41 protein-coding genes and 1 pseudogene (1 of these 42 running past the window's edge) are annotated in these 54,766 nt (G+C 72.2%); 23 read left to right on the top strand and 19 right to left on the bottom strand.

The annotated features are described in order from the left end of the window. The 7 genes from FVE25_RS19340 to FVE25_RS19310 form a co-directional block, all read right to left on the bottom strand. On the bottom strand, positions 1 to 824 hold an 824-nt coding region (locus FVE25_RS19340), incomplete at its 3' end, for an AMP-binding protein (protein WP_246267165.1). Then, on the bottom strand, positions 811 to 2,148 hold the full coding sequence (locus FVE25_RS19335) for a carboxylesterase/lipase family protein (protein WP_157248342.1): 1,338 nt from the start codon (positions 2,146 to 2,148) through the stop codon (positions 811 to 813). The genes FVE25_RS19335 and FVE25_RS19340, both read right to left, overlap by 14 nt. Next, the gene (locus tag FVE25_RS19330) at positions 2,145 to 3,455 is read right to left on the bottom strand and encodes a M28 family metallopeptidase (RefSeq protein WP_157248341.1); all 1,311 of its coding nucleotides are present in this window, start codon (positions 3,453 to 3,455) and stop codon (positions 2,145 to 2,147) included. The genes FVE25_RS19335 and FVE25_RS19330 overlap by 4 nt, the downstream gene beginning before the upstream one ends. Next, positions 3,452 to 4,252, bottom strand: a complete 801-nt coding sequence (locus FVE25_RS19325; RefSeq protein ID WP_157248340.1) for a carbohydrate ABC transporter permease — start codon at positions 4,250 to 4,252, stop codon at positions 3,452 to 3,454. Before FVE25_RS19325 ends, FVE25_RS19330 begins: the two co-directional genes overlap by 4 nt. Beyond that, a complete protein-coding gene (locus tag FVE25_RS19320) occupies positions 4,249 to 5,112 on the bottom strand; it encodes a carbohydrate ABC transporter permease (protein WP_157248339.1) in 864 nt (287 codons plus the stop codon). Before FVE25_RS19320 ends, FVE25_RS19325 begins: the two co-directional genes overlap by 4 nt. Next, positions 5,109 to 6,341 carry an extracellular solute-binding protein gene (locus tag FVE25_RS19315; protein ID WP_157248338.1) on the bottom strand — a complete coding sequence of 411 codons (1,233 nt, stop codon included), beginning with the start codon at positions 6,339 to 6,341 and terminating at the stop codon, positions 5,109 to 5,111. Before FVE25_RS19315 ends, FVE25_RS19320 begins: the two co-directional genes overlap by 4 nt. Before the next feature lie 10 nt (positions 6,342 to 6,351). After that, a complete protein-coding gene (locus FVE25_RS19310) occupies positions 6,352 to 7,209 on the bottom strand; it encodes a poly(ethylene terephthalate) hydrolase family protein (protein WP_157248401.1) in 858 nt (285 codons plus the stop codon). Between the two features lie 66 nt (positions 7,210 to 7,275). Here FVE25_RS19310 and FVE25_RS19305 point away from each other — a divergent pair, with 66 nt between their 5' ends. Further along, a complete protein-coding gene (locus FVE25_RS19305; RefSeq protein WP_157248337.1) occupies positions 7,276 to 7,932 on the top strand; it encodes a TetR/AcrR family transcriptional regulator in 657 nt (218 codons plus the stop codon). A 31-nt stretch (positions 7,933 to 7,963) separates the two neighbouring features. Here the strand turns inward: FVE25_RS19305 and FVE25_RS19300 are convergent, their stop codons facing one another. The 3 genes from FVE25_RS19300 to FVE25_RS19290 form a co-directional block, all read right to left on the bottom strand. Then, positions 7,964 to 9,904 carry a hypothetical protein gene (locus FVE25_RS19300; RefSeq protein ID WP_219825561.1) on the bottom strand — a complete coding sequence of 647 codons (1,941 nt, stop codon included), beginning with the start codon at positions 9,902 to 9,904 and terminating at the stop codon, positions 7,964 to 7,966. A 71-nt stretch (positions 9,905 to 9,975) separates the two neighbouring features. Then, the gene (locus FVE25_RS19295; protein WP_157248336.1) at positions 9,976 to 11,547 is read right to left on the bottom strand and encodes a hypothetical protein; all 1,572 of its coding nucleotides are present in this window, start codon (positions 11,545 to 11,547) and stop codon (positions 9,976 to 9,978) included. Between the two features lie 427 nt (positions 11,548 to 11,974). Next, a complete protein-coding gene (locus FVE25_RS19290; RefSeq protein ID WP_157248335.1) occupies positions 11,975 to 12,985 on the bottom strand; it encodes a LacI family DNA-binding transcriptional regulator in 1,011 nt (336 codons plus the stop codon). 146 nt (positions 12,986 to 13,131) lie between these two features. Here FVE25_RS19290 and FVE25_RS19285 point away from each other — a divergent pair, with 146 nt between their 5' ends. The 13 genes from FVE25_RS19285 to FVE25_RS19225 all read left to right on the top strand — a co-directional run bounded on the left by FVE25_RS19285 (position 13,132) and on the right by FVE25_RS19225 (position 32,033). Beyond that, complete coding sequence (locus tag FVE25_RS19285) at positions 13,132 to 14,421, top strand: ABC transporter substrate-binding protein (protein ID WP_157248334.1); 1,290 nt, start codon at positions 13,132 to 13,134, stop codon at positions 14,419 to 14,421. After that, positions 14,421 to 15,269, top strand: coding sequence for a carbohydrate ABC transporter permease (locus tag FVE25_RS19280; RefSeq protein ID WP_246267163.1), 849 nt, complete (start codon positions 14,421 to 14,423; stop codon positions 15,267 to 15,269). Before FVE25_RS19285 ends, FVE25_RS19280 begins: the two co-directional genes overlap by 1 nt. Then, positions 15,266 to 16,084: a carbohydrate ABC transporter permease gene (locus FVE25_RS19275; RefSeq protein WP_157248332.1), complete on the top strand. Its 819-nt coding sequence runs from the start codon at positions 15,266 to 15,268 to the stop codon at positions 16,082 to 16,084. The genes FVE25_RS19280 and FVE25_RS19275 overlap by 4 nt, the downstream gene beginning before the upstream one ends. Further along, the gene (locus FVE25_RS19270) at positions 16,081 to 17,070 is read left to right on the top strand and encodes a serine hydrolase domain-containing protein (protein ID WP_157248331.1); all 990 of its coding nucleotides are present in this window, start codon (positions 16,081 to 16,083) and stop codon (positions 17,068 to 17,070) included. The genes FVE25_RS19275 and FVE25_RS19270 overlap by 4 nt, the downstream gene beginning before the upstream one ends. Further along, positions 17,067 to 19,658, top strand: coding sequence for an alpha-L-rhamnosidase (locus FVE25_RS19265; RefSeq protein ID WP_157248330.1), 2,592 nt, complete (start codon positions 17,067 to 17,069; stop codon positions 19,656 to 19,658). The genes FVE25_RS19270 and FVE25_RS19265 overlap by 4 nt, the downstream gene beginning before the upstream one ends. A 119-nt stretch (positions 19,659 to 19,777) precedes the next feature. After that, positions 19,778 to 21,559: a Xaa-Pro dipeptidyl-peptidase gene (locus tag FVE25_RS19260; protein WP_219825560.1), complete on the top strand. Its 1,782-nt coding sequence runs from the start codon at positions 19,778 to 19,780 to the stop codon at positions 21,557 to 21,559. Positions 21,560 to 21,677: 118 nt separating this feature from the next. After that, positions 21,678 to 23,036, top strand: coding sequence for a serine hydrolase domain-containing protein (locus tag FVE25_RS19255; RefSeq protein ID WP_157248328.1), 1,359 nt, complete (start codon positions 21,678 to 21,680; stop codon positions 23,034 to 23,036). Between the two features lie 125 nt (positions 23,037 to 23,161). After that, positions 23,162 to 25,192 carry a dipeptide ABC transporter ATP-binding protein gene (locus FVE25_RS19250; RefSeq protein WP_246267161.1) on the top strand — a complete coding sequence of 677 codons (2,031 nt, stop codon included), beginning with the start codon at positions 23,162 to 23,164 and terminating at the stop codon, positions 25,190 to 25,192. Further along, positions 25,189 to 26,139 (top strand): ABC transporter permease, encoded by a 951-nt coding sequence (locus FVE25_RS19245; RefSeq protein WP_157248326.1) that lies wholly within the window; start codon positions 25,189 to 25,191, stop codon positions 26,137 to 26,139. Before FVE25_RS19250 ends, FVE25_RS19245 begins: the two co-directional genes overlap by 4 nt. Beyond that, a complete protein-coding gene (locus FVE25_RS19240) occupies positions 26,136 to 27,005 on the top strand; it encodes an ABC transporter permease (protein ID WP_157248325.1) in 870 nt (289 codons plus the stop codon). Before FVE25_RS19245 ends, FVE25_RS19240 begins: the two co-directional genes overlap by 4 nt. Positions 27,006 to 27,034: 29 nt before the next feature. Then, positions 27,035 to 28,870: an ABC transporter substrate-binding protein gene (locus tag FVE25_RS19235; RefSeq protein WP_157248324.1), complete on the top strand. Its 1,836-nt coding sequence runs from the start codon at positions 27,035 to 27,037 to the stop codon at positions 28,868 to 28,870. After that, entirely contained in the window at positions 28,852 to 29,985 is a 1,134-nt protein-coding gene (locus FVE25_RS19230) for an erythromycin esterase family protein (protein WP_157248323.1), read from the top strand. The genes FVE25_RS19235 and FVE25_RS19230 overlap by 19 nt, the downstream gene beginning before the upstream one ends. Next, a complete protein-coding gene (locus FVE25_RS19225; protein ID WP_157248322.1) occupies positions 29,982 to 32,033 on the top strand; it encodes a prolyl oligopeptidase family serine peptidase in 2,052 nt (683 codons plus the stop codon). Before FVE25_RS19230 ends, FVE25_RS19225 begins: the two co-directional genes overlap by 4 nt. On the opposite strand, the gene FVE25_RS19220 is transcribed toward FVE25_RS19225, so the two are convergent. The 3 genes from FVE25_RS19220 to FVE25_RS19210 form a co-directional block, all read right to left on the bottom strand. After that, on the bottom strand, positions 32,011 to 33,648 hold the full coding sequence (locus tag FVE25_RS19220) for a PucR family transcriptional regulator (RefSeq protein WP_157248321.1): 1,638 nt from the start codon (positions 33,646 to 33,648) through the stop codon (positions 32,011 to 32,013). The genes FVE25_RS19225 and FVE25_RS19220 overlap by 23 nt on opposite strands. Positions 33,649 to 33,689: 41 nt before the next feature. After that, a complete protein-coding gene (locus FVE25_RS19215) occupies positions 33,690 to 34,841 on the bottom strand; it encodes a M20 family metallopeptidase (RefSeq protein WP_181019628.1) in 1,152 nt (383 codons plus the stop codon). 105 nt (positions 34,842 to 34,946) lie between these two features. Next, positions 34,947 to 35,816, bottom strand: coding sequence for an NmrA family NAD(P)-binding protein (locus FVE25_RS19210; protein ID WP_157248320.1), 870 nt, complete (start codon positions 35,814 to 35,816; stop codon positions 34,947 to 34,949). A gap of 113 nt (positions 35,817 to 35,929) precedes the next feature. On the opposite strand from FVE25_RS19210, the gene FVE25_RS19205 reads away from it, so the two are divergent. Continuing rightward, positions 35,930 to 36,862 carry an AraC family transcriptional regulator gene (locus FVE25_RS19205; protein ID WP_157248319.1) on the top strand — a complete coding sequence of 311 codons (933 nt, stop codon included), beginning with the start codon at positions 35,930 to 35,932 and terminating at the stop codon, positions 36,860 to 36,862. Between the two features lie 58 nt (positions 36,863 to 36,920). Here FVE25_RS19205 and FVE25_RS19200 read toward each other — a convergent pair whose 3' ends face one another. Beyond that, positions 36,921 to 38,336, bottom strand: coding sequence for an MFS transporter (locus FVE25_RS19200; protein ID WP_246267160.1), 1,416 nt, complete (start codon positions 38,334 to 38,336; stop codon positions 36,921 to 36,923). Positions 38,337 to 38,419: 83 nt separating this feature from the next. On the opposite strand from FVE25_RS19200, the gene FVE25_RS19195 reads away from it, so the two are divergent. Next, positions 38,420 to 38,884, top strand: coding sequence for a MarR family transcriptional regulator (locus FVE25_RS19195; protein WP_219825559.1), 465 nt, complete (start codon positions 38,420 to 38,422; stop codon positions 38,882 to 38,884). 27 nt (positions 38,885 to 38,911) lie between these two features. Beyond that, positions 38,912 to 39,061: pseudogene (locus tag FVE25_RS57025) on the top strand (RNaseH domain-containing protein); the annotation flags it as partial. Between the two features lie 152 nt (positions 39,062 to 39,213). Here the strand turns inward: FVE25_RS57025 and FVE25_RS19190 are convergent. Further along, a complete protein-coding gene (locus FVE25_RS19190) occupies positions 39,214 to 39,780 on the bottom strand; it encodes an RICIN domain-containing protein (protein ID WP_157248318.1) in 567 nt (188 codons plus the stop codon). A 180-nt stretch (positions 39,781 to 39,960) separates the two neighbouring features. Between FVE25_RS19190 and FVE25_RS19185 the strand changes: the two genes are divergently transcribed. Next, entirely contained in the window at positions 39,961 to 42,597 is a 2,637-nt protein-coding gene (locus FVE25_RS19185; protein ID WP_157248317.1) for an AAA family ATPase, read from the top strand. Here FVE25_RS19185 and FVE25_RS19180 read toward each other — a convergent pair. Continuing rightward, positions 42,569 to 43,324: an SDR family oxidoreductase gene (locus FVE25_RS19180; RefSeq protein ID WP_157248316.1), complete on the bottom strand. Its 756-nt coding sequence runs from the start codon at positions 43,322 to 43,324 to the stop codon at positions 42,569 to 42,571. The genes FVE25_RS19185 and FVE25_RS19180 overlap by 29 nt on opposite strands. A 102-nt stretch (positions 43,325 to 43,426) precedes the next feature. Between FVE25_RS19180 and FVE25_RS19175 the strand changes: the two genes are divergently transcribed. Continuing rightward, a complete protein-coding gene (locus tag FVE25_RS19175) occupies positions 43,427 to 44,251 on the top strand; it encodes a helix-turn-helix transcriptional regulator (protein ID WP_157248315.1) in 825 nt (274 codons plus the stop codon). Here FVE25_RS19175 and FVE25_RS19170 read toward each other — a convergent pair whose 3' ends face one another. Beyond that, positions 44,252 to 45,631, bottom strand: a complete 1,380-nt coding sequence (locus tag FVE25_RS19170; RefSeq protein WP_157248314.1) for a pyridoxal phosphate-dependent decarboxylase family protein — start codon at positions 45,629 to 45,631, stop codon at positions 44,252 to 44,254. Positions 45,632 to 45,692: 61 nt separating this feature from the next. Between FVE25_RS19170 and FVE25_RS19165 the strand changes: the two genes are divergently transcribed. Continuing rightward, on the top strand, positions 45,693 to 47,009 hold the full coding sequence (locus tag FVE25_RS19165) for an aminotransferase-like domain-containing protein (RefSeq protein ID WP_157248313.1): 1,317 nt from the start codon (positions 45,693 to 45,695) through the stop codon (positions 47,007 to 47,009). Between the two features lie 431 nt (positions 47,010 to 47,440). On the opposite strand, the gene FVE25_RS19160 is transcribed toward FVE25_RS19165, so the two are convergent. Then, a complete protein-coding gene (locus tag FVE25_RS19160; protein WP_157248312.1) occupies positions 47,441 to 48,592 on the bottom strand; it encodes a serine hydrolase domain-containing protein in 1,152 nt (383 codons plus the stop codon). Between the two features lie 114 nt (positions 48,593 to 48,706). On the opposite strand from FVE25_RS19160, the gene FVE25_RS19155 reads away from it, so the two are divergent. Next, positions 48,707 to 51,880, top strand: a complete 3,174-nt coding sequence (locus FVE25_RS19155) for an ATP-binding protein (protein WP_157248311.1) — start codon at positions 48,707 to 48,709, stop codon at positions 51,878 to 51,880. A gap of 266 nt (positions 51,881 to 52,146) precedes the next feature. On the opposite strand, the gene FVE25_RS19150 is transcribed toward FVE25_RS19155, so the two are convergent. After that, entirely contained in the window at positions 52,147 to 53,079 is a 933-nt protein-coding gene (locus FVE25_RS19150; RefSeq protein WP_246267158.1) for an alpha/beta hydrolase, read from the bottom strand. 130 nt (positions 53,080 to 53,209) lie between these two features. Between FVE25_RS19150 and FVE25_RS19145 the strand changes: the two genes are divergently transcribed. After that, positions 53,210 to 54,637, top strand: a complete 1,428-nt coding sequence (locus FVE25_RS19145; protein WP_157248310.1) for an amino acid permease — start codon at positions 53,210 to 53,212, stop codon at positions 54,635 to 54,637. A 45-nt stretch (positions 54,638 to 54,682) separates the two neighbouring features. Further along, positions 54,683 to 54,766, top strand: the beginning of a protein-coding gene (locus FVE25_RS19140; RefSeq protein ID WP_219825558.1) for a helix-turn-helix transcriptional regulator. It continues 2,508 nt past the right edge of the window; only the first 84 of its 2,592 coding nucleotides appear in the window; its start codon is at positions 54,683 to 54,685; the stop codon falls past the right edge of the window.

The following is a 54,766-nucleotide window of genomic DNA, read 5'->3' as shown; positions in this document are numbered from 1 at the left end:
ACGCCGTACAGCGCGGTGCACCTCTCCTGCTGCACGGCCTGCAGCGTCGCCTCCGGCGCGAACCCGGCGGCGGGGATCACCACGCACGCCCCGTGCGAGGCGGCGCCCAGATTGCCCATCACCATGCCGAAGCAGTGGTAGAAGGGCACCGGCAGGCAGACCCGGTCGGCCTCGGTGTAGCCCAGCAGCTCACCGACGAAGAAGCCGTTGTTGAGGATGTTGTGATGCGACAGCGTCGCCCCCTTGGGGAAACCGGTCGTGCCCGAGGTGTACTGGATGTTGATCGGATCGTCGGCGCTCAGCGACGCCATCCGGGCCCGGACCGCGGCCGGGTCCGCGGGCAGGGCCAGCAGGTCCTCCCAGCTCGGGTCGCCGAGGTAGACGGTCTCGCCGAACCCGATCTCGCCGATCATCGCCCGGTAGTCGCTGCCCTTGTGCGCCGGCGCGCTGATGAGCAGCCGCAGGCCCGACTGCCTGACCACATAGGCGAGCTCGTGAGCGCGGTAGGCGGGGTTGACGTTGACCAGGATCGCGCCGATCTTCGCGGTGGCGTACTGGACGATCACCCATTCCGCGCAGTTGGGCGCCCAGATGCCCACCCGGTCACCCTTGGCCACACCCCGGGCGATCAGAGCGGCGGCCAGCCGGTTCACCTCGGCGTCGAGCTCGGCGTAGGTCCACCTGCGGCCGGCGGGCACGTCCACCAGAGCCTCGCGACCGCCGAAACGGGCCACCGTACGCTCGAAGTTCGCACCGATCGTCTCGCCCAGCAGCGGGTGTGACGCCACCGCGCTCGAGTAGGACAGCATGTCAGAAACCTCCATCGAAGATCATGGTGTGCCCGAGCGGCCAGCCGGGATCGCCGGTGCGGGCGAAGCGCACCCAGGCTGCGTGCATCGCGTCGGCGAGCGCCTGCGGCGCGCCCGGCCCCGCGGTGCGTGCGACGCCGGGCGCGTCGAGCACGTCGAAGACGAAGGGCAGGTCGAGGTTGTGCACCGCGCCCACGCGTCCGCCGCCGACCGGGCTCTCGACCGGCGACTCCCACCGGAACTCGTAGGCGTAGGCGGGCCTGGCCTCGCGGATCCAGCGCGTCTCGCGCGTGAACAGGTGCTCGGTGAAGGCGCGTCCGACGCGCTCGGCGGGCGTGAGGCCGGGCTCGCCCTGGACGCCGAGGTGGTCGAGCACGGCCTGCGCGGAGGCTTCGTCCACGTCGGCGGCCATGCGGCGGACGAACACGTCGGCCTCCTGTGAGGTGCAGCCGGCCAGCAGCGGAAGGTGCGCGCTCGCGGGCAGGGCGGCCAGCGGGACGGCCGGGATCAGGTCGCCGTCGACGACCGGCTTGACCGGCACCGACGCGTTCAGCCCGCCGGAGTCGCCGGCCAGCGGCGGCGGCTGCTCGGCGACGAGTTCCGAAGGGGTCAGCCGGGCGAAGGCGGAGCGCGTCGGGGGGATCCCCAGCCGGGCGGCGAGCGTCTTGGCGTGGCCGCGCGCCTCCTGTTCGGTGGCGACCAGATTGGCCGAGCCGCTCATCACGATCGCCCGCCGGAACAGCCCCTCGGCGCGGGGCATCGTCAGCAGGGTCGCGACGGCGGCGCCGCCCGCCGACTGCCCGGCGATCGTCACGTTGCCGGGGTCGCCGCCGAAGGCCGCGATGTTGTCGCGTACCCATTCCAGCGCGGCCAGCCAGTCGAGGACACCCCGGTTGAGCGGGGCGTCCTCCAAGGCCAGGAAGCCCTCGAAGCCGAGCCGGTAGTTGACGGCCACGCAGACCACGCCGTCGCGGGCGAAGCGGTGGCCCTGGTGCCAGGCCGCCCCGTTGCCGCCGATGGAGAACGCGCCGCCGTGGATCCAGACCAGGACGGGCAGCCCGGCCCCGCTCAGCGAGGGGGTGCGCACGTCGAGGTTGAGGCAGTCCTCGCCGGTCTCGAAGACGTCGGGCGCGTACAGGCCGATGTCCTCGCCCGCCGCCTGCGGGGCGGCGGGGCCGCGCGTGACGGCCGGCCGTACGCCCTCCCACGGGAGCGGCGGGACGGGCGCGCCGAAGCGGTGCTCGCCGAAGGGCGGGGCGGCGTACGGCACGCCGAGGAAGGCGAGCACGCCCTCCTCGACCATGCCCTCGACCAGCCCGGCAGTGGTTCGCACGATCATGCCCGGCGCCATCCGGCCGTCCCTTCGACGATTCTGATCGCCGCCCTGGTGAGCGGCTCGAGGCTGGGCTCGTGCACCTTGTCGAGGGTGTCGGCCGAGTCGAACAGGTACATGGGAGCCGACAGGAAGTGCACGAGCGGCACGCCTTCCGGGTGGAAGAAGGCCCCGTCGGTGGGCGGCATCGGGGAGAACACGTCCGGCGGCAGCACGAACGAGCGTCTCAGGTCCTCCGCGACGAGGGCGCCGGCCACCAGGCTCTCCAGCTCCGGCTTCCTCGTGGTGAACCACCAGCGGGGTTCCGGGTCGGCGGTGGGCGCCAGTTCGCCGTCCACGACCACGCACCGCCGGGCGGCGTGCTCCAGGTGGAGCTGGAGAACGACGTCGCCCAGCAGGTCGCGGTGGGTCTCGATGAAGGCCCGGGTGCCCGCGGCGTGCGCCATGTGGCCCGCGGTCAGCAGGAAGATCAGGTTGTGCGGCCGGTCCCGCTCGGGCACGCCCGCCCAGTAGCGGGCGGCGGCCAGCACCAGCGCGATCCCCGAGGCGTCCTCGACGGCCGAGGCCCAGGGCGCGTCGTGGTGCGAGCCGATGATCACCCACTGGTCGGAGCGGCCGGGGAGCGTGCCGATCACGTTGTGCGAGACGGCCGGGCCCGTCTCCGCCTCGACGGTGAGCGTGCCCGTGCAGGGGCCCGCGTCGACCAGGTCGAGCACCCGCCGCGCGTCGCCGCCCGACAGCCAGACGGCCGGAAGGTCGCGGTGCACGGCGTCGTAGGGCACGTAGTAGTCGCGTGTCTCCCACGGCACCCCGGTCAGCGCCCCCGCGAAGGCGGCGGCGCCGCCGTCCATGACGCCCTGGATGACGTCGAGGTAGTCGAGCTGGAACGGCAGCGTCTGGACCAGCTCGCCGAAGACGCCCTCTGGGTCGTGCACGGCCGTCGCCAGGTCCCTGACGTAGGACTGCGGCAGCTCGGTGAAGGCGTACTCGGGCACGACGATCGCGCCCGGCACGACCTCGCGGCTGACCGGCGCGCTGACGACCGCCTTCGGCGTGGTGTACGGCAGGGCGGACGCGGCCACCCGCACGCCCCGAGACGGCCCGGTGTCCGGGCGCACCGCCAGGGAGGCCGTCACCGGCCGCCAGAAGGGCAACTCGACCGGCGCCAGCCGTACGTCGTGGAGCCCGAACTCGGTGAAGCGCTCGGCGGCCCACGCGGCGGTCCAGTCGTCGGCCGGATAGCCGGGACGCCTGATGCCGCGCGAGGTGACCGTCTCGATCCACGCCATCATCCGGGCGGTGTCCGGGATCATCGTTTCAGCCCTCCGAAGGTGAGCCCCGCCACGTAGTAGCGCTGCAGCGCCACCATCAGGATGAACGGCGGCACGGCGGTGACCAGTGCCGCGGTGGTGGTCAGGTGATAGGTGACGCCGGCCTCGCTCTGGAAGTTGGCCAGCCCCACCGGCAACGGCCACAGCTCCTGCTCGTTGGCCACGATCAGCGGCCACAGGAGGTTGTCCCACTGCGCGAGGAAGTGCACCAGGAACAGGGTGATGAGCGCGGGCTTGAGCAGCGGTACGGCGATGCGGGCGAAGATGCGGAACTCCCCCGCGCCGTCGACCCGCGCGGCCAGCAGCAGCTCCTTCGGAACGCCGAGGGCGAACTGCCGCACCAGGAAGACGCCGAACGCGCTGATCATGCCGGGCACCATCATGCCCTGGAAGGTGTTGACCCAGCCGAGTTCCTTCACGATGAGGAAGACCGGGATGACCAGGACCATCGGGGTGAGCGCGAGCGTGCCGACGACCAGCGCGAACAGGACGCGGCGGCCGGGGAAGGACAGGTGGGCCATCGCGTATCCGGCGGCGGCCGAGAAGATCACGTCCAGGGCGGCGGTGCCTACGCACAGGATGAGGCTGTTGCGCACATAGGTGGGCAGGTTGCCCGCGCCGAACAGCCGCCCGACGTTCTCGGGCAGGTGGAAGCCGTTGAAGACCAGCCCGCGCAGGTCGGTGTCGTCGGGCGCCGAGGCGACGACGAGCATGACGTAGACCGGCAGCAGCATGAACCCGACCGCGACGATCAGCCAGGCGGCGCGCAGCACTCTCATGCCTCGCCGCCCTTCAGGAACCCGAACTGCAGCGCCGAGACGATCACCATGGCGGCGAGCAGCACCATGCCCATCGCGGCGGCGTAGCCCATGTGCTCGTAGGGGAAGGCGTTGGCCCAGATGTAGTACGGCAGCACCTGGGTGGCGTCGGCGGGCCCGCCGCCGGTGAGCAGGAAGGCGGGCACGAACGCCTGCATCGATCCGGCCACCGAGATGACCAGGACGAACAGCAGGGTCCTGCGCAGCAGCGGAAGCGTGATCCGGGTGAACGTGGTCACCACCCCTGAGCCGTCGATGGCGGCGGCCTCGTACACCTCGCCGGGCAGCGCCTGCAGCCCGGCGGTCAGGATGATCACGAACAGGCCCATGCTCTTCCAGACGACCATCACGACCAGGGCCCAGATGGCCAGGTCGGAGCTGGCCAGCCAGGACTGCGGGGCGATCCCGGCGAGGCTGAGGAGCGTGTTGGCCAGGCCGCGGTCGGAGTAGATGATCACCCAGACCATGGACGTGGCGGCGAGCGGCATCACGGCCGGGATCATGACGAGCGCCCTGAGCCAGCGGTTGAGCCGTCCCGGCTTGCTCAGCGGCACGGCCACCAGCAGGGCCAGCACGATCGTCGGGACGACCGTGCAGACCGTGTAGACGACGGTGATCCACGCCGAGTTGAGGAAGCCGGGATCGGCGAACATGCGCTCGTAGTTGGCCAGGCCGATCCAGTTGGGCGTGCCCGCCATCTCGTAGTCGGTGAAGCTGAGATAGATGGCGGAGAGGAACGGGACCAGCCAGAACACGACGAAGAAGACGGCCACCGGGAGGGTCAGCGCCACACCCGCCGTGGCCTGGGGGCGGGTTCTCATCGGATCAGCCGCACGGTGGTGTCGAAGGCCGCCGCGGCCTGGGCGGGGGTCGCCTTGCCGTGGGCGACGGAGTCCACGGCACTGGCCGCGGCCTTGGCCAGTTCGAGGGTGCCGGGGATGATCGGGCCGAAGTCGACGTGCGGGAGGCTGTCGGCGACGATCTTCATGATCTCGGACTTGCCGCGCGGCCCGGCCTCGCGCCAGCCCTTGGCCGGGATGATGATGCCGTTGTCGAGGTTGGCGGTCACCGACGGGGCGCCCTGCAGGTAGTTGACGAGGTGCCAGGCGGTGAACTGGTTGGGCGAGTCCTTGGCCACGCCCCAGCCCCAGGTGTAGGCGGGCACGACGGAGGTGCCGCCGGCCCAGGCGGGCATGGGGGCGACGCCGTACTGCTTGCCGAAGGTGAGTTTGTCCTTGCCCAGCTTCTCCAGCGCCGGGCCGAGGAAGGCGCCGCTGACGACCATGGCCGCCTCGCCGGAGTAGAACAGGCCGAGCGCGCCCAGCGGGTTGGAGAGCTTGGGGTTGCCGATCTTCGACATGTACGTCAGGGCGTTGAGTCCCTGCTCGGTGGCGAGCGACGGGAATGAGCCGCCCTTGCCCTTGATGAGCGCGGTCAGCATCATGAGGGCCCACTGCGGGTCGCCGTAGAGCCACTGCAGGCCGACCCGTCTGCGGTCCTTCGTGGTGAGCTTGGCGCTGTACTCGGCGATCTCCTCCCAGGTCGATGGGGGCTTGGCGGGGTCGAGCCCGGCCTCCTCGAAGCGGTCCTTGCGGTAGTAGAGCAGGCAGGGGTTGAAGTCGATGGGCACGCCGTAGGGCACGTCCTGGTAGGTGAGCGGGGTGATGGTGCCCGGCTCGTAGTTCCGCAGCGGGAGCGCCTTGGTGTCGACGGGCGCGAGCCGGTTCTTCTTGGCGTGCGCGGGGAAGCTCCAGTGGCCGATCTTGAAGACGTCGGGCGGGGCGCCGCCGCTGAAGGCGGTCAGCAGCTTGGCGTCGAGCTGGCCCACGGGGAGATAGAGCAGCCGCACGTCGACCTGGGTCTCCGCCATGTAGCGGTGGACGAGTTCCTGAAACTGCCGGCCGGTGTCCTGCGAGCCGTGCAGCCAGACGTTGACCGTGCCCTGTGGCCTGCCGTCCGCGGCCTGCTGCCGGGGCTGGTCCTTGCCACATCCGGCGAGCAGGGTGAGCGCGCCGGCGGCGAGGAGCCCACGCCGCGTCAGATCCGCCATGGTGGTTCTCCTAGGTGAGGTTCTTGAGTGCCTGGTTCTGCCAGGCGGTGTTGGCGGGGAGTTCGGGGGCGCTGCCGGCGAACGCGCCGCGGGCCTGGGTGTCGGCCATGAGGCGGTACCTCAGCCAGGCGGTCACGTAGCCGAGGAAGCCTCCGCCGGTGTTCTGGACATCGTTGTGCCCGGCGCCCTTGAGCAGCGCCTTTCCCGCTCCGGCGGCGGCCTGGTCGTAGTAGCCCTGCACGGTCGCGGCCGAGGAGATCAGCCAGTCGTTCGCGCCGCTGAGGAAGAGCACCGGGCAGGTCAGATCGGCGACCGAGAACTCGTCTCCCGGACTGGCCATCCACTGCGCGGGCACCGCGATCGGCACGACGGTCTTGATCAGCCCGGCGGAGTCGTTGGCCGCGTTGATGGATCCGCCCGCGCCCTGGGAGTGGCCGACGGCGGCGACCTGGGCGGTGTTCAGCTTGCCGTGGAAGACGCTGGCGGGGTCGGTGTTGAGGCCGATGAGGTGCTGGGCGGCGGCGAGGATCTCGGCGCCGGTGCCCGTGGTCGTGTCGGTGGAGGCGACCACCGCGAAACCCCACGAGGCGAGGTGGCCGAGCAGTCCCGGATAGTGGTCGGGGGTGGCCCACGAGCCGTTGCCCCAGGTGACGATCGGGTGGGTGACGCCGCCGGCGCCCAAGGTCTGCGGGTAGTGGAGCCGGTGGCCGCCCGAGACGCCGGTGGCGACCGGCCACGGGCCCGCCGCCTGATACATCGTTTCGATGGTGGAGGCGGCGTTCGCCTCGCTGGCCCACGACAGGAATCCGGCCGGCATGAGGCCGAGCGCCCCTGCCCGCAGCGCCTGTCGGCGGGTGAAGTTCTCCATGGTCACCTCGTGGATTATTTGGAGACGTGAACGTCTCCCAAGAGAGGGAAGTACGATCGGGAAGCGATGTCAAGACATGAACAGAAGGAAGTTCGGGCGGCCCAGCCGCTTCCCAGGGGGCGGCACGGGCTCTCCCCCGACACGGTGCGCGCCTCCCAGCGGGAACGGCTCGTGGAGGCCATGCTGAGGCTCGTCGCGCGGCGCGGATACGCCGCCACGAGCGTGCCGGACGTGATCGCCGCCGCGCGGGTCTCGCGCAACGCCTTCTACGCCCAGTTCGCCGACAAGGAGGCGTGCTTCCTCGCCGGATGCGAGCGCGACCTGCCCGAGATGATCGACTCGATCCGCGCGGCCGCGTCGGTGGCGGGCGACCACTGGAGCGAGGCGCTCCGGCTGGGGCTGGACGCGTATCTGCGGTGGTGGCAGGAACGCCCGGAGTACGCGCAGGCGTACTTCGTGGAGTTGCCGAGGGCGGGCGAGCGGGCCGTCGAGCAGCGTGCAGCCGCCTACCGGCCCTTCCTCGACATGCTCGAGGCGCTGGCCGCGCGGGCCAGGCAGGAGGATCCCGCACTGCCGCCGCTGCGTGCCGCGGTGCCCCGCCTGATCGTCTACGGGAGCACCGAGTTCATCGCCGCGGAGGTGCGTGAGGGCCGCGTGGCCACGCTGACGGCGTCGGCCGGCGACCTCTTCCACTACACGGTCACCCTGCTCACGGCATCGTGACCGCCCCATCCGCCCGAAACAGTCACGCTGCTCACGGCATCGCGGCCACCCCTTCCGCCTGAACCCGCCAGCCCTCCGGGAAGCAGCCCGCCACCGCCATGTGCGCGACGGCGGCCAGCAGCCCGCCGTTGCCCGGCAGGTAGAGGGGCAGCAGCTCGGGCCACTGGTGGTTGTGTCCGCTGGCCAGGTAGGTGTTCTTCGGGACGTCCATCAGCAGCGCGTCCACAGCGGTGTCGGGCTCCCCGAGCCTGGCCGCGCACATGGCGAGCATCGGATAGTCCCAGCCCCAGGTGCTCTCCAGGTCCCAGTCGGCGAGCACGTCGTGCAGGGTCGCCCGCATGATCTCGGGGTCGATCAGCGGGGTGGGCGGCACGAACCCGAGCGCGCCGGTCATCGAGGGGTGGTCGGTCCTGATCGTGTACGGCTCCACGCCGATGGCCGCGTAAACGCCGTCGCGCACCAGCGGCCTCGGCAGACCGTCCATGACCCGCGCCCACTCCGGGTCGGGATCCAGGCCGAGCAGCCCCCGCCACCGCTGGGCCGTCTCCAGCCCCCACCACCAGTAGGCCAGCTCGAACGCGGGATCGCGCACCACCCGCCTGGACTCGTAGTAGGACTCCTGCGCCGGGACCAGCGGCGGCCCCAGATGCCCGCCGGCCGCGAACGAGGCCATGAACTCGGCCGTCTCGAACACCAGGTCCCGGTAGTCCTCCAGCGCCCCCGGACGGACCCGGCGGAGCAGCTCGGCGAAGTAGATCAGGTGCGGTTGCTGCCAGACGAGGAAGGCGCCGATCTCGCTCGGGCTCTCCCTGCCCTCCGGCCCCGCCTGCTTAGGCCAGCGGGCGCCGCGGAACCCCTGCCGCCGGGCCGTGGCCCTGGCCCGCGGCAGGATCGAGCGATACCACGGCAGGCTCCGCTCCAGCAGCTCCGGCCTGCCCCACAGGGCGAAGTGGGCGGCGTGCCACCAGTGCATCTCCAGATGGAACTTGCCGCTCCAGGAGTTGACGGCCAGCCCCGTCTCCTGCGGCGGGGTGGTGCCCGCGCAGTTGACCGCCGTGAGGTACTGCGAGAGCACCACCCTTCGTTCGAGCTCCGGTGCCCGAGGGTCCGTACTGCCGTCGAAGCTCACCGCTCCCCCGCCGCTCCAGAACCTCGCCCAGTGGGCGGCGGCAGCCGTACGGACCCGGGAGAAGGACGGGAGGGCGCCACCGACCGGATGACGGGCGAACTCCACGACGAGCTCCAGCTCGTCGCCCTCGATCACGTACACGTGGGCGCCGGGCGACGTCATCCGCGCCGATCCCGTCCATTCGGCGGCCACGTGGTAGCGGTCCTCGTCCAGGATGCGGGTGAAGTCCGCGCGCGAGCCGTCCTGCGTGTGCGTGGTGGTGTGCCTGCCGGGACTGTCCCAGTCGGCGGTGGTGTGCCAGCCGTCGCTGGCGTAGGGGAAGGCGATCCTGATCCCCCCGCCCGCGACGCGGATCGCCAGCAGGTCCCGCTCGGGGTGACAGACCGTCTCCACCTCGTACGGCCGGCCGCCCAGCTCGAAGGAGCTGGACAACAAGCCGGTCCACAGGTCGAGGGTCTGCGCCGAACGGCCGAGCAGAGCGGTCTCGTCGGCGTCGAGGCCGATCCGGCCGAGATGCAGGCGGTGCGGGTTCACGTGCAGCCAGCCGCCCGCCTCGGTGGCCGGGTACAGGTCCGGATAGCCGACCCCGTCGTAATCGGTGAACGCGTCCTCCAGCACGTGACCCTTGGAGTTGGGCATCGTGTGCCAGCCCCACTGCGCCTGCGTGCCCAGCGGTGCGAAGGTCTGCAGGCCGGTGGCGTCGGCGGTGAAGGCGAACTCCCCGTTGCCGACGGTGAGCGGGCAACCGGCGTCGATGATGGCGTGCCGGCGCACGAGCGCCCTCCGGTCGACGCGCACCCCGCCCGACCCCACCCCGTCCAGGCGCACGCAGTCCGGTCTCACTCTGTCCGACCGCAGGTTGTCGGACCCCAGGCCGTCAGACCCCAGACCGTCAGACCCCAGACTGTCCGGGCTCATGCGCACCCCGGTGTGCCGGAGGCGCGCTGCTGGCGCATGGCGGTGACGTCGCCAGCGACGGCCGACTGGGGCATCGGGCCGAGGTCGAGCACGACGTCGGTGAAGGCGAGCGACGCCTTGCGCATCACCGGCAGGTCGATCGCCTCGGTGCCGAACTGCGGCGAGAACAGCGTCTTGGGCGCGGCGATGGGCGCGATGACGGGCAGCAGGTGCTGGTTGTACGGCGTACCTTCGCCACCGAAGCCGCAGTGGTGCGGCACCGTGGCGAGGTCGGCCGCCGACAGGCCCTTGAGGATCGCGGTGCGCTGCACATCCCAGTACTGGATGTGCCCCTTGACCAGTTCGCGCAGTGGCGTGCTCTCGCTTACGGGAACCCAGAGCAGTTCGGTCAGGGAAGAGCTGGCGACGAGCTGCTTGCCGGGCAGGCCGTTCGGCCTGGCGACCGCGTCGTACCGCTTGGCGCCGAGGTGTTCGAGCACGACGACGGAGGAGACCCCACCCTGGTCGTACTCGGCGTCGAGCTGGGCGGCGAGCTGGCCCGCGCCGCCCTCGCGGACGTTCGGGCCGGTCAGGTGCTGGTAGAGGTGGCCGGTCACGAACGCGAACTGGACGGTGCGCGGACGGCACTCCAGCGGTAGCGACGCCAGGTAGCGGGCCATCTCGATCATGGTGAGCGGGCCGTTGTCCCACACCGGGCTCATGCCGTCGGTGTGGCTCTCCACGACGATCTTCTGCGCGCTCCCGCCGGGGAGAGTCGCGAGCAGGGTGCGGGTCGTCGTCGGCGTCCAGGCGGCGTTCACGGTCAGCGCGGCCTGGACCGGCTGCCCGGCGGCCAGCGCGTCCTTGATCTGCTTGCCCTGGTCGGCGCCGACGTACACCCCTGGCACGCCGTACGGCAGGCCCTCGTAGGGCGCGTACATGCCCTGGATCTGGGCATGCGGGAGCTGGCTGACCTCGATCACGCCTGCCGCGCCCGCGGCGGCGGCCGCCTTGAGGTCGGCGTCGGCCGCGGCCGGGGCCTCCATCGACTCCGAGCCGAGCAGGTTGATCGTCATGGCCGGGTCGTACATGGAGTAGCCGAGGGTGGGCGGATAGAACAGCAGGTTGGGCACGTTGGTCCACGGCAGGTCCCGGACGACGATCTTCCCGGCGGCGTTGGCCGCGGTGATGTTCGTGCCCGCGGGCAGGTGGACGAGGGGCGCGGAGACGCCGGCAGAGGCGGAGAACGGCACCGGGGCCGCGACCGGCACCGCCGTACCGCCGACGGTCAGTCCGGTGCCGAGGCTGTCCCAGCGGTCGATGGCGTAGGGCAGGGAGGAGAACTGGAGGCCGGGGATGGCCGCCATCTCGTCCTCCACCCAGTCGACGTACGCGGTGTGCGCGGCGGAGCCGGTCGGCCTGGGGCCGAACGCCTCCTGCTGCTCGGCCAGGGTGTTCAGGCGGGCCTCGGAGGCGAACGCGGCGGGGTCGACCCTGACGGGACAGGCCAGAGCGGCCGTCTGGGCGGAGGCCGGTTGCGCGGGCGCGACCAGCGGGAGGAGAAGGGCGAGGAGAGCGAGTCGTCTCACGTGGGGGGTCCTTCCATTAAATCGTTTTAACACATGGCCCGTAGTAGCCAGAGCGTTCAACCGCCTGACCCGATACGGCCGAAACGTTTCAACGCCCGGCCCGGCAACCGGATCGTTGCAACGCCCGGCCAAGCAGCCAGAGCGTTTCCACGCCTGGCCAAGTGGCCAGAGCGTTTCGACGCCTGGCCCGCCACGACCAGAACGTCCAAGGTCACGACCCGGCGGCCGAGGCGCGTGACACCTGGCCGGCTACAGCCAGAGCGTTCAAACGCCCGGCCACTTCGGTCAGAACGTTTCAACGCCCGGCCCAGCAGCCAGCTCGTTTCAACGCACGACCCAGCGGTCGAAACGTTTTAATGCATGGCCTGCTGCAGCCACACCGTTTCGATGCGTGGCCCGCGGCAGTCCCCCGACGTGCGGCTGGTTCTCAGGGTCGAGGCGGTCCCGTGGTTCCGCGGACGACCAGTGTGGGCGACACCGACGACGTCACCGACCGCGTGCGTCCCTCGATGCGCTCGACGAGCAGGCTCGCGGCCGTCGCCCCGATCACGTGCCCGTCCTGGTCGACGCTGGTGAGCGAGATGCGTTTGAGCGAGGCGATGCCGATGTTGTCGTATCCGGCGACGGAGAGGTCCTCCGGCACCGACAGTCCCGCCTCGTCGGCGGCGCGCAGCACGCCGAGCGCGGCGATGTCGGCGCCGGCGAAGATGGCGGTGGGCCGGTCGTCGCGCGCGAGCAGTTCCCGCGCGCCCTCGAAGCCACCCTCCTCGGTGAAGGAGGTGGCCAGCACGTCGCCGGCGAATCCGTGGGCGCGCATCGCCTGGCGGTAGCCTTCGGCGCGCACCGTGTGCGGCAGTCCCTGGACGCGGGCCCGCTCCAGGTGGGTGATGTGCGCGATCCGGGTGTGCCCGAGCCCGACCAGGTGGTCGACCACGAGCCTCGCCCCCATCACGTCGTCGTCGACGACCGCGTCGTAGGCCGCGGCGCCGCCGTGCCTGCCGACCACGACGACGGGGGTGGCCGTCGCGATGGCGGCGAGTTCGGCATCCGTCATGACCGGCGAGATCAGGATGAGCCCGTCCATGCTCCGGTCGATCATGGCGTTGGTCATTCTGGCCTGTGTCTTGGGTTCGATCCCGCCGGGTCCGAGCAGCACTTGGTACTCGGTGCCGCTCAGCCGGCCGGTGACGCCCTCGATGATGTCGGGGAAGAACGGGTTGCGGGTGTCGGAGAGCATGACGCCGAGGGTGTAGGTGCGTCCGCGCAGGGCGCGGGCCGCGGCGTGCGGGCGGTAGCCCAGCTCGTCGATGGCCTGCGTCACCTTGGCCTGCATCTCCGCGCTCACGCCGTAGGCCCCGCGCAGCACCTTGGACACGGCGGCCGTGGAAACCCCGGCTCGCCTGGCCACGTCGGCGATCGTCACCCGTCCGCTCGTCACACGCCATCCTTTGTAGAACGATTTCTAAAGGAGGAGGCTAGCTCGCCAGCGTCACTCCGGTCTACCTCTTGACGGTGGATTCCTTTGTGCCCTAACAATGGAGAACGTTCTACACAATACTACCTCAAACGAACAGGAGGACGGGCGTGAGAGCACCCTCTCGTCTGCTCGGCGCGGCGACCTGCGCCGTCCTCGCCCTGTCCCTCGCCGGCTGCGGGTCGTCCGCGCCGGAGGGGACCGGTCAGGTGAAGCTGACCCTCTGGCACAACAGCGCGGACCCGGCGCCGCTGCTGGAGATGTACAAGAAGTTCGAGAAGCAGTCCGGCCACAAGATCGAGCTCGTGTCGATCCCGTCCGACGGCTTCGAGGACACCACCCAGACCAAGTGGGCCACCGGCGACCGCCCGGACATCCTGGAGTACCACGCGACGACGAGCGGCCTGCTCGCCCTCAACCCCGCCGAGAACCTGCGCGACCTGACCGGCGAGGCGTACATCGCCAGGTCCGGCGACCTCTACCAGGCGGCCGGGTCCGTCAACGGCAGGGTCTACGCCGCCATCACCGGCTTCCCCCAGGTCTTCGGCCTCTACTACAACAAGAAGGTCTTCACCGCGGCCGGGCTGACCCCGCCCACGACCTTCGCCGACCTCGCCGCCGCCTGCCCCAAGCTCAAGGCCGCCGGGGTCACGCCGGTCTTCGAGTCGGGCGGGTCGATCTGGCCGGTGCAGATCCTGCCCATCCTCTACCTGGCCGGCGCCAACCAGTCCAACGCGTACGGCAAGGCCATCGCGAGCCACAGCAGCACGCTGGCCGACGCCGGCTCGCCCTTCGTCGCCGGTCTGACCGCCTACGCCAAGCTGAAGACCGACGGCTGTTTCAACAAGGACATCGTCACCGCCAAGTTCGAGGACTCCATGAAGGCCCTCGTGACCGGCAAGGCCGCCATGGTCGCCCAGCACTCCGACATGCTCCCGGCCCTCCTCGCGGCCGCGGGCGGCGACCAGAAGACCGTGGACGAGTCCGTCGGCTTCGCCGGCCTGTCGAGCGACAAGCCGCTGGTGACCTACGCGCCGGGCCCGATCGGCACGTTCTACCTGCCCAAGACCGGTGACGCGGCCCGCGAGAAGGCGTCGCTCGACTTCGTGCGCTTCATGACCGGCCCGGCCTACGCCGAGTACATCGCCGCGTCCAAGACCTTCCCCGTGCTCAAGGACGTGCCCGGCCCGCAGGGCGTCTCCTCCGTGCTGCAGGACGTCAAGAAGGCGTACGACACCGGCGCGGTCATCGCCTTCAACTCCGACATCCCGGGCATGGGCGGCCTGGCCCAGCTCATGTCCGAGCTGATCGCCGGGCAGAAGGATCCGCAGAAGGCGGCGACCCAGCTCCAGGGCCAGGTCGAGCAGGCGGCCAAGGCGGCAGGGCTGCCCGGATGGTGATGCGGAGCAGGGCGGCCTGGCTGCCGTGGGCCCTGCCCGCGATCGTGCTGGTCACGGTCTTCTTCGTCGCCCCGTTCCTGCTCAACGTCCGGTTCGCGTTCTCCTCCTGGACGAGTTTCCGTGCCGAGATCGCCTGGAACGGGCTGGACAACTTCCGCACGCTGATCGATCAGGACCTGCTGGCCAACGCGGTCACCGTGACCGTGGTGTACGCGATCCTGTGCATGGCGATCCAGAACACGGTCAGCCTCTCGCTGGCGCTGGCCCTCCAGCGGACCAGCCGGATCAACACCGTCTTCCGTTCGGCGTTCTTCCTGCCGACGCTCATCTCGCCGCTGGCCGCCGGGTACATCTGGCGCGGCCTGCTGGCCCCCGACGGAGCGGTCAACTCCTTCCTCGGCCTGGAGTGGGCGTGGCTGGGCGAGCCGGCCACCGCGCTGGTGGTGGTCGCGTTCATCGACGCGTGGAAGTGGAGCGGGCTGATCACCCTCGTCTACATCGCGGGCCTCAACTCGATCCCGAAGTCGCTGCTGGAGTCGGCGACCGTCGACGGGGCCGGGCCGTGGACCCGGTTCCGCCGGGTGGTGTTCCCGATGCTCGCCCCGGCGCTGACCTTCAACGTGGCGGTCACGCTGGTGGGCGCGCTCAGCGCGTACGACGTGATCGCCGCCACCACCGGCGGCGGGCCGGGCGATCACACGCGGGCCCTGAACGTGGTGATGCGCCAGCAGTGGGGCCAGGGCTTCTTCGGCTCGGCCAGCGCGCTGGGGTTCACCGTGACGCTGCTGGTGATCGCCACCGCCGTGCCCCTCGTGTGGTGGCTGCGGCGCAGGGAGGTGACGGGATGAGGGCCCTGGTGAAATACGCGGCGCTGACGCTGTTCGCGATCCCGTGGGTGCTCGTGCCCGTCTGGCTCGTGGTCGTCAACTCGTTCAAGCCCGCGGGCGAGGCCGCCGAGCTGGGCCTCGGCCTGCCCAGGACCTGGGCGATCGCCGAGAACTACGGCATCGTGCTCGAGCGGGGCGGCTACCTGACGGGCCTGGTCAACAGCCTCAAGGTGACCGTGCCGATCGTGGTGGCCGTGGTGTTCCTCGGCGCGGCGGCGGCGTGGGCGTTCGGGCGCAGCCGGTCGCGGTGGCTGCAGGCGGCCTACTTCGTGATGGGGCTGTCGATCCTGCTGCCGCCGTCGATCATTCCGACCGTCTACCTGCTGCGCAGCCTGTCGCTGGACGGCGGCTCGCTCGGCTACGTGCTGACCATGACCGGCTGCCGCCTGGGCGTCGTGATCTTCCTGGCGACCGGGTTCGTCCGGGCGTTCCCCCGCGACCTGGAGGACGCCGCGGCCATCGACGGCGCCTCCCGCCCGCAGGTCTTCGTCCGCGTCCTGCTGCCTTTGCTGCGCCCGGTGCTGTTCGTCGGCGGCGTGATCCTGATCATCAACGTCTGGAACGACTTCTTCCTCGCCCTCTTCCTGCTCCAGGGCAGCGCGAACGCCACGCTGCCGCTGAGCCTGTTCCAGTTCGCCTCCGGCACTTTGCAGAGCCTGAACTGGAATCTCGTCTTCGCCCACGTCCTGCTCACCACGCTGCCCCTGGTGGCGGTGTACGTCGTCGCGCAGAAGCGCGTCCTGGCCGGTCTTACGGAAGGTGCACTCAAGGGATGACCACTCATGACATCGCGCTCGACTGGGTCAGGCGCGAGATCAAGGAGGGGCGGCTGCCGTGCGCGGTGTTCGGCGCCGCCACCTCCGATGGGATCCAGGTGCTGGAGGCGTTCGGCGCGCACGACGGCCGCGAGACCCGGGCAGACGACCACTTCGCGCTGTTCTCGGTGACCAAGCCGCTGGTGGGGCTGGCCGCCCTGCGCCAGGTCGAGCGCGGGCTGCTGTCGCTGCGCCGCCCGCTGCGGGAGGTGCTGCCGGGCTTCGCGCGGCCCGACGTGACGCTCTGGCACCTGCTCACCCACACCAGCGGCATCGCCGAGCAGACGCTCACGCCCGACAGTCTGCTGGAGCACCTCCTCACGGCGCCGTCGATGTTCGAGGCGGGCACGCTCAGCCAGTACTCCAACCTGGCCTTCGCCGGGATCGCGGAGATGGTCCGCGACGTCACGGGCCGCGATCTCGCGGACGTGATCGACGCCGACCTGAACGCGCTGGTGCCGGGCGGCGGGCGGATCACCTTCGATCCGGCGTGCGACGCGGCCGAGGTCCACGGCCTCGACCTGCTCGGTCCCGGTTTCGACTTCGAGAAGTTCGTACGGCTCCGCCACCCGGCGGGGGCGTTGTTCTCCCGCGCCGAGGACCTCCTGGCGCTGGGCGGGGCGCTGCTGCGCGGCGACCGGCGGCTGATCCACCCGACCACCCTGGCCGCCATGACGACCCCGCAGACGACGGGCCTGGTCAAGCTGCAGCCCGACCCGGTCAACGCCGGGCAGGACTGGGGCCTCACCTGGAACCTGCGCCACTCGGCTCCCGGGCTGCTCGAGCGCCGGCTGTACGGGCACGGCGGCGCCTCGGGCTGCCAGTGGTGGATGTACCCGGAGCAGGACGCGTGCTTCGTGCTGCTGATCAACGTGATGGCGCCGAGCCTGTCCGGTGTCGACGTCGACGGCCTGCACAACGCCTTCACCACCGGGCTCGATGCGTGAACCAGAACTCGGGGATTCAGGTCTCGGGCGCGCAGACGCCCTACATCCGTACGGCTCCGCCGCGTGCGCGGGCGGGTCTGACGTGCGGTCTGGTGGATCCGGTCGGCGTGAAGGAGCCCCGGCTCTCGTGGGACACCCGGCTGCCCGAGGCGGCCACCGTCACCGTGTCGGCCGGCGAGCGTGAGGTGTGGCGCTCGGTCCTGCCCGCCGGGTCGTATCTCGTGGACGTGCCCGATGGACTGCTGGATCCGCTCATGCCGTACACGTGGAGGGTCGAAGGGCACGCGGCCGGCGCGTTCACCACGGGCCTGCGGGGCGCGTGGGAGGCCCCGTGGCTGGCCGGGGATCCGCGGGCGGCGGTGAGCCTGCGCGGATCGTTCGCCTGGCAGCCCGGGCGCGCCTGGCTGGCCGTCACGGCGCTGGGCGTCTACCGGGCGCTGCTCAACGGGGTACGGCTGGGCGAGGAGGAGCTGGCCCCCGGCTGGACCGACTACGGCCACCGTACGCGCTATCGGCTGCTGGAGCTCACGGAGCTGCTCGCACCCGGCGAGAACGAGCTGGAGCTGTGGCTCGCCCCCGGCTGGTACGCGGGTCACGTCGCCGGCGGCGGCCCGCGCCGCTACGGCGACCGGCCCGCCGCCAGCGCCCAGGTGCTCGTGCGGGACGGCGACGGGGTCCGCCGCGTGCTGGCCACGGACGCGGCCTGGACCCGGCGGGACCTCGGCCGCCCGCGCGCCGACCTGGTGATGGGCGAGACCGTCCAGGCTCCTTCTGGGCAAGTCGAAGCCGCGTCGGAGATCCCGGTTCCGGAGATCCTGGTGGAGGCCGATCCCGCTCCGCCGGTGCGGGTGATCGGCACGGTGCCCGCCGTGTCCGTGACCGAGCCCGCGCCGGGCGTCCAGGTGGCCGACTTCGGGCGGAACGTCGTCGGGCGCGTACGGCTGCGCGTCGAGGCATCGGGCCCGGTCCGGATCGTGGTGCGGCACGGCGAGGAGCTGACCGCGACCGGCCGGCTCTACACCGGCAATCTGCGCACCGCGGACCAGCGTGACGAGTTCGTCCTCGGTCCCGGCTCGCACGTCGTGGAGCCGGCGTTCACCCTGCACGGGTTCCGCTACGCGGAGGTCACCGGCTGGCCGGGCGCGCTGACGCCGGACGACCTGGAGGCGGTGCTGCTGTCCTCCGCGCTCACGGTCACGGGTTCGCTGACCGTGAGCGATCCCGCCGTGCGGCAGCTCGTCGCCAACATCGGCGCGTCTGCGGACGGCAACCTGGTGAGCGTGCCGACCGACTGCCCGCAGCGCGACGAACGGGCCGGCTGGACGGCCGACATCTCGGTGTTCGGCTCGACGCTCAGCTTCCTGCGGCACACGCAGGCGTTCCTGTCCGGCTGGGTGACGACGCTGATCGACGGCCAGCGGGCCGACGGCGCGGTCCCGCACGTCGCGCCGGTCCTGCCCGAGTACGGATACGACTCCCCCGTGTGGTCCGACGCGCTGGTCGAGGTGCCGTGGCTGCTGTGGCGGCGCTACGGCGACGACCGCACGCTGCGCCGCGCGTACGGCCCGATGCGGCGATGGGCCGACTACTGCCTGGCCCAGGCCGAGGGCGGCGTCAGACCGGGCAGGGCCCTGGGCGACTGGCTGGCCCCCGGCACTGTCGAGACGCCCAAGAGCCTCATCGCCACCGCCGCCCTCGCGCGCAGCCTCCGCCTGGTCGCGCACGTGGCCGACGTGCTCGGCGAACCGCACGCTCCGGAGTACGGCGAAGCCTTCACCCACGTGTCGGGCGCCTTCCAGCGGGCCTTCCTGAGTGGCCCGAGGCTGCACACCGAGACGCAGACCGGCTACGCCGTCGCCCTCGCCTGGGACCTGGTCCCGCCGGAGGACCGGGCCGCGGCCGCGCAGGCGCTGGCCGACCTGGTCCGCGCCGCCGGGCACCGCCTCATGACGGGCTTCGTCGGCACCCCGCTGCTGCTGCCCGTCCTGTCGGAGACCGGCCACCACGACCTGGCCTGCCGGATCTTCAACCAGGAGGGTTACCCGTCCTGGCGCTACCAGCTCCGCGCCGGGGCGACGACCATGTGGGAGCGCTGGGATTCCTGGCACCATCGGCACGGCCTGCAGACTCCGGCCATGAACTCCTTCAACCACTACGCCTACGGCTGCGTGGGCGATTGGCTGTTCCGGCACGTGGCGGGCCTGGGCGACGACCCGCGCGGGACGGGCGGCGGCTTCGGTGAACTGCTGCTGCGCCCCGGCCCCGTCCCGTTGCTGCGCGAGGCGCACGCCCGCTACGACAGCGCGTCGGGAACGGTCGAGTCGGGCTGGCGGGCGGGCCCCGGCGGCATCCAGTTCACGTTCGCCGTGCCGGAAGGGGTGAGCGCCCGCGCGGTGCTGCCCGTGCGCGGCGCGTGGGACGGGATGACCGTCAACGGCACCTTCCTCATGGGCCTCAGCGAGCAGTTGCCGGCCACCAGGCTGGCCGACGGCGGCTGCGCCCTGAGCCTGCCTCCGGGCCGCTGGTCCTTCACGGCCCCGGCGGCGGCCACGGCCCACCTCCTCCAGGAGTGGGACGACCTGGGCTGATCCTCGGTGCCACCATGGAGCCTTGATACGACACCTTAATGGTGTCACGATGGCTCCAACCTAGGAGGCAGCCTGTGAAACGACCAGCGTTAGTGGCGGTATGCCTGACGATCGGCCTGGTGGCGACCGCGTCACCGGCCCACCCGGCGGCGGGCCCGGCCGTCGGCATCCGGAACGGGGTCACCCAGCCGGTCTTCTCCTACGCCGAGGCGATCCGTGAGTTCGCCATGGTGCAGTCCCCCGTGGACAGCGACGGCGACGGCAGGAAGGACCTGATCAGAGCGGACATCGTCCGGCCGAAGGAAACGGGCGACGGGTTACGGGTGCCGGTGATCCTGCATGCGAGCCCCTACTTCGACACCGGGCTGGGCTGGCAACGGGAGACGAAGTCGTACGACCAGAGCGGGAACGCCACCAAGATCCCGCTTTTTCTGGACAACTACTTCGTCCCACGCGGCTATGCGGTCGTGTCGGTCGACATGACCGGCACGGCGAAGTCCGGCGGCTGCCCGACCGGAGGCGGCGCCAGCGACGTGCTGGGCGCGAAGGCGGTCGTCGACTGGCTCAACGGCCGCGCCCCCGCCTACGACGAGAGCGGCGAGCCGGTCCGGGCGGCGTCCTGGACGACCGGCCGCACCGGGATGATCGGCATGTCCTACGACGGGCTCCTGGCCACGGGAGTCGCCGGCACCGGGGTACCCGGCCTGGCCACGGTGGTGCCGATCGCGCAGGGCAGTTCCGTGTACGAGATGTCGCGGGCCGGCGGCACGATTTCCTGGATCAGGGACGGGCTGGCGCAGATCTCCGCCATGATCGACAAGGACCCGCCGGAGAAATGCGCGCAGGTGCGCAAACAGCTGACCGAGGGGGTGGACGACGAAACCGGCAACTACAACGCCTTCTGGCACGAGCGCAACTACCGCTCCGGTCCGGTGGCCGACGTCCGCAACGTGCGGGCCAGCGTCCTCGCGGTAATGGGGGTGAACGACCTGAACGTGAAGCCCAGCCAGCTCTCGCTGTGGTGGGACGGCCTCGCCAAGCGCGGCGTGCCGCGCAAGTTGTGGCTGACGCAGTACGGCCACACCGACCCGTTCGACTTCCGGCGCGAGCAGTGGGTCAGCACCCTGCACCGGTGGTTCGACCATGAGCTGCAGGGCATCGACAACGGCATCCTGCGGCAGCCGCGGGTGGACGTGCAACTCGGGCCGGATCGCTGGATCACCCAGCCGGACTGGCCGGCCCCGGCGGCCAGGACTCTGACGCTGCGGCCGGGCGGCGACGGCTCGCTCGGGACCCGCCCGTCGCAGGGACGCGGCTCGTACACCGACGCCCTCTTGCCCGAGGCAGATCTGATCGCCGACCCGGGCGCGGCCAGGCCGTACCGGCTCGCCTACCTCGCTCCCGCGCTGAAGCAGGACCTCCGGCTGTCCGGAACACCGCAGGTGAGCCTGAAACTCAGCGCGGACCGGCCGGCCGCCAACGTGTCCGCGCTGCTGGTGGACTACGGCCGGGACACCCGCGTCAATCCCGCCTACGGCATCAGGCGGGCGCCCGGCGAGGACTGCGTCGGTGAAGGCACGCCTGAGGACTCCGGCTGCTTCTGGCGGTGGGCGGACGACACCGTGACCACGGACGCGCATGTGGTCGGCCGCGGCACGCTCGACGCCCAGAACCGCACGTCGCTCAGCGCTTCCCTGCCGCTGACGCCCGGAAAGTCCTACCGGGTCACGTGGTCGCTCCAGCCGACGGACCATCTGCTCAAGGCCGGGCACCGCCTGGGGCTGATCCTCGCAGGCACGGATGCGGAGTTGGCCGCGGCGGAGACCCCCACCGGCGCGAAGGTGACGGTGGACCTCGGCGGCAGCACGATCTCGGTGCCCGTGGTCGCGACGGCACCGTAGAGCCGCATCAGCTCGTCCGGCCGGACGAACCGGCGGCCCGCCTGTGGTCGAGAAGGACGAACGCGGCCCGTTCGCCCCGGCCTAAGCTCCACCGGAAATGGAGCCAGGAGGGACGCCGGTGTCGAAGCTCAATGAGGTCGGTTCGTGGCTGCGCGGCCGGCTGCCGGATCTGCTCGCCGAGAACCGGGTGCCCGGGGCGGCGGTGGCGTTCTGCGCCGGCGACGAGGTGACCGACGTCGCGGCCGGGGTGCTGAGCACGGCCACCGGGGTCGAGGCGACGACGGGCTCGCTCTTCCAGATCGGCTCGATCACCAAGGTGCTGACCTCGACGCTGGCCATGCAGCTGGTGGACGAGGGCCGGCTCGACCTCGACGCCCCCGTGCGCGCGTACCTGCCCGGCTTCGCAGTCGCCGACGAGCGCGCGGCCGCGCGGATCACCGTGCGTCAGCTGCTGTGCCACGTCTCGGGCTTCGAGGGCGACGTCTTCACCGACACCGGCAAGGGCGACGACTGCCTCGACAAGTACGTCGGCCTCCTGGCCGAGGTGCCGCAGGTGTTCGAGCCCGGGGAGATGTTCTCCTACAACAACGCCGGCTTCGGCGTTCTGGGGCGGATCGTCGAGGTCGTCCGGGGCCGGCCGTTCGACGCCTGCATGCGGGCGCACCTGTTCGAGCCCCTGGGCCTGACACAGGTCGCGAACGACCCGTACGAGGCGATCCTTCACCGCACCGCGGTCGGGCACCTCGAGCGTGAACCCACCCCCGTCTGGGCGCTGGCCCGGTCGAACGCGCCGGCCGGGTCGATGCTGGCGATGAGCGCCCGGGACCTGCTGGCCTTCGCCCGCATGCACCTGGCCGGCGGCCTGGGGCCGGACGGCCGCGCCGTACTCCGCCCGGAGAGCGTGCGGGCCATGCGGCAGCAGCAGATCGCCCAGCCCGACCTCGACCAGGGCACCGGCTGGGGTCTCGGCTGGGAGCTCTTCCATCGCCCGGGCCGGGCGGTGTTCGGCCACGACGGCAACACCATCGGCCAGTCGGCGTTCCTGCGCGTGGTCCCGGAGTGCGACGTGGCGCTGGTGATCCTCACCAACGGAGGCTCGCCGAAGCCGGTCTTCCGCGAGCTCGCCGAGCACGTGCTCGGCGGCCTCGCGGGAGCCGGGCCGGGTGCGGCGCCGCGGCCGGACCCGGCCGCTCGCCCGCTGGACGCCGCCCGCTGCGCCGGCACCTACCTGTCGAGCACCGCGCGGACCACGGTGAGCCGGGACTCCCTGGGGCGGCTGTGGCTGGACCGCGTTCCGCTCGGCGTCACCGCCGGCCTGGGCGAGGCTCCGTACCGCACCGAGCTGGTCGCCTGGCGCGGCGACTCGGCGCTCCCGGCCGAGTCCGGCGGCGGGCCGCTCGCCTTCCTCGGCGACGACGGGCAGGGACGCGCCCTCTACCTGCACACCGGCCGGGCCGACCGGCGCGTCCCCTCCTGAAGGCCCGCCCGCCGCGATCAGTTCGTCCGGCCGGATGAACGCGGGCTTCCAGGTTCGACCGACGCGACGAACACCGCTATGGCCGCGCGTCTCACTATCGTCCAATGGATTCGGAGAGTGCTGCCTTGAGCACGGCCTATGGTGGCGAGAACGCGGATGGCGACCGGCTGCTGACCATCCGTGATCTGGCGGTTGAGATCCGGCGGAATGACCGGATCGTCCGTCCCGTCTCCGGTGTCAGCCTGACTCTCGATCGAGGCGAGACGCTGGGCATCGTCGGCGAGACCGGTTCCGGCAAGTCGATGACCGGCCTGGCGATCATGGGCATGCTGCCGCCGGGCGGCCGGGTCACCGCCGGCTCGATCGACCTGGACGGCAGGGAGCTCGTCGGACTGCCCGCCGCGCAGTACCGCGCGATCCGGGGCGACGACGTGGCGATGGTCTTCCAGGACTCGATGACCGCGCTGAACCCCACCAAGCGCATCGGCGAGCAGATCGCCGAGCCCGTGCGGCTGCACCGCGGCGCCTCGAAGCGGGCGGCCCGCGCCCGCGCCGCGGAGATGCTCGCCCTCGTGGGGCTGCCGCGGCCGGCCGAGCGGCTGGACGACTTCCCGCACCAGCTCTCCGGCGGCATGCGGCAGCGCGTGATGATCGCGATGGCGCTGGCCTGCGAGCCCCGGCTGGTCATCGCCGACGAGCCGACCACCGCGCTCGACGTCACCATCCAGGCGGAGATCCTCGAGCTCCTCGACGACCTCAGGTCCAGGCTGGGCATGGCGATGATCCTGATCACCCACGACATGGGGGTGATCGCCCGGCACGCCGACCGCGTCGGCGTGATGTACGCCGGCCGCCTGGCCGAGACCGGGCCCACGCCCGTGCTGTTCGCCCGCACACGGCACCGCTACACCCAGGCGCTGCTCTCCTCGATCCCGTCACTCACGCAGGACCGCGGCGCGGAGCTGTTCAGCATTCCCGGGGCGCCGCCGGACCTGACGGTGGCCCAGGCGGGGTGCGCCTTCGCCGCGCGCTGCGCCGCCGCGACCGAGCGGTGCCGCGAGGAGTCCCCGCCGCCCACGGCCGAGGCCGACGGCCACGTCCACGCCTGCTGGCACCCCGCCGACGGCCCGGCCGCCAGAGCGGGCATACGGCTGAGCGTGCCCGCGCCCGCCGCCAAGGAGCCGCGCCTGCGCGTGGTCGGCCTCCGGCGCGAGTATCCGGCGGGCGGCGGGCGGCCGTTCGGGCGCCGTCGCACCGTCAAGGCCGTCTCCGGCGTGAGCTTCGAGGTGGCGGCCGGGGAGACGTTCGGGCTCGTCGGCGAATCCGGCTGCGGCAAGTCCTCCCTCGGCCGCATGCTCGTCGCCCTCGACCGCCCGGACTCCGGCGAGGTGATCTTCGACGGCACGCCGCTCACCCGCACGCCGGGGCCCCGCCGTACCCAGCTCCAGATGATGTTCCAGGACTCCAACGCCTCCCTCGACCCGCGCATGCGCGTCGGCACGATCCTGCGCGAGCCCCTGGCCATCCAGGGGATCGGCACCCGCGCCCAGCGCACCGCCCGCGCCCGCGAGCTCCTGGGGGACGTCGGCCTGCCGGCGAACGTGCTGGAGCGCTACCCCTACGAGCTGTCCGGCGGGCAGCGGCAACGCGTGGGCCTGGCCCGCGCGCTCGCCCTGGACCCGAAGGTGCTGGTCGCCGACGAGCCGGTCAGCGCCCTGGACGTCTCGATCCGCTCGCAGGTGCTCAACCTGATGCGCCGCATCCAGCTCGAACGCGGGCTCAGCAGCGTGGTGATCTCGCACGACCTCGCGGTGGTGCGGTACCTCGCCGACCGCGTCGGCGTCATGTACCTGGGCAAACTCGTCGAGGCCGGCACCACGGAGGAGGTGTACGGCGCCGCCGCGCACCCCTACACCGCAGGGTTGCTGGCCGCGATCCCGGCGGCCGGCCCCGAGGCGCCGCGCGTGCCCGCGTCCGCGAGGGTGCGCGGCGAGCTGCCGAGTCCCATCGACCCGCCCAGCGGCTGCCGGTTCCGCACCCGGTGCGCCCTGGCGAGCGAGGTGTGCGCCCAGAAGGAGCCCCCTTTGACGCTCGTCACCGGCACCCACCACGTCGCCTGCCACCACCCCCTGCGCCGAGAGGAGTCGCGCTCATGACCTGGTACGTGCTCCGCCGGCTGGCGGTCTCCCTCCTCGTCCTGCTCGGTATCTCCGCGGTCGTCTTCCTCATGCTGCACCTGGTGTCGGACAGCCCGGGACGCGTCGTCCTCGGGCAGCGCGCCGCGCCGGAGGCCGTGGCCGCCTTCAACCGGGCGCACGGCTTCGACCGCCCGGTCGTCGTGCAGTACGTCAGCTATCTCGGTCAGTTGCTCCAGGGCGACCTCGGCCGGTCGTACAAGCTGAACGAGGACGTGGGCACGCTGCTGGCCAGGAACGCCGGCCGCAGCGCGATGCTGTCGCTGGCCGGGCTGGTGCTGGCGCTGGTGGTCGCGGTGCCGCTCGGCATTCTGCAGGCGGTCCGGCGCAACAGCGTCGTCGACCGGGCCGCCACCGCGGCGTCGTACGTGCTCTACGCGACGCCGTCGTTCCTGCTCGGGCTGCTGCTGATCGCCGTGTTCAGCCAGGCGATCCCGATCTTCCCGGCGGAGGCGTCGCAGTCGCACTCGCCGTGGGTCGTCTTCACCGATCCGCGGGCGATGGCGCTGCCGGTCATCACACTCGCCGTCACCAGCGTCGCGATCTTCGCGCAGTACCAGCGCTCCGCCGCCCTCGACCAGCTCGGCCAGGACTACATCCGGGTCGCGCGGGCCAAGGGCCTGCCGGAACGGCTGATCCTCACCCGCCACCTGCTGCGCAACGCCTGCCTGCCGCTCATCATGCTGGTCGGCACCCTCGTCCCCACCCTGCTGGCCGGCAACCTGATCGTCGAGTCGCTCTTCAACTATCCGGGCCTGGGCCTGCTGTTCCTCAACAGCCTGCAGCGCGAGGACTACCCGGTGCTCCTGGCCTACACCCTCATCGGCGGCGTGCTGACCGTGGCCGGCAACTTCATCGCCGACGTCACGGTGGCCGCCGCCGACCGCAGAATCGAGCTGAGCGCATGACCGTCGAACCAGGCGTGACCTCACCCGAGACCTCGATCCGCTCGGTGCTGCGCGGGCTGCGCCGGCACCCGCTCGGCCTGGCCGGCGGGCTGCTCCTGCTGCTCATCGCCGGATTCTGCTTCCTCGGGCCGCTGTTCTACCCGACCAACCAGACCGACGTGGACCTGGTCAACGCCGCTCTGCCGCCCGGCCCCGGATACCCGCTCGGAACCGACACCAACGGCTTCGACGTCCTCGGCCGGCTCATGGCGGGCGGCCGGGTGTCGCTGCAGATCGGGCTGCTGGCGGCGGTGTTCGCCACCACGATCGGCACCGTCTACGGTGCCGTGGCGGGGCTGGCCGGAGGCGCGGTCGACGGGTTCATGATGCGGCTGGTCGACGTCATGCTGTCGATCCCGTTCCTGCTCTTCGTGCTGATCCTGTCGGCCCGCTTCCACGCCGACGCGCTGGCGCTGAGCCTCGTCATCGGCGGGTTCTCCTGGCTCGTGTCCGCCCGGCTGGTGCGCGGCGAGGTGCTGACCCTGCGGGTGAGGGAGTTCGTGCTGGCCGCCAAGCTGATGGGCGCCTCCCGCCGGCGGGTCATCCTCACCCACCTGATCCCGAACGCGCTCGGCGTCATCATCGTCAACATCACCTTCCAGGTCGCCGACGCCGTCCTGGTCGTCGCCGCCCTGGGCTTCCTGGGCTTCGGCCTGGCCCACCCCACCGCCGACTGGGGCAGCCAGCTCGCCAGCGGTGTCACCTTCATCTCCGCCGACTACTGGTGGCTGATCTATCCGGTCGGCGGCTGCATCGTCCTCACCGTGCTGGCGCTCAACCTGCTCGCCGACGCGCTCCGCGACGCCGTCGGCCGGCGGGCCGGCTGAACACCCCCACACCTCACCAGGAGCCATCCATGAGACACCTCCTCACGGCACTCGTCGCCGGCCTCGCCGTACTCGCAACGGCGTGCAGCGGCGGCGGGGGCACGCGGACCATCGCCGGCAGCTACACCGCCAAGCCCACGCAGACCGGCACACCCAAGGACGGCGGGACCGCCACGGTCGCGCTGACCCCCGGGCTCAGCCCCAACTACATCTACCCCTACCCGCCGGCGGCCGCCAACGGCACCGTCATCGCCCGCGGCCAGCTCTGGCGCTCCCTCTACCGGCCCAGCGGCGAGGGCGACCAGATAGCCGACGCCGAGCTGAGCCTCGCCGAGCCACCCGTCTACAGCCCCGACCGCAAGACCGTGACCATCAAGATGAAGGACTACAAGTGGTCCAACGGCAAGCCGGTCACCGCCGATGACGTCGTCTTCTCCCTGGCCCTGCTCAAGGCCGCGCTCAAGGAGAGCCCGGCCAACTGGAGCTTCTACACCCCCGGGCAGTTCCCCGACGGGGTGAGCGCCGAGGCCGCCGCGCCCGGCACGCTCACGCTCGAGCTGGAGACCGCGTACAACCCGTCCTACCTGCTGTCCATGCTGACGCTGCTGTACGTCCTGCCCTCCACCGACTGGAGCATCGCCGCCACCGGCGGCCCGCACCTCGACTACAAGCAGCCGAAGAACGCCAAGGCGATCTACAAGTACCTCACCAAGCAGTCGGAGTCACAGGCCACCTTCGCGGAAAACCCGCTCTGGCGCGTCGTCAACGGCCCCTACCTGCTCAAGAGCTTCGACCCGACGACCGGCTCGTTCTCCCTGGAGCGCAACAAGTCCTACAGCGGACCGGGCGAATCGCGGCTGGACCAGATCGACTTCAAGGCATTCACCTCCGCCGCCGCCGTGCTCAACCAGTTCAAGGCCGGCAACCTGACCGTCGGCACGCTGGACTCCAGCTTCGCCAACCAGATCGACGCGTTGAAGGCCCAGGGCTACAACGTGTACGGCGCGCCCGCCCCCGCCCGGCTGGACGCGCTCGTCATCAACTTCGCGAACACCGTCGGCAACTTCGACAAGGTCATCGCGCAGCCGTACGTCCGCCAGGCCCTGCAGCGCCTGATCGACCAGCAGGGCTACATCGCCAGCCGCGGCATCCACAACGGCGCCGCCTCCCCCAACTACAGCACCGCGGGCGCCGGATCCCCCTACCCGCCCGCCTTCGGCGACCAGCCGCCCTACCCCTACGACGCGGCCGCCGCCGAGAAGCTGCTCACCGGCAACGGCTGGAAGGTGACGCCGCACGGCGCCACCACCTGCGAGCGTCCCGGCACCGGCCCCGGCCAGTGCGGCGCGGACATTCCGAAGGGCCAGACGATCAGCTTCACCCTGGCCTCCGCCAGCTCCCCCGCCTTCGTCGGCGCGCGTGACGTCGCCTTCGCCTCGGCGGCCAAGAAGCTCGGCATCGAGGTCAAGATCGTGACCAAGTCGCTCAATTACATGTACGCCAACTACGGCAACAGCTTCGCCCCCGCCACCAAGAACGAGTGGGCGATGCAGGACTACGGCCCCCTCTACCTGGCCGCCGGCTACCCGAGCAGCAACACGGTGTTCAACACCGAGGGCAGCTTCAACCTGGGCAGCTACAAGAGCGCCGAGGCGGACAAGCTGATCAGCGCCTCGACCTTCGGGACGGACGAGACATCGCTGTCGGCCGAGGTGACCAGCCTCGCCCGGGACCTGCCGGTGCTCTTCATGCCGACCCCGCACACGCTGGTGGTGTGGAAGAACACCCTGTCGGGCCCGCAGTCGTCGTTCAACGCCCTGATCAGCTTCCTCTACACGCCGGAACAATGGTACTTCCACAGCTAGCGCGCGACCTGGCCGGTGACGCCAGGGTGGTGGCCCTCGGCGAGGGCGCGCACAACATCACGGAGTTCTACGAGCTCAAGGACGAGCTGTTCCGCCTGCTCGTCGAGGAGCACGGGTTCACCGCCTTCGTGATGGAGTCGGGCTTCGCCGAGGGGCTGTCCGTCAACGCGTGGATCCACGGCGGGCCGGGCGAGGTCGGGGACGTCGCCCGCGACGGCATCACCTACCGCTTCGGCGAGTGCGAGCCGATGCGGCGGCAGCTGACCTGGATGCGCCGGTGGAACGCCGCGAACCCGGCGAAGGTCAGCTTCTACGGCATGGACCTGCCCGGCTCCTCCACCTCGCCGGGACCGGCCGTGCGCGCCTGCCTCGACCGGCTGCCCGAGCTCCCCGGCGACGAGGAGCTCCGCCGCATCAGCGACCTGGGCGGCCGGACCGAGGCGGCGATCCGCTACCAGCGCATGCCCGCCGCGGCGCAGGCCCGGCTGCGCACGCTCCTGCGCGATCTGGTCGAGCGTACGGCGGCGCACGACGACGGCATCGTGCGCCGGTGCGGGGCCTCGATCGACGCCTTTCTCGCCGAGCTGGACGTGCCGGCGGCCGGGCCGTGCCCGCGCGAGGTGTTCATGGCCGACACCGTGCGCTGGGTCCTCGAGCGTGAGGAGCGGATCGTCGTGAGCGCGCACAACGCGCACGTCCGGCGCACGCCGCTGCACGGCCGGCCGATGCTCGGCGGCCTGCTCGGCGAGCGTCCCGTCGTCATCGGGATGACGTACGGCTCCGGCCCCGAGGTGCGCTTCACGCAACGCTCGCCACGCCCGTTCGACTGCGAGGTCACCCTGCACGAGCGCGCCCTGCCGGCGAACGCCGTCGAGTCGCGGCTGGAGCGTCTCGGCGGGCCCGTCGCCGTCGCCGACCTGCGCCACGCGCCGGCCGGCCTGTACGACGGAGTCGACGGCACCCTGGCCGCGGGCGGGCTCGACCCCGTCGACGACTTCCCCGCCGCCTACGACGCGCTCGTCCACGTCCGCCGGGTGACCCGGGTCCCCGGCGCGTTCGAGCGGCTGCGCGCGGAGTTCGACACCCAGTCCCGACAAGAGCCGGAGTCACCGTGACCGCTGCCTATCCGCCCGCCCGCACCGTGGCGGCCTTCGAGGAGGTCGCCGGCGTGCTCGTGCCCGACCCCTACCGCTGGCTGGAGGAGGAGACCCCGGAGGTGCGCGAGTGGCAGCGGCGCCAGGCCGGGCTGGCCACCGCCGCCGCCTACGCGGGCCAGGATCCGGAGGCCGTCCGCGACCTGATCCGCGCCTGCGACGCCGGCGCCCGCCCGGCCCTGCCGAAGTACGCCGCGGGCCGCTGGTTCCGCGTCGTGGCCACCGGGCCCGCCGTGGTCGTCGCGGACGAGCCCTTCGGCGCCGGGCGGACCGTCGCCGACCTGGCCGGATCCGGCGAGGGCGAGCACCCGCCCGTCGTGTCCTGGCTGGCGCCCGCGCCCGACGGCCGGGTCCTGGCGCTCGGGCTGTGCACCGACGGCAGCGAGCACAACACCATCCGGCTCGTCGACGTGGCCTCCGGGCGGCAGCTCGGCGGCGCGCCCGAGCAGGTCCTGCACAGTGCGTGGGCGGGCGGCGTCTCGTGGCTGCCGGACAGCACGGGCTTCTACTTCTTCGCGCTCACCGGCACGCCGCAGGAGTTCCGGCAGGCGGTCTTCTTCCACCGGCTCGGCGGCGGCACCGAGCGGGAGCCGATCCCGGTCGGGGCGGGCTCGCGCGAGTACACGCTGGTCCAGATGTCGGCGGACAGCCGCTGGGCCGTCGCCGCCCACCGGGTGGGCAGCCCCGTCCCGGTGGCGGTGCGCGACCTGTCCGGCCCCGATCCGGTCTGGCGGCCCTTCGTCACCGGGTGCACGGGGACCATAGCCGGGCACGTCGTCGGCGAGCGCTACATCGCGGTGACCGACGTCGGCGCCCCCCGCGGCCGCGTCGTCGCCATCCCCCTCGACGCGGCCGACCCCGGCGACCCGGCCGGATGGACCGAGCTCGTCCCGGAGGGTGACACGGTGCTGCGCTCCCTCACCCCGGCCGGGGAGCACCTCTACCTCAGCGAGTTCGACCGGACCTTCGCCAGGGTGCGCATCCTCGACCGCTCGGGAGCCGTCACCGGAGAGCTCCCCCTCCCCGGCCGGGGCGCGCTCGCCGCACCCCACTTCCCGCTGACCGCCCTGGCCACCGGCACGCCCGCGGCCGACTTCGTCTTCGCCTTCTCCACCCTCACCAGCTCATGGGGCGTCTACCGGCACCGGCCCGGCGAGAGGGAACCGGAGACCCTGATGGCCCCCGCGGTCGTCCTCGACGCCGTGCTGGAGGAGGAGGCGGCCCTCGCGCCGGACGGCGTGGCCGTGCCGTACCACGTGGTGCGCGGCGCCGCGGGTGCGCCGGCGCCGGTCCTGATCTCCGCGTACGGCGCGGCCAACGTGCCGCTCCTGCCGGCCTACCAGCCCGATCTGGCCGCCTTCGTCGCCGCCGGAGGCGTGCTGGTCCAGGCGTACCTGCGCGGCGGCGGCGAGTTCGGCCGCGACTGGCACCTGGCCGCGCACCGGGAGCGCAAGCACGTCCGCGACGCCGACCTCGTCGCGGTCGCCGAGCACCTCCTCGCCACCGGCCTGACCACACCCGACCGGCTCGCGCTGACCGGCGGCTCCGACGGCGGCCTCATGTGCGGGGTCGCCGTCACCCGGCGGCCCGGGCTGTGGCGCGCGGTCCTGCCGAGGGCCCCGCTGCTCGACCTCATCGGCGGCCTCCGCGACCCCTACCTCGACTTCGTCATCCGCAAGGCGTGGGCCGATCCGGACGACCCGGCCGAGGTGCGCCGGCTCCTTGGGCTCTCGCCGTACCAGCTGGTCGAGCCCGGTGTCTTCCCCGCGGTCTACCTGCAGGCCGGGGCGACCGACCCGCGGTGCCGGCCCTGGCACGCCCGCAAGTTCGCGGCGCGCCTGCAGGCGGCGCAGCTCGGGGAGGCGCCGATCCTGCTCCATGTCTTCGAGGACGCCGGTCACGGTGCGGCGACCGCCCACGACGTCGCCGTCGCGCAGGACGCCGAGTGGCTGGCGTTCCTGATCGGCACGCTCGGCCTGCCCGGCGTCAGCCGTCCGGGGCCGACCTGATCGACATCAGGCGCAGCTGCAGCATGGCCGACAGCCGCGCGCCCGGGTCGCCGAGGTCGAGCCGGCCCACCTCGGCGGCGCGGCGCAGCCGGTAGCGGAAGGTGTTGGTGTGCACGTACATCGCGGCGGAGGCGGCCGCCACGTCGCCGAAGGCGTCGAACCAGGCCCGGAGCGTCTCGAACAGGCTGCTCTGGTGCTCCCTGTCATAGGCCACGATGCGGGCGATGGCCCCGCTGGGGATGTCGCCGCGGGGAACGAGGTCGGCGAGCTCGATCAGCAGCGCGTCGACGTGCACGTCGTCCAGGCGGGCCACCTGCTGCCCGCCGATCCCCGAGCGCAGCACGCGCAGCGTGCGCTCGGCCCCCGACCGCGAGCGGGCCAGCGCCGAGCTGTCGGCGGCCGGCGGCCCGACCCCGATCAGCGGGCGCAGCCGCGAGCCGACGCGGGCCAGGAACTCGGCGGCGATCCCCACCGCGCGCTCCTCGGCGTCCTCGCGATGCTGCGGCAGGGGCAGCACGCCGAAGGCGACGTCACCGATGAGGGCCGTGGCGGCCCGGGGGTGCGCCGCCGACAGGTGCATGGCGAAGGCGTCGGCCAGCCGCCTGCGCTCGGCGGCCAGCTGGGCGGGCAGCGGCGGCTCGGCCGCCGAGCCGACGACGGTCAGCGCGAGGACGACCGCGGGCTCGTCCTTCAGCCCCAGGCGGCGGACCGCCTCCAGCGACCCGGGCCCGCTCTCCAGGGCGGTGCTCAGCAGCTCGACCCGCAGCCGCCGCTCCATGTCGGCCTCGGCGCGCTGCCACACCATGTGCATGGCGACCAGCTTGGACGCCTCGTACAGCGCCTCACCGCGCTCCTCGTCCAGCGGTTCGGGGACGACCACCCAGATCGTGCCGAGAATCTCGTCCCCGGCCCGCACCGCGATCGCCGCCCGGGGCAGCTCCGGCGGCAAGGCCGGGTCGACCGGCTCGGGCAGCGGCGCCACGAAGACCGGCCGGTCGCTGCGGTAGATCGCCTGAAACACCCCGCGCTCCTCCAGGATGCGCGTGTAGTGCCCCGGCACCTGCCGGCCCAGGATCGTCTGGACCCGCGAGTGGTCGGTCTCCTCCTGCCTGCTGGAGAAGGCCAGCAGCCGCGAGTTGCGGTCCTCGATGGTGACGGGCGCGTCGAGCAGCGCGGCGATGGCGTTGGCGACCGCGAACAGGTCGCCGGACCTGACCGTGGGCGTCTGCGGCCCGCCGCCCTCGGTGGTCAGGGGGCGCAGCATCCCCGCCAGGTGCGTCCACGAGGCGCCGCGGGCGAAGGAAAGGACCACCACGCCCGCCTCGCGCGCCGCCGCGACCAGCGCCGCGTCGGGCACGACGGGCGCGCGGACCACCAGGCCGGCGGCGCCGTGCCGGCCGAGCTTGGTCACCACTCGGGCGAGGCCGGCCGGATCGTGCAGGCCGACGCCGAACACCAGGGCGCGGCTCGGGAGCTCGGGCTCGTCGAGCGGGTCGTAGATGACGACGCCGCCCACGTCACCTGCCTGCTCGACGTCGCCGCAGACGACTTCGAGCAGGGTGGAGCCGAGCTCTTCCAGGACGCGGGCGAGGCCGGTCCGCGGGAGGCCGCTCACGTGCAGGTGGGACGGTGTTCGTACGACATGACGCAAGGATGCTATCCGCTCGGCCGGACTGGCCCCTTCCGGGCCGCATTCGGCGCGAGCAGGTCCGCGACCAGGGCCGTGAGCAGCCGCGTCCGTCCCGGCAGCGCAGAAACGACCACGTGCTCGTCGTCGGCGTGCGCCCCGCCGCCGACCGCGCCCAGCCCGTCGAGGGTCGGCGTGCCCACGCCCGCGGTGAAGTTGCCGTCGGAGGCGCCGCCCACGGCCACCGAGGTGAGCGGGCCGAGCCCGAGCTCCGCCGCGAGCCGGCGAGCCCGCTCGAACAGGCCGGCCGACGCCGCCGCGGGCAGCGGCGGCCGGTTCTGACCACCCCTGACGTCCAGGCCGGCGCCTTCGAGCGAAGGCCGCAGCCCCAGCATCGCGGTATGGACACGGACCTGCTCGGCGGCCTCCCAGACCCGGGCGTCGACCTCGAAGCACGCCGATCCGGGCACCGTGTTCACCGTCGTGCCCGCCTCCAGGCGGGTCGGCGTCACGGTCGTGCCCAGCACCGGATCGCCGAGCCCGGCCACGGTCATGACCTGGCGGGCCAGTTCCACCCCGGCGTTGACGCCGCGCTCCGGCTCCAGTCCCGCGTGCGCGGACCGTCCCCGCACCAGCACCTCGTAGCGGGAGACGCCCTTGCGCGCGGTCTTCAGCGCCCCTCCGGGCCCGGCGGCCTCCAGAACCAGCGCGGCGGCGCATCCGCGGGCCTCGTCCTCGATGAGCTCGCGTGAGGAGGGGGACCCGGGTTCCTCGTCTCCCGTGACGAGGAGGGTCACGCCGTCGCGGACGTCCAGCGCTGCCAGCGCGTGAAAGGCCATCACCAGCCCGGCCTTCATGTCGAAACACCCCGGTCCGTACAGCAGCCCGTCGCGGACGTCGAAGGGATGCGTCCGCAGCGAGCCGAGCGGCCACACCGTGTCGTGGTGCCCGAGCAGCAGCACGCGGGGCTCGCCGCCGAATCGCCAGCGCACGTGGGTACGGCCGGCCACCACCACCTGCTCCGGCTCCGCGCCCAGGAGCCGGGCGCCGACCTCGGCGACCACCTTCGCGCTGCGCCCGACCGCGGCCAGGTCCTCCGACGGGGACTCGCAGCGCACGAGCCGCTCGATGTCGGCGATCATCGCGGCGGTGGAGGCGTCTTCTTTTCCTTTTCGGGGCATCGCACCAGGATGCTGAAGCGCGGCGGGCCAGGATCTGTCCGGTCGGCCAATATCGGCGGCTCTCGTTGGGAGCGGCCGATGAAGGCCAGGTGACGGCACGACCGCCTATGAGCGGCCCGGTGCCGCCTTGACCAGATGGCGCAGCGTCTCGCCCAGCTCGGTCGGGCAGGTGACGCGCCTGTCGCCACTGGGCTGGAGGATGCCGCGCCGCTCGGCGTCGTACAGGCCGGCGAGCTCCTCGGCGAGCTGGGGCGGGACACCCTCCCGCACCATCAGGCCGGCCCATTCCGGCTGCGGGACGGTGACCACCTCCAGCGTCCTGCCGAGGACGGCGCCCAGTTCCTCCGCCACCTGCCGCTCGGTGTAGTGGTGGCCGTCCAGGCCGATGACCTCCTCGGCCGGTGCCGAGAGCGCCTCGGCGACCACCGCGCCGACGTCGCGCGTCGCGACCATCGGGATGGGCACGTCGGCCGAGTCGGCGAAGACCGGGTAGACGCCGAGCTCGCGCGCGGCGCCGAGCACGGCCTCGACCTTCTCCTGGAAGTGCGGCGGCCGGATCGCGGTCAGGGTCACGCCCGTCTCCCGCAGCCGGTTCTCCATGTGGTGGAGCCAGCGGATCGGGCCCGTGCCCTCGGCCAGTTCCGCTCCGATCGACGAGAGCATCACCACGTGCGGGACCCCGCTGTCGAGGACCGCTCCGGCGATCGAGTCGGCCAGCCGCCGATGGTCGGCGTCGGCGTCGGCCAGGGCCGGGTCGGTCGGCAGCATGACGAATGCCGCGCGGGCCCCCCGGAACGCCCCCGCCAGCGCTGCTCTGTCGCCGAAGTCGGCGACGGCGAGCTCGGCGCCCGCCCGTGACCAGGCCCCGCCCTTGGCCTCGTCGCGGACCACGGCCCGCACCGCTTCTCCCTTGGCCAGGAGTTCGCGGGCCGCCGCACCGCCGACGTGGCCTGTCACTCCGGTGATCGCGTACATCGGTGTCCTCCGGTGAGTCGTCTAGGTGAGTCACCACCCAGTGAACCCGTCCACAGGAAGACGATCCATATTCAATACGCTCGTTCGCATTTCTGTCCGTCTACGATGGCGAGGTGGATCCGCTTGCCGACCTCCTCGACGGAGTCCGTGCCCGCAGCGCGGCGTTCTGCCAGGCCATCCTCGAACCGCCGTGGTCACTGCGGATCGCCGACGAGGCCACCCTCGCCCTCGCCACCACCCTGCGCGGGCACGCCTGGATCGTGCCCGACGAGGGCGAGCCGGTGCTGATGCGCACCGGGGACGTGACCATCATCAAAGGGCCGAAGCCGTACACGATCGGCGACGACCCGGCCACCCCGCCGGAGATCGTCGTCAAACCGGGCAACCGCATGACCACCCTGGACGGCGCCGACGTCACCGACCGGCTTCGGCTCGGGCCGCGGACGACCGGATACGGCCCCGGCGGGTCGGCGATCGTGGCCAGCGGCACCTACCAGGTCGCCGGGGAGGTGAGCGAGCGGCTCCTGAACGCCCTGCCGGAGATCGTGCTCGTCCCCCGGTCGAGCGCGCAGTCCCCGATCATGGAACTGCTGGCGCAGGAGGTCAACGGCGAAGGGCCCGGCCAGCAGGTCGTCCTCGACCGGCTCCTGGACCTGGCGCTGATCGCGACCCTGCGCGCCTGGTTCGCCCGCCCCGAGGCCCACGCGCCCGGCTGGTACCAAGCACAGAGCGATCCGCTGATCGGCCCCGCGCTGCAGCTGATCCACGGCGACCCCGCCCATCCCTGGACGGTCGCCCTGCTGGCCGGCAAGGTGGGCGTTTCGCGCGCGGCGTTCGCGCGCCGCTTCGCCACGCTCGTGGGCGAGCCACCCATGGCCTACCTCACCGGCTGGCGCATGGCGCTCGCCGCCGATCTGCTGCGTTCCACCGACGCCACCATCGACGCGGTCGCCCGGCGCGTCGGCTACGCCAACCCGTTCGCGCTGAGCGTGGCCTTCAAACGGGTCCGCGGGGTGTCACCGAGCCGCCATCGCTCGGGCCGGTGAACCCGGCGAGGGTGCCCGGACGTGCTCGGCGGGGGGCGAGGCCCGGGTGGCGTAAGGCTCACCCCTGGGCCCCTCTGGCCGTGCGCGGCAGGAGCACGGCCAGCACGGCCGCCACCAGGAACGCCGCGGCGTTGTACCACAGCGTGTCCGAGGCCGCGGAGTAAAGGAGCGCGCCCGTTCCGCCGGCGGCCGCGGCGGCGAAGAGGGCGCCGACCACGGCGATGCCGATGGCCGCGCCAAGTTGCAGGACGGCGTTGAGCACTCCGGAGCCCGCACCCGCGCTGTCGGGCGGCACGTCGGCCAAGATCACATTGGTCAGGATCGACACGCACAGGCCCATGCCGAGCCCCATGCCGAGCATGGGCAGCGTGATGGTCCAGTAGGAGACGCCGGTGCCGTTGGACTCCATGAGCATGATGAGGACGACCATGCCGGCCGTCATGACCAGCAGCCCGATTATGATCAGCAACCGGCCGTGAGTCGCGGCGAAGCGCTGGGCGATCCCCGAGGTGAGGGTGATGCCGATCGGCCACCCGAGGCCCGTGAGCGCCGTGGCGATCAGCGACCAGCCCAGGCCGAGCTGGAGGCCGTAGTTGAGCACGAGGAACAACGAGGCCAGCCCGGTGAACACGATGAGCAGCAGGACCAGCCCCACCACGAACGACCGCTGCCGGAACAGGCTCGGGGGAACGAGGGGTGCGGCGGCGCGCCGCTGGGAGACGGCGAACAGGGCCAGGCCGGGCAGCGCCGCGACCATCATGACGATGCTCCAGGCGGGCCAGCCCAGCTCGCGCCCCTGGATGAGCGGGAACATCAGCGCGAAGGAGACGACGCTGACCAGGGCGATGCCGAGCAGGTCCACCCGGAGCGGGTGGGAGGAGCGTGACTCGGGCATGTGGCGGGCGGCGCCGACGAACGCGAACAAGCCGATCGGGACGTTGACGTAGAAGATCGCCCGCCAGCCCAGTCCCAGCACGTCGAACTGGGTCAGCAGGGCGCCCAGCAGCGGTCCGCTGACATTGGCCAGGCTGAGCGCCGCGCCGTACAGCGCGAACGCCCTGGCCCGCTCGGCCTCGAACATGATCACGATGACCGAGAGGACCTGAGGCACCATGAGGGCGGCCATGAGCCCCTGCACGAGCCGGGCGACGATGAGCACGACCGGGCTGCCGGCGGCGCCGCAGACGATGGAGGCGAGCGTGAACCCGGCCACGCCGATCAGGAAGATCCGCCTGCGGCCGTAGATGTCGCCAAGGCGGCCGCCGGTGATGAGGGTGAGCGCGAAGGTGAGGGAGTAGCCGGCCAGCATCCACTGGGCCGCGGCGAAGTCGGCGCCGAGGCTTTCCTGGATGCGGGGAAGCACGATGCTCACGATGGTGGCGTCGATCAGGTCCATGAAGGTGGCCGTGAGCACCACGCTCAGAACAAGCCATGGACGAGCAGGGGTGACGCGTGCCTCGGTGGGCGTGATCACAGTGTCCTCCAGATACACTGGAATTGAAACGAGATTCGAGCTTAACGATAATAGAGTGTCTCTATATTAGAGAGAATAACCCGATGACGGAACGCGCAGAAGCCGTTGTGGCTCTGTACAAGGAGAATCAGCTGGCGGCCACCCGTGCGGTCCTGTTCCACGCGGCGATGGCCGCCAGGGCGGGACTCAACGTGACCGACGTGAACTGCCTGGCGTTGCTCGACAAACAGGGGCCGATGACCGCGGGCGAGCTCGCCCACTGGATAGGACTGTCCAGAGGGGGCGCCATCACCGCGGTCATCGACCGGCTGGAGAAGGGCGGGTTCGTCCGCCGCGTTCGCGATGCGGACGATCGGCGGCAGGTCCGCGTGGAGCTTCTCCGCGACGGCGCCTATGCCGGACTACAGGAGATCCTGACGCAGTTCAGCAGGGACTACACCGCCCTGATCGAGGAGTACACCGACGCGGAGCTCGCCCTGCTCCTCGACTTCGCCCGGCGCGCGAACGAGATCACCCATCGCCAGACGTCCGAGATCAGAAACCCCTGACCCGGTCCGGCAGCGGCAGACGTATGTATGCCCCGCTCGCACTGGACGTGGCTTCAGGACGGCCGCACGGAACCGGACCGCATCCGTGACGGGCACGCACCGGCTCGCAGGCTGAACCCGGACCTGAGGCTCGTCCGCGTGAGAACCGGGCGTGACCGGGAAACGGCTCAGTGGAGGACCAGCAGTAGCCACGTCCCGACGTGTGACATGTGCGTCCGCCGCAAGGCCGGGGCCCTGTTCCGCGGACGGGCGCAGCTCGGGCCGCGGGTGATGACGACGCCGCGCCGGGGAAGGATGCCTTCCCCGGCGCGGCGCGGCACGGGCACGGGTCAGCCGAGGATCCGCTGCCAGGTCTGGAGGGCCGTTCCGTTGCCGGTCCAGATCTGGGCCTTGTTCGGATCGTCCCACCTCGGTTCCAGTGCGACGGTCTTCGCCCGCGAGTTCGAGGCGTGAACGCTCAGAATCTTCTGACTACCGTCGTTGTTGTTGATGAAGAACCACTTCTGGGAGTTGTGGTCGGAGCACGAGTACTGGTGGACTCTCGTCCCGCTTTCGGTCTTCCTGTCCGACAGGTCGACGCACTTGTCGGTCACCTTGCTGTGGATGCGGAAGGCGGCCACCGTGTCCCACCTGATGCAGAACCTGAACAGCCAGTCGTCCTCGACGCAGACCTGCTCCGAGCCCACGTTCTCGATCCGCCACTTCTGGCCGTCCGAGCCGTCGCACGGGTAGTGGCCGATCCACGCCCTGTCGTGCGTCGCGGATCCGACGAGGGTCAGGCAGTCGTTGAGCGCGACGTTGCGGAACTGGAGGTAGTCGACCGCATGGGCGGGCGCGGTGGGCCATACCGCCATGCCTCCGAGGAGGAGCGCCAGGACGGCGATGATGCGTTTCATGGCTTCCTTTCCGTTGATCGGGCTGGGGGAACGTGCCGAAGCTATGTCCGGGCCGCCGGGGCTGGTAGATCAGCGGGATTCATCACGGGCGCCGCCGTCCCGGCCCCGATTCATCACCGGCGGCCCCTTGTCCCGCTCATCCGCGGGTGAGCCGGTGGCGAATGGTCAGCGGAGGTACTCATGCGGAGCTGGCCATTCGTAGGACGGGACGAGGAACTGGGCATGATCCGGTCGTGCCTGAGCCAGGGTGAGGCGGTCGGGGTGGTGGTCTCGGGCGAGGCGGGCATCGGCAAGACCCGCCTGCTGCGGGAGGTCGTCGCGCTGCTGGGGCCGGAGGGGTTCCACACGGAATGGGTGGCCGCGACGAACGCGCTGGCCTCGATCCCGTTCGGCGCGGTGGCCGGCCTGCTTCCGGCGGGCTGGCGCTGCGAGAACGAGCGGGAGGGCCTGTCGGTGCTGACGGCGGCGGCCGCCCGGATGCACGCGTGCGGCAAGGGGCGCCGGGTGGTCATCGGCGTGGACGACGCCAACCTCCTCGACCCGGGATCGGCGGCCCTGATCGGCCAGCTCGCCGCGCAGCGGCTGGCCTTCGTGGTGGCCACGTGCCGGTCCGGCGAGTCGTGCGAGACGATCACGGTGTTGTGGAAGGACGGCCAGGCGCCCTGGCTCGACCTGCCGGACCTGCCGGAAACGGCGGTCGACCAGCTGGTCGACCACGCGCTGGACGGAGACCTCGAGGGCGCGAGCCGGGTCCGTCTGCGCGGCCTGGCGGCCGGCAATCCGCTGGCGCTGCGCGAGCTGATGTCGACGGCGCTCACCGACCGGACCCTGCGGCTTCATCACGGCGTGTGGCGCTTCACCGGCGACTACCGTCCCAAGGGCGCGATCCGGCAGCTTCTCGCGAACCGCCTGGATCCGCTCGCGGCGGGGCCACGCCTGGTGGCGGAGCTCCTGGCGTGCGGGGAGCCGCTCCCCCACGCTCTGCTCGCCCAGCTCGTGGATCCGGCCGTCATCGACGAGGCGGAGACGCACGGGCTGGCGGTCTGCGAGCGTGAGGGACATCGCGTGCAGGTACGGCTCGGCCACCCCCTCTACGGTGAGGTGGTGCGCGCGGGCATCCCGGTGGGCCGGGCCAGGCAGCTCTGGTGGCGGCTGGCCCAGGCGCTGCTCGCCACCCCGCTGCGGCGGCGGGACGATCTGCTGCGCGCCGCCGTCTGGCAGGTCAACGGGGGCGCGGTGGTGCGTCCTGACGTGGTACGGCACGGCACCCGGCAGGCCATCGACCGGGCGGATCTCGCCCTGGCCGAACGCCTGGCCCGTGCCGCCCGGGATGCCGAGCCCTCTGTCCACGCCGACGCCCTGCTCGCCGAAGTGCTGGAATACCGGGGCCGCAGCGCCGAGGCGGCAGCCGTACTGCCGGAGGATCCCCCGTCCGATGACGAGGAGCTGCTGCGGTGGGCACTGGCCCGCGCGGAGACCACCTATTGGGGGTACGGCGACGCCGTGGCGGCCGAGCGCGCGCTGGATCTCCTGCGCGGCCGGCCAGGCGAGGACCTCGCCGAAGGGATCCGATCGTGGATCCTGCTGTACGACGGCCGGTGCGCCGCCGTACTGGATGTCGCGGAGTCGCTCCTGAACGGCGGCCGGGCCGGCACGCAGGCGCTCATCTGGGCCCTGGCAGCGGCCACCGCGGCCGCGGGTTTCCTGGGGCTGGCCAAGGAGGCGGCCGGGTACCACGATCGCGGGCAGGCCCTGGCCAGGGCGAACACGGCCGAGCTGCCCTGGGGGGTGGTCGAACTCGACATCGCCCGCTGCCTGGCCTTCCTGGTCATGGGCGAGGTGCGGGCGGCGTGGACCGTCGCCGACGACGGATACCACCGGGTGTTGTCCGGCCGCAGTCCGCTCATGGCGGTGGGACATGTGGGCTTCCGTGGCCTGGTGGAATGCGCGGCGGGCAGGCCGGTCAGCGCCGGCAGGTCGCTGCGCGAGGCGATCAGCGGGCTGGACGGCCGGGACACGCTCCGGCTCACCCGCACGTTCACGGCGGGACTGGCCACGGCCGCGGCCCTGACCGGCGATGCCGAGGGCGCGCGGAGCTGGCTGGATCACGCGGAGCAGACCGCCGCCGAGGTCAACCGGCTCTTCTCCCCGTGGACGGCCCTCGCCAACGCCTGGACGCTGGCCGCCGAGAACCGGCTCACGGACGCGTCGATGGCCGCCCTCTACGCCGCCGACCTGGCGCGTAGCATCGGGCTGCCCACGGTGGAGGCGCTGGCCTGCTACGACGTGCTCCGGCTCGGGGGCGCCGCCGACTGCGCGCGGCTGGAGCGGCTCGACGCGGTGCTCGGCACGCCGTTCAGCCGTGCGCTGGTGACCGCGGCGCGGGGGCACCGGCGGGGCGACGCCCATGCGCTGTCCGTCGCCGCGGACTCCTTCACCCGGCTCGGCCAGTGCCTGCTGGCCGCCGAAGCCGCCACCGGCGCGGCCGGCGTGCACCGCAAGGCCGGACTGCGCGGTCAGGTGACGACGGCTCGCGAGCGGGCGGCCGAGCTGCGCGCGCAATGCGAGGGCGCCGTCACACCGCTGCTCGAACGCGAGCAGATCTCCCGGCTGCTCACCCGCCGCGAACGCGAGGTGGCGCTGCTGGCCGCCCGGCACAGCAGCCGCGTCATCGCCGAGCGGCTCGGCGTGTCGGTCGCCACCGTCAACAACACCCTGGCGCGCGTCTACGCCAAGCTCGGCATCTCCCGCCGGGCCCACCTCGCCGCCCTGGTGGAGGCCACCCCGGTCACGCCTGCCGGGTCGGATACACGGTGATCCGCGAGAGATTGACGTGTGCCGGCTGCGCCGCCGTGAACGCGATCACCTCCGCCACGTCCTGAGCCGACAGCACCTGGATGCTGCCGATCACCCCGTCCAGCCACTCGTTGACCGCGGGATCGGTGACGTGCCCCTGCAGCTCGGTGGCGACGATCCCCGGCTCGACGGCGGTGACCCGCACCCCGCGGCCGCCGAGTTCGGCGCGCAGGGTCGCGGACAGGTGGGTGACGGCGGCCTTGCTCGCGGTGTAGGCGGCGAAGCTGGGGAAGGGCACGTGCGAGGCGATCGAGGAGATGTTGATCAGGTCGGCGGGCCCGGTGGCCGCCGCCCGCAGCAGGGAGGGCGTGAGCGCGTGGACGACGCGGAGCGCGCCGGTGACGTTGACGTCGATCTGGCTCTCCCAGTCGGCGAGGTCGGCCTGCTCGGCGGGGGCGGGCAGCATGATTCCGGCGTTGTTGACGACGAGGTCCACCCCGCCGAAGACGCCGAGCACCCGCTCGACGGCCGTGGCCACGGAAGCGGAGCCGGCCACGTCGGCGGCGGCGGCGATCGCCTCCCCTCCCGCCTGCTTGATCTCCTGGACGAGGCCGGTCAGCCGCTCTTCGCGGCGGGCCAGCAGCGCGACCCTGGCACCTCTGGCGGCCAGCAGGGTGGCGGTGGCGGCGCCGATGCCGCTGGACGCTCCGGTGACGATGGCGGTACGGCCCTTGAGGTTGTCGGTCATGGCGCCGACTCTGGTGCCCGCCGCCGGCCGTACCCAGGGACCTGTTTTTCCTGGGTCTGACAGGGCCACCCTGCGGGCCGGGCGGCGACCGATAATCGAAGGGTGAACGAACTGGGTGAGTTCCTCAAGTCGCGTCGCGCGCGCGTCCGTCCCGAGGAGACGGGCCTGCGGTCGTACGGCGGGCGGCGCCGCGTGCCCGGCCTGCGCAGAGAGGAGCTGGCGCAGCTGGCGGGGATGAGCGCCGACTACTACACGCGGCTGGAGCAGGGACGCGGCGGCGGCGTCTCGGAAGAGGTGCTCAACGCGCTGGCCAGGACGCTCGGCCTGGACCAGGACGAGCGGACGTACCTGTTCAGCCTGGCCAGGCCGGTGCGCGCACCGCGGCGTACCCGGCGCACGGTCGGCCCCGAGCTGCGGCACCTGCTCGACGCGATGGAGGGCGTGCCCGCCTACGTGATCGACCACAGGGGCGAGGTGCTGGCCTGGAACCGCCTGGCCGCCGCGCTCTACGCCGACCTGGGCAGGCACCGCAACTGGGCGCGCTTCTGCTTCCTCGACGAGGCGAGCAAGGAGGTCTTCGTCGACTGGGAGAAGAAGGCCAGGGAGGTCGTCGCCTACCTGCGGCTGAAGGCGGCCCAGCATCCGGACGATGCGCGGCTGGCCGCGCTGGTGGGCGAGCTGTCGGTGAAGAGCGCGGACTTCCGCCGCTGGTGGGCCGATCACAACGTGCGGGAGAAGACACGCGGGACCAAGCAGATCCGTCATCCGGTGGCGGGCGAGCTGGCGCTGAGCTTCCAGTCGTTCACGGTGGCCGGGGAGCCCGACCAGGTGCTGGTGGCCTACGCGGCCGAGCCGGGCTCGCCCTCGCAGGAGGCGCTGCGGCTGCTGGCGAGCTGGTCCCTGCCCGACCTGCAGAATGCGCCCTGACTACGCGGAAACCTTCTCCAGCACCGCGGCCACCCGCTCGACGTCGGCCTCGGTGGTGCGCCAGTTGCTGAAGGCGGCCCGCAGGGCGGGGACCCCGTCGTACACGGTCGTGGTCAGGAACGCCTCGCCGGACGCCGTGATCGCCCGCGCCACCTCGTCGACGCGGGCGGGATCGCCGGAGAGCGTGAAGCACACGACGTTGAGCCGGACCGGCGCGAGCAGCCGGTAGCCGGGCATCGCGGCGATCCGCTCGCCCAGCCGGGCGGCCAGGGCGAGGTCGCGGCCGACGATCTCCGCGTGCCCCTCGCGGCCGTAGGCGGCCAGGGTGAACCAGGCCGCGAGGGCCCGCAGCCGCCGTGAGTTCTCCGGCGTGAGGTGGACCGGGTCCGGCTCCTCCCCCAGCGGGCCGAGGTAGGCGGCGTGGTTCTGGAAGACGCGCGCCTGCAGGTCGCGGCGATGGGTGAACTGCACCGCGCTGTCGTAGGGGACGTTCAGCCACTTGTGCAGGTCGGCGCAGATCGAGTCGGCCGCGCCGAGCGCCGCGACCAGGTGCGCGTGGCCGGGGGACAACGCCGCGAAGGCGCCGAAGGCGGCGTCGACGTGCAGCCAGAACGGGAACCGCTCGCGCAGGGCGGCGATCGCGGCCAGGTCGTCGAAGTCCCCCGTGTTCACCGTTCCGGCGTTGGCCACCACGATCGCCGGGGCGCCGTCCAGCTCCGCCAGCGCCTCGGCCAGCCGCGACACGTCCACCGCCTCCCGCCCGGGCAGGACGTCCACCTTCCGCAGCGCCGAACGTCCCAGCCCCAGCAGGGCCAGGGCCTTGCCGATGCTCGAATGCGCGCTCCCGGACAGCACCCGCACCGGTCCCAGCGCCGCCACCCCCTCGTCGGCGACCGAGACGCCGCGCTGCTCGCCCAGCCACTCGCGGCCGATCGCCAGGCCCGTGGCGTTCGACATCGTGGCCCCGCTCACGAAGGCGCCCTGCTGCCCGGCCGGCAAGCCGAACAGCTCACGCAGCCACGCCACCGTCTCCCGCTCCAGATCGGGCGCCGTCGAGTCGAGCCCGGAGGTCGGGTTCTGGTCCAGCACGCCCGTCAGCCAGTCGCCCACGACCGACGCCGGCGTGCTGCCGCCGGTCACGAACCCCAGGTAGCGGGGCCCCGCGCTGGCCGCGAACCCCGGCTCCCACCGCGCGGCGAACTCCGCCATCGCCGCGGAGGTCCCCGCTCCGGCGAGCGGCAGCGGACGCGGCTCCGGCCGCACGGGCGCGCGCGCCGCCGGCCGCTCGGCCAACCCTTCCAGCAGCCGTACGGCATAGCCGCCCGCGGCCTCCATCAACTCGGCGGTCCGGACGAGGTCGTCGGCAGGTGTCGTGCTCATGGTCCGACCGTACGCCCGGGCGGCCCATCACCCTCTAGTCCAATCATGGCAAACTGGACCAATGTTGACCGGATGGCAGCGGCCCGGGGTCCCCCTGGCCGACTCCCTCGCCACGGCTGTGCGCGAAGCCGTACTCGACGGCAGGTTCAGGGTCGGCGACCACCTGCCCTCAGAACGCAGCCTGGCCGCGCAGCTCGGCGTGAGCAGGGGCACGGTCGTCGCCGCCCTGGCCAGGCTCCGATCGGAAGGCTGGCTGACGACCAGGGCGGGCAGCGCCAGCACCGTGCGGCTGCCATCCCGCCTCGGCGAGAGGTACGCCCCGGCCTCGCTCGACCGAGCCGACCCCGTCGACCTGCGGCATGCCGTACCGGCCGCGCCGCGCGAGATCTACACGGCGGCCGCGCAGCGCGCGCTCGGCAGATCGGCCCGTCTCCTGCTGGAAAGCGGCGAGCCCGACGCGGGCCTGCCCGAGCTGCGCGAACTCATCGCCGCCCGCCACACCGCCGAAGGCCGGCCCACGCGCCCGGACCAGATCCTGATCACCTCCGGCGCCCGCGCCGCCATGACCCTGCTCATCACGCACCTGGCTCCGCGCCGCGCCGTCGTCGAGAACCCCGCCTTCCACGGAACCCTCGCCCTCCTCCGGCGTTCCGGCACCCGCATGGCGCCCGTGCGGGTCACCGCGTCCGGCTGGGACCCCGGCCAGCTGGCCCGTGCCTTCGGCGAAGCGGCAGGACACCTCGCCTGCCTCATCCCCGACTTCCACAACCCCACCGGCGCCCTCATGGACCGCGAGACCCGCCGCCTGATCGCCGGCCTCGCCGAAACCCACCGCGTCACGGTGATCTGCGATGAAACGATGCGCGACCTCGACCTGCGCGACACCCCGTCCCCCGAGCCCCGCATCCCCGGATCGGTGACGGTCGGCTCGATGAGCAAGAGCGTGTGGGGCGGCCTGCGAACCGGCTGGATCCGCGCCCCGGCCGCCCTGATCCGCGAACTCCTCCTGGACCCGATGAGCGGCGTCTGCGCGCCGCCGCCCATGGAGCAGTTGCTCGCCTGCGAGCTCTTCCCCCACCTCGACGCCCTCCTGAACCGCCGCCGCGCGGAACTGCGCACCCAGCGCGACCACCTGGCCGCCCGTCTCCGCGAGCACGAGGACTGGACCTTCACCCTGCCCGAGGGCGGCCTCACCCTCTGGCTGCGCACCCGGACCGACACCCTGGTGCAGCAGGCCGCCCTGGCCGGCCTCGACCTCCTCCCCGGCCCGGCCTTCTCCCCCAACGGCACCCTGACCCACTGGCTCCGCCTCCCCTACACGGCCCCGCCGGCCACCCTCGACCGCGCCGTCGACCGCTTGACCTCCCCTGTAGCGTGAGGGAGATGCCGAAACGGACCATCAGGACCGCGGCGCTCCTGACGCCGGCCGCGCGTCCGGACCCGGCCCGACTCGGCCTGCAACACGTGGGATCGGGGCGGTTTCCTTACTGTGCGCCCTGGTCACGGGTGCACTGGTGTGGATCGCGGTGGGCCGGATTGGTCCCGCCGGCGGCCGTGGCGGTCAGCGTGAGTTATGCGTGGTGGCTGGCGCACCCCCGCCGTCGTCAACGTCCTCGTCATCGCCGCCGTGGCCCAGGTCGCGAGTGCCCTGCCACCGAGGAAGAACCTTCTTGACGGCCTACCGGCGCCGGGCTCGTGCGGGTGCCGATGGGCGGCCAGAGGAAGGAGTGCCAGGCGTACGTGAGCGTGGCTCCCGCGGCGAGCACGGCAGGCGCCGGTCGGGGACGGTGGTGGGTCATGGGCGGGTGCTCACCTTCCGACGGAGATGCCGAACTCGGCTTCGATGATCTTGAAGAGGACGTCCCAGGACTTCCACTCGGTGTTGGTGTGGACGGCGAGGGTGTGCCGGCCGTCGGGGGCGCCGACGGCGAAGATCCACGATCCCCACAGGCTGCCGCTGACGCCGCGCAGCGGCCGGCCCGCCGTCACGGTCTTGTCGAACTCGAACAGGCCCATGCCGTAGCGGGCATGCGGCATCCAGTTGCCGCCCTCGGTGGAGACGGTGGTCCACATCCGGCGATGCTGGGCGGGCGGCAGCAGGGTGCCGCCGGCCAGGGCGCTCACCAGGCGGATCATGTCCGTCGTGGTGGAGACGACGTTGCCGGCCGACCAAGCGCCGGAGGAGTTGACCTCGGTCACGTCCAGGGGCGGCAGGCCGGGCTCCTCCATCAGCGACTCCCAGTTCTCCGGGGTGAGGGTCGCCAGGTCGGTGCCGTCCTTGAAGAACAGCTTGGAGTACGCCCGCGGGTGCGGACCCGGATAGCCCACGTCCGCGGCGGGACGCACGTAGGTGTCGGCCAGGCCGAGCGGCTGGATGATGCGGCGCTCCACCTCGTCGGCGTAGCTGTTGCCCGTCGCCTTCTCGATGATCGCCCCGGCGAGGTGGAAGCCGCCGTTGGCGTACTCGAAGCGTTCGCCGGGCATGCCGACCGGCGGCTGGGAGACCGCGAGGTTCAGCATGTCGGTGAGGGTGGAGACGTCGAAGCGGTGCCGGGCGAACCCCTCGCGGGTGGCGTAGCGCTGGGCCACCTCCGGCGCCAGACCGGTGGCGAACAGGCCGCTGGTGTTGCTGAGCAGGTGCCCGATGGTGATCCGGTCGCCGTCGTAGCCGTTGGCGCCGGGGTCCAGCACGCCGGGCAACCAGGTGCCGACCGTGTCGTCGAGACTCAGCCTGCCCTCGGCCTCCAGGGCCAGCAGCACGGCTGCGGTGAACGCCTTGCCGCTGCTGCCGGTGTGGAGGAGTTCTCCCTGCTGACGCGCAGCGCCGGTGGTGAGGTCGGCCACGCCGGCGGCGCCGAACCAGGTCCGGCCTCCTTCCTTGACCTCGGCGACGATGCCGGGCACGCCGGCCTCGGCCACGGCCCAGTCGAGCACCTGCTGCACGTTCTCGTTCGCTGACATGACTGCCCTTCTTGTCGGTGACGCGCTCCACGGTGCCCCCGGGCGCTGACAAACCGCTTCGTCCGCGCTTCGAGCGAGCGCTCACCGGGACCCGCTGCTCATAGCCTGGTGAGCATGCGGGTTGAGGTGCTGGGGCCGATCCGGGCCCGTGCGGACGACGGCGCGCCGATCGGCGTCGGCGGCGTCATGGTGCGCGCGCTGCTGGCCCGGCTGGCGCTGGCCGGCGGCGAAATGGTCGCGGACGACGCGCTCGTCGACGGGCTGTGGGGCGACAGCGCACGCGGCGGCACCGCCAATACGCTCCACGGACTGGTGCACCGGCTGCGCAAGGCGCTGGGCGAGCCCGGCGCGGTGGAGCGGACCGCCGCCGGATACCGCCTGCTCGTGCGCGCCGGCGACGTCGACGCGCTCCGGTTCGAGGAACTGGCCCGGCGCGGCGCTCGCGAACTGGCCGCGGGTGCGGCGGAGCGGGCGGCCGCGCTGCTGGGGGACGCGCTGGCATTGTGGCGGGCCGGCGCGCTGACCGACGTGCGCGACGCGCCTTTCGCCGGTACGGCCGCCGCCCGGCTGGAGGAGCTGCGGACGGCGACCGTCGAAGACCGGTTCGAAGCCGAGCTGCGGCTGGGCCACCACGACGAGATCCTCGCCGACCTGGCGACGGTGTCCGCCGGTCATCCGCTGCGCGAGCGGCTGGCCGGGCTGCGGATGCGCGCCCTGCACGCGGCCGGCCGCCAGTCCGACGCGCTGGCGGTGTTCGAGCAAGTCCGCCGCAGGCTCGCCGAAGAACTGGGCGTCGACCCGTCCGAGGCGCTGCGCACGACGCACCTGGCCGTGCTCCGGGGCGAACTCCGCATTCCCCCGGCCGCGCCGGCGCGCCCGCAGGCCGTACCTGGACACCTGCCGGCCCCGCTGACCGGCTTCGTCGGCCGCGAGGACGAGTTGCGGCTGCTGGCCCGGCTGCTGGAGAGCTCCCGGCTGGTCACCATCGTGGGGCCCGGCGGAGCGGGCAAGACCCGGCTGGCCGTCGAGGCGGTGCGCCGCCATCGGGCCTGCCTGCGAGGCCGGGTCTGGCTCGTCCCGCTGGCGGGCGTCACCACACCCGAGGGGCTGCCCGAGGCCGTGCTGGGCACGCTCAGCGTCACCGCCGCCCCGCCGCCGGGCCCGCTGCTGGAGCGGGTCGCCGGCCTGCTGGCCGGGGACGAAGGCGTCCTGGTGCTCGACAACTGCGAGCAGATCTCCGTGCCCGTCGCGGAGTTCGCCGGGCAGCTGCTGGAGCGGCAGCCGTACCTGACCATCCTGGCCACGAGCCGGGAGCCGCTGGAGGTCATGGGTGAGGCGCTGTGCCGGCTGGGCCCTCTGGAGCTGCCGCCGGCGCACGCGGATCTCGCCCGGGCCGGGGAGTCCGCGGCCGTGCGGCTGTTCGCCGACCGGGCGGCAGCCGTACGGCCTGGCTTCGTGCTGGAGGCGGCGGCGCTGGACATCGTGCGGCGGCTGGACGGGCTGCCGCTCGCCCTGGAGCTGGCGGCGGTACGGCTGCGCACCATGACCGCCGCAGAGGTCTCCCAGCGGCTGGATGACCGCTTCCGGCTGCTCAGCACCGGCAACCGGGGCGCGCAGCCCCGCCAGCAGACCCTCCTCGCGGTCATCGAATGGAGCTGGGATCTGCTCAGCGGCCGGGAGCGGATGCTGGCCCGCCGCATGGCCGTCTTCCCCGCCAGAACGGGCCCGGCCGAGATCGCGGCGGTCTGCGCCGACGAGAGGCTTCCGGCGGACGAGCTCACGTACGTGCTGGAGTCGCTGGTCGACAAATCGGTCGTGGAGCGGGCCGGTGACGGATACCGGATGCTGGAGAGCATCCGCGCCTACGCGGCGGACCAGCTCCGCCTCGCGGGCGAAGGCCCCGCGGTGCTGGACAGGCTCATGCGGCATTTCGCCGCCCTGGCCGAAGAGCACGAGCCGCTGCTGCGCTCACGCGAGCAGGAAGCGTCGCTGCGGTGGTTCGACGCCGAGCACGGCAATCTGGTCTTCGCCCTGCAGACGGCCGTCGACGACGGCGACGCCCGGGCGGCGGCGGCGATCCTCGCCCCGCTGTATTGGTACTGGGTCATGCTCCGCTACGACGCGCGCGCCGACGTCTACGTGGCCAGGGTCGCCGCGCTCGGCGACGCGCTGCCCGCAGGCGCGCGGGCCGCGTTCACCGCGATCCGGGTGGTGGCCGGCGAAGAAGGATCGAGCACCGATCCCGAGCGGTTGCGCGCGCTCATCGACGACTGCGCGCGCACCGGCGCGCTACGGCGATACCCCATGCTGCTGACGACGGTGGTGCTGGTGGCCGCGGTCCTCGGCCTGGACGAGCCGGTCGATCGGGAGCTGGCCCGGGTGCGCGGCGGCTCGGACCGCTGGGCGATCGCCTGCACCCACATGATCGACGCCATGCGCTACCGCGACCGGGCCGACGGCGAGAGCGGCGCGGCAGCGATGAGGCAGGCGCTGCACGTCTTCGAGGAGGTGGGCGACCGATGGTGGGCCGCCAAGACGCTCAACGGCCTGGCGCAGATCCACGCTCTCGGCGGTGATCACGAGCAGGCGGTCACCGCCTACGAGCGCGCCATCGCGATCGCCGCCGAGCTCGGCTCGCAGGACGAGGTCTCCACCCGGCTCGCCCTCGCCTCCGCCCGCATGCGCGCCGGCGACCTGACCGGCGCCCGGCGCGACATCGACACCGCGGAACGCGCGGTCTGGGAACGCGGCCAGCCCATGCTGGAGATCGACGTTCTCGGCTGCCTGGCCGAGCTGCACCGCCGCGCCGGCGAGACCGAGCGCTCCGAGCAGGAACTCGACCGGCTGGAATCCCTCGCCCGCAAGCTGCCCCTGTCCGCCGAGACGATCGGGAACCGGCTGGCCCTCGCCCGGATGGCCAACCTCCTCACCGCCGGGGACACCGCCCGCGCCCGCGAGCTGCTGCCCCACGCGGTCCGCGCGGCCCAGGCGAGCATGGACGCCTGCTCCGCCGCCCAGCTCCTGGGGCGGCTGCTGGCCCTGGAAGGCGACCCGTCCGGCGCCGCCGCCGCACTCGGACTCAGCCAGGCCATCCGCGGCGCCTTCGACCGCGGCGACGCCGAACTGCGCTCCCTCGTGCAGGCGCTCGTGGACCGGCTCGGCCGTACCGCCTACGACATCGCCTACTCCCGGGGCGCGAGCCTGACGCCCCACGAGGCCATCGACCGGCTGACACGGCCGCGCGAGCTCACACGTCCTCCTCGTCCGGTGCGAGAGCCGTGGCCATGAACCAGTCGAGCGCCGCAGCCGCCCTGGTGCGCGTTGAGCACCGGGACGCTGGTCAGGTGCACGCCGACGGGCACCGGATGCGAGCAGGGCACGTGCTCGATGGTGATGCGCCTGTCGGCCAGGTCCAGCCGATCCAGGCCACGCCATGCGGGTCGGCCGGGTCGTCGAGGTCCTTCGGCATGCCGCGGAAGAACTGGTAGGCGTTGCCGATCAGGCTGTCGGAGGTGCCTTAGAGCTGCGTGCCGCGTGGGGGTACGGTGACCGGGTCAGTCTTTCAGCGCGCGGCGGAGCGTGGCGCCGAGCTCGGCGAACTGCCGCTGGGACACCTCCGCGGACAGGATCGTGTGCGACCCGTGGAAGGTGCCCGGCCACTGGTGCAGTTCGACCGACACGCCCGCCTGCAGCAGGCGCAGCCCGTACTCGATCGCCTCGTCGCGCACCGGGTCGAACTCCGCGGTGGCGATGTACGCCGGGGGCAGTCCGGACAGGTCGGTGGCCCGTCCCGGGGCGGCGTACTGCGTGGCCTGTTCGGAGCCGAGGAAGTGCCGCCAGCCCGCGGCGTTGCTGTGGCGGTCGTGCCAGGGCGTGTCCGTGAAGTGGCGCTGTGACCATGTCTGCTGGCGGTCGTCGATGGACGGCTGGCTGAGCAGCTGGAACCGGATCGGCGGCCCGTACTGGTCGCGCGCGTACAACGCCACCGCGGCCGCGATCGTCGCGCCCGCGCTGTGCCCGCCGATCGCGATGCGGGCCGGGTCGACGCCGAGTTCGGCGGCATGGTCGGCGGTCCAGGTCAGCACGGCGTAGACGTCGTCCCGCGCGGCCGGGAACCGGTGCTCGGGCGCCAGGCGGTAGTCCACCGAGATCACCACGGCGCCTGAGGTGGCGGCGATCCTGGCGGCCCACGGGTGCTCGGTGTCCAGGTTGCCCATGATCCCGCCGCCGCCGTGCATCCAGACGATGGCGCCCCGGGCGTGGTGCGGGCGGTAGATCCGCACCGGCACCGGTGGCTCGGCGGGCACGGTGCGGTCCTCGATCTGCAGCCCCGTCGTGTCCGGCGCCGGTCTCAGGCCGGCCAGCTCGGCGAGGAGCTTGCGCGCGGCGAGAGGATCGGTCAGGTCGATGACGGGGAGATGCGGGATGAGCGCTTCCAGTTCGGGATCCATGGTGGCCATGGTCGTGGCCGCGGCTTCGTAGATCATCCGCGATCTGTAGGGCATCCCGCCCGCCTCGCGCACAGATCGTCGAACTCGGTCTGATCCTCGGGGAAAACGGGTATGTCTCCCCTCATCCCCTCACCGGTGACAGTGTCGTGACCAGGGGGCGAGACGAATGACGAGTCAGCATTCGTTCGGAGGCGGCTCGGGAGTGTTCCGGCGCAAGCCGGTGGAGCAGATCGCCGCCGAGCACGAAGGGGAACTCCAGCGGGCGCTGGGCCTGTGGCAGCTCACCGCGATCGGCATCGGCGGCATCATCGGCGCGGGGATCTTCGCCCTCGCCGGCGCGGTCGCCAACCAGACCGCCGGGCCGGCCGTACTCATCTCCTTCCTCATCGCGGGCGTGGCGAGCGCGGCCGCGGCGTTCTCCTATGCGGAGTTCGCCGGGCTCATCCCGAAGGCGGGCTCGGCCTACACCTACGGCTACGCCGTCCTGGGTGAGCTGGCGGGGTGGTTCATCGGCTGGGACCTGCTGCTGGAGTACACCGCCATCGTCGCGGTCGTGGCGATCGGCATCTCCGGATATTTCGGGTTCCTCGTCGGCAACCTCGGCCTCGACCTGCCCGAGTGGATGCTCGGGGCGCCCGGCACCGGGCCTGGCCGGGTGGTCGACCTGTTCGCGGTGGTGTTGTGCCTGCTCATCGCGTTCCTGCTGAACCTCGGCATCAGGGCCGCGGCCCGGTTCGAGACCTTCGTCGTCGTGCTGAAGGTGGCGGTCGTGCTGCTGGTGATCGTGGTCGGGTTCTTCTTCATCAACCCGGTCAACTACACCCCCTTCTTCCCGTTCGGCGTGGCCGGCGCGATCACCGGCGCGGCCACCGTGTTCTTCGCCGTCTTCGGCTACGACGCGATGAGCACGGCCGCCGAGGAGTCCAGGGACGCCCAGCGCCACATGCCCAAGGCGATCATCTACTCGCTGGCGATCTCGATGGTGCTGTACGTCCTGGCGACGCTGGTCCTGACCGGCATGCAGAACTACAAGGACATCGACCCCGAGAGCGGGTTCTCCTCGGCGTTCGCCGCGGTCGGCCTGTCCAGGCTGGCGGGTGTGATCGCGGCCGGGGCGATCATCGGCATTCTGACCGTCATGTTCACCTTCATGCTCGGCGTCACCCGCGTGTGGTTCGCGATGAGCCGCGACGGGCTGCTGCCGCAGTGGTTCGCGAAGGTTCACCCGGTGCGCCGGGTGCCGAGCCGTATCACCTGGATCGTCGGCGTGGTCTCCGCCCTCATCGCCGGGTTCCTGCCGATCCGCGAGGCGGCCGAGCTGACCAACATCGGCATCCTGCTGGCCTTCGTGGTGGTGTGCGTCGCCGTCATCGTCCTGCGGTACCGGCGCCCCGACCTGCCGCGGACGTTCCGGACGCCGGGCATGCCGGTGGTCCCGGCCATCGGCGTCGTCTTCTCGTTGTGGCTGATCACCTTCCTGAGCCCGGAGACCTGGCTGCGCTTCGTCATCTGGTTCGCGATCGGCCTGGTCCTCTACTTCGCGTACGGCTACCGCCACTCCGTGCTCAATCGCCGGCAGGAACCGCAGGAGTGAAGGCGGCCCCCGCATCCGCCCCGCACGTCCGGACGAACATCATGTATGGGGCAGATGTGGCCGTTCGTCGGCCGTGAGCGCGAGATCCGCGCCATCGAGACGATCCACGACAGGCCGGACGCGCTGGGG

It is taken from the genome of Nonomuraea typhae (assembly GCF_009760925.1).
Taxonomy (GTDB): domain Bacteria; phylum Actinomycetota; class Actinomycetes; order Streptosporangiales; family Streptosporangiaceae; genus Nonomuraea; species Nonomuraea typhae.
This window is presented reverse-complemented; position numbering and strand designations above follow the sequence as displayed.

What these genes read in the sequence shown, in the direction of transcription:
- FVE25_RS19325 (WP_157248340.1), bottom strand. Translation starts at nt 4,252, where the DNA reads ATGAGAGTGCTGCGCGCCGCCTGGCTGATCGTCGCGGTCGGGTTCATG.
- FVE25_RS19275 (WP_157248332.1), top strand. Translation starts at nt 15,266, where the DNA reads ATGAGGGCCCTGGTGAAATACGCGGCGCTGACGCTGTTCGCGATCCCG.
- FVE25_RS19215 (WP_181019628.1), bottom strand. Translation starts at nt 34,841, where the DNA reads ATGCCCCGAAAAGGAAAAGAAGACGCCTCCACCGCCGCGATGATCGCC.
- FVE25_RS19280 (WP_246267163.1), top strand. Translation starts at nt 14,421, where the DNA reads ATGCGGAGCAGGGCGGCCTGGCTGCCGTGGGCCCTGCCCGCGATCGTG.
- FVE25_RS19150 (WP_246267158.1), bottom strand. Translation starts at nt 53,079, where the DNA reads ATGATCTACGAAGCCGCGGCCACGACCATGGCCACCATGGATCCCGAA.
- FVE25_RS19315 (WP_157248338.1), bottom strand. Translation starts at nt 6,341, where the DNA reads ATGGCGGATCTGACGCGGCGTGGGCTCCTCGCCGCCGGCGCGCTCACC.
- FVE25_RS19230 (WP_157248323.1), top strand. Translation starts at nt 28,852, where the DNA reads ATGGTACTTCCACAGCTAGCGCGCGACCTGGCCGGTGACGCCAGGGTG.
- FVE25_RS19305 (WP_157248337.1), top strand. Translation starts at nt 7,276, where the DNA reads ATGTCAAGACATGAACAGAAGGAAGTTCGGGCGGCCCAGCCGCTTCCC.
- FVE25_RS19240 (WP_157248325.1), top strand. Translation starts at nt 26,136, where the DNA reads ATGACCGTCGAACCAGGCGTGACCTCACCCGAGACCTCGATCCGCTCG.
- FVE25_RS19165 (WP_157248313.1), top strand. Translation starts at nt 45,693, where the DNA reads ATGTTGACCGGATGGCAGCGGCCCGGGGTCCCCCTGGCCGACTCCCTC.
- FVE25_RS19160 (WP_157248312.1), bottom strand. Translation starts at nt 48,592, where the DNA reads ATGTCAGCGAACGAGAACGTGCAGCAGGTGCTCGACTGGGCCGTGGCC.
- FVE25_RS19170 (WP_157248314.1), bottom strand. Translation starts at nt 45,631, where the DNA reads ATGAGCACGACACCTGCCGACGACCTCGTCCGGACCGCCGAGTTGATG.
- FVE25_RS19145 (WP_157248310.1), top strand. Translation starts at nt 53,210, where the DNA reads ATGACGAGTCAGCATTCGTTCGGAGGCGGCTCGGGAGTGTTCCGGCGC.
- FVE25_RS19195 (WP_219825559.1), top strand. Translation starts at nt 38,420, where the DNA reads ATGACGGAACGCGCAGAAGCCGTTGTGGCTCTGTACAAGGAGAATCAG.
- FVE25_RS19180 (WP_157248316.1), bottom strand. Translation starts at nt 43,324, where the DNA reads ATGACCGACAACCTCAAGGGCCGTACCGCCATCGTCACCGGAGCGTCC.
- FVE25_RS19190 (WP_157248318.1), bottom strand. Translation starts at nt 39,780, where the DNA reads ATGAAACGCATCATCGCCGTCCTGGCGCTCCTCCTCGGAGGCATGGCG.
- FVE25_RS19310 (WP_157248401.1), bottom strand. Translation starts at nt 7,209, where the DNA reads ATGGAGAACTTCACCCGCCGACAGGCGCTGCGGGCAGGGGCGCTCGGC.
- FVE25_RS19320 (WP_157248339.1), bottom strand. Translation starts at nt 5,112, where the DNA reads ATGAGAACCCGCCCCCAGGCCACGGCGGGTGTGGCGCTGACCCTCCCG.
- FVE25_RS19330 (WP_157248341.1), bottom strand. Translation starts at nt 3,455, where the DNA reads ATGATCCCGGACACCGCCCGGATGATGGCGTGGATCGAGACGGTCACC.
- FVE25_RS19210 (WP_157248320.1), bottom strand. Translation starts at nt 35,816, where the DNA reads ATGTACGCGATCACCGGAGTGACAGGCCACGTCGGCGGTGCGGCGGCC.
- FVE25_RS19235 (WP_157248324.1), top strand. Translation starts at nt 27,035, where the DNA reads ATGAGACACCTCCTCACGGCACTCGTCGCCGGCCTCGCCGTACTCGCA.
- FVE25_RS19185 (WP_157248317.1), top strand. Translation starts at nt 39,961, where the DNA reads ATGCGGAGCTGGCCATTCGTAGGACGGGACGAGGAACTGGGCATGATC.
- FVE25_RS19335 (WP_157248342.1), bottom strand. Translation starts at nt 2,148, where the DNA reads ATGATCGTGCGAACCACTGCCGGGCTGGTCGAGGGCATGGTCGAGGAG.
- FVE25_RS19270 (WP_157248331.1), top strand. Translation starts at nt 16,081, where the DNA reads ATGACCACTCATGACATCGCGCTCGACTGGGTCAGGCGCGAGATCAAG.
- FVE25_RS19155 (WP_157248311.1), top strand. Translation starts at nt 48,707, where the DNA reads ATGCGGGTTGAGGTGCTGGGGCCGATCCGGGCCCGTGCGGACGACGGC.
- FVE25_RS19245 (WP_157248326.1), top strand. Translation starts at nt 25,189, where the DNA reads ATGACCTGGTACGTGCTCCGCCGGCTGGCGGTCTCCCTCCTCGTCCTG.